Consider the following 57671-nt stretch of genomic DNA (forward strand, 5'->3'; position numbering starts at 1 on the left):
TCCATCACCAGTTTAATATTGCCGCTATGATGGCTTAACTCCGCGCTAATCAATGCCTTTTCAACTTGTTCCAGGCGGTCACTGAGCGACCCTTCGCCCGAAAACATTGTCGATCGATTACTAAGACCGAGCTGAAGCAAGTCAGACACTGAAATACCACTAAAGCTTCGCGTAAGGAGATAGCGCTCTGCAGTGTGCTTGAGTTCACGAACGTTACCCGGCCAATGATGCAGCTCAAGCGCGAGGATATCATCATAGTTTAGTGTAGGCGCCTCCAACTGGTTGTTCCTGGCCGCTTCCCGTAAAAAATGGGCAAACAGCACCGGGACGTCGTCAATACGATCGCGTAAAGCCGGCAAATGAATTTCTGCTACCATCAACCGATAGTAAAGGTCTTCCCGAAAGCGCCCGTCTCTTGCGGCCTCTCGTAAATCTTCCTTAGTGGCGGACATAATCCGGACATTAATCGGGATCGGATTGTGAGAACCGACCCGAACGACTTCCCGTTCTTGCAATACTCGCAACAATTTGATTTGAAACGACATCGGCATACTTTCGATCTCGTCCAAAAACAAAGTGCCTTGATGGGCAGCCTCAAAATAACCAACTCGCCGTTTCTGAGCGCCGGTGAAAGCCCCGGCCTCGTGACCAAACAATTCACTTTCCAGCAGACTTTCTGCAATCGCACCCACATTTATAGCAACGAAGGGCTGATCATGCCGGATACTGAGCGCATGTAGACTGCGAGCAACCAATTCCTTGCCCGTGCCCGTTTCTCCCGAGATTACGACGTCGGCATTAACCCGCGCCAGTGCCTGAACATGCCCGCGCAGGATTTTTGTCGCGGCGGATTCGCCAATGATCTTAGACGGTAACCAGTCATCTACTTCGGCAGAGGAATGCTGTGGCTGACTCGCAAGTGTGGCTTGCCGCTGCTGGCAGGCACGCTTAATTAATTCAACGAGTCGATCTTGTTTATACGGTTTTTCAATAAAATCAAAAGCGCCGAGCTTCATCGCTTCCACGGCCTGAGCAATCCCTCCGTGTCCGGTAATAAGAATCACCGGAATACTCGAATCGATCGCTTGCAGCAAACTCATGCCGTCCATTCCCGGCATACGAATATCGCTGAGCACCACCCCTCTAAAATCACCGTTTAGTAATGGCAATGCATCCCGAGCGTCTGTAAACGTCTCCACTTGGATATCTGCCAAGGCGAGCCATTGTTCAAGTGATTCTAATACCGTAGGCTCATCGTCAATGACCACGGCATGCATTATTTCATCCATCAATTGCGCTCTGTGATTAATTTGTTGTTGGTAATATCAGAGTAAAACAGGTTCCTCTACCAATACAGCTGCTAACCGTCAGGTCTGCACCAATGTCACGCGCCAAGCTATAACTGATCGCCAACCCCAATCCAAGCCCCTTCCCCATTGGTTTTGTAGTAAAAAAGGGTTCGAATACGTGACCTAACTGATCTTCACTCATACCGTGCCCGTTATCTTCAATACTTAAGGAAATCCGCTTGGGTAGCTTGCCTTGCCGCAACGCTGGCAATTCGGTCAGACGAATCTCGATACGCGAATCTTCCTGCCCCGTTACCGCGTCAATTGCGTTAGTGAGTAAATTTACAACAATTTGTTCCAGCACCATCGCATTGGCCTGCACCAAATAATCTAGGCGGTTTTGCGATAGCAGAAGTTCACATTCAACTTGTTCTGTTGCAAATCTTGGCCCCAGTAGTTCTAAAGCATAGCGAACCGGCGCCTGAAGTGAGACCGAGGCACTGCCCGAGTTCCGTTTCCCAGCAAAGATCCGTAACTGGCGAGATAGCTTCGAAAGACGTTCAAGCAAGGCTTCAATTTTTAAGAAATTTTCGCTGACTGAATCAAACCGCTTGCGCGCCAACAATACCTGACTACTGGCAACGTAGTTCGATAAGGCCGTAATCGGTTGGTTTATTTCGTGAGCAATTGCCGCCGACATTCGTCCAAGTGCCGCCAGTTTTTGATTCTGCGCCAGCGCAGCTTGAGCATCCTCAAGTTCGCGAGTACGCTCCTCCACTCGATGCTCTAAAACCCTGTTCGCTTCCTGCAATGCCTGCTGCGCCACGGTTAGCTCCGTCACGTCTTGAACGGTGAGAATAAACTCACGCTGTTCTCCTGCGCGAATCGCGTTCAACGTGTACATCACGGGGAAGCGACTGCCGTCTGAACGAACACCTTCTGCCCGGCATGCGCCAACACCAGCCTTTTCGGGATCCCAAGGCTGAATCAAGTCCGCTGGCGTATTAAACCCCTTCTCATTTTCTAATTTAAATAGCGTTCTGGCCTGCTCATTCAAAAACAGTGGTTCAAACTGCGCATTTAGATTCAACAAACCAACATCAGTATTTTGAATAATGGCGCGCTGATGGGATTCTCGTTCAGCGGTCAGCTGAGCTAGCGCGTTTTGCGCGTGTGTACGTCTGCGGCGCTCACGATAAAACAAACTTCCAATGGCAATGCCCGCATAGAATAAAATAATAAGACCTTGCTTCCGTCTTAGCTGTGCTCTGAACTGGGCGAGTGGCATCCGAAGGTGCATATGCCAAGCGTAGCTCTCTATGGGCGACGCAAAAACTACCTGTGGGCCAGATCTCTTCAGATTAAACGTGGACCAATCATCCGCCTGCCAATCGACGAGCCGTTGTAGTGGCTCAACTGAACGTTTACCGTACTGAAGGGTTTGCGCCAATTCAGACTGTGTTCCAACTGAAAGCGGTTGCATAGAAAAGTAGCGCCACTTTTCTGTTGATGCGAGGAATATAATACCTTTCTCATCGGTCACCCAAACTGAATCACCAGACACTTGCCAGCTCTGTTCTAGTATTCGCAGGTTTATCTTTATGACGATAACCCCCAGCGTCTGACCAGATTCAGAAAGAACCGGGGCTGACAGAAACAAACCTGGTCGGCCAGACGTTGCCCCGACGGCAAAGTAAACATCAGAAACGCCCGCCATTGCATCGCGAAAATAAGGGCGAAAGCCATAATTGCTACCGGCAAAACTCGTCGCCGTATCGTAATTACTTGTGTAGTTTGTGACACCGGCGGAATTGAGCAAAAATATCTCATCTGAGCCAGCCTGCCGATTAATATTTTTCAGTAAAAATGAGATTGAGCTGGGCTCAGCGGGTACCACTTTTTGGTCACTGGAATTTCGTAATGCCGCAACGACCCGAGGGTCCGAAGCAAGTACTTGCGGCAAATACTGATAGCGATCGATTGTCGCCAGCAGTGAGGTCTTATAGACGCCCAAGCGTTGCAGTGAGGCAGTTTTTGCTAGGCCTATTTCACGGCGCATCGCCCACGAGTGAGTAAAAACCAGAATGAGAATTAATAAAAATAAGCCAACGAACAGCCCAAACGGCAAGGACCGAAGGTAAGGATGGCCTCGGCGCGTAAGTTGATTATTTAAAGACATAGCCGCAACATTTACACATAAGACCCACCAATATACCTGACAAGCTTAACACCCGCGCCAATACTTCTCGCGATGACAGCGCCGTACATGCCGAAAAGCAGCGCGGACGACGCCAGCGGCACTCATTTGTGCCTACATGTATTGCGTATTTGAAGGATCAAAATTTAAGTCGTCCTCCGAGTAACAAAGTGTCTACGCCATCAAAGGAGGCACCACTGCGGCTAAAAGAATGGTTATTGTACCCCGCATAGGCCTCAAACCACTGAATGGGTGTAAATACATAACCAACGCCCACTGTTTGCGTAGTGTCGCCCTTCTGCACACGGTCTTCCATTACCGTATAGTGAACATCGCACGCATGTTTTCCGACCTTGTACCCTAACTTGCTAGAATAAAAATCCGCGTCCGGATTAGCGCTGTCATTATCACTAGTCGCTGAGTAGGCACCAGTCACACTAATACCACTGTCGTGCAGCCACGATACGGAACCGCCAACCGTTTTAAAATCCCCAGCCACACCGCCAACATCCCGGACTGAATAACCGACAGCCGCAAGAATTTTACCCCCTAAACGACCCGAGAACCGTAAACCGAGTTCACTCACATCGTCCTGCTCCTTAACACCCTGACTAATTGATGCCTCCAATGGGCCTAGTACTGGCAAATCATATTTTACGCGGCTGTACCGGCTTTCAAAGTCTTGATCACTCATCGCTGCACTCAGTTTCACCCGGGTATCAGTAGTTTTATCCAGAAAGGCCAGCCCGCCGCCAACCAACGCGGGATTGGTCCAAGAAATGACCAAGGTACCGGACAAGTCTCTCTCTATGTTTCGGTTCGCAGCACCGTCACCCTGACCGAGCGACAACTTACCAAAGCCACCAGATACAAATAGGTTCAGGTAGCGCTCGGCGAACTCACCGCTAATGGAGCGTTCATCTAGCGTCACATTATTTGAGGGATTCTGCTGGTATTCCAGTTCCATATGGGCGCCAATACTCAGCCCGGTGTCATCGAGATCACCTTTCAGTTCCGCGCCAATCCTACTGCTAATATTGTCGTTATCGACAATGAAGTGATCACTGCCGTCGCCACTGTCACCAACAAGCAAGCCATAGTTTAGCTGTCCGTAAACATCGACAGAAAGGTTCGACACCGTAGCTTGTGCTATTGCCGCTGATGCCGAAAAACCGCATGTAATAATGACTATGCATGACGCTATTATTTTTTGATTTTTCATTTAATGCTCTCTTGATTATATTATTTATTAACTAAACAGTTAGCTACCAATTACCTCCGCGAGCGGCAATGTCTAAAAACCGAAACGGCGAAATGCCTGGCCGATACTGTCTATTTACTCAATCGAGTCGATACAACTCCAAAGCTCTACTGCTGGCTGACTCGCCCGCGGTGGGCCAAGCCATTCGCTCAATGAATGACAGGCCTTATCAAAACAAACTTCGTAATCACCAGCTTCTGGGGTTCGCCCCAAACGCAGTGGCTGAAGCGGCGCTAACTGACGACGATAGTGCCAGCTACCGTTATACAACTCGGCCCCATCTGGAATTTCCATACCAGCGCCCGTGCCTTTCACGCGTGCCTCGCCAAGTAGCAAGCCTTCTACCGTCACCCGGTAATCCTCTTCCCAGCGAACCTTCTCAATCGTATGGGTCCAAGCCAAGGTAAAGTCATCAACCGGGACATGCGCCCACATCACCCCAGCCAACCCGAGGCAAAGACCTATCATGCGGCGGCCAGTTGACTGTCACGAGCACGCCAATAATGCTGCGCAATGAAAATCACAGACAGAGCAAAACCAATTTCATCACTTAACGGCGTAGACACAATCAAACTAGCGCCCGCAGCAAAGCCTAGTGCGCGCTCCCAAACAGGCATTTTGGTCTGCAGAAAGCCGGTAAAAATCGCACCCCATATACCAATTGCCAATGCCGCCTTACCCACCACATAGCAGGTCGCGAAAATGCTGCTGCTTTGCAGCATCAAGGCCGGTTCGTAGACCGCCATAAACGGCACAACAAATCCCGCCACCGCGATCCGAATTGCCCATAGACTAATCTTAAGTCCACTCTCCTTGGCAATGGGCGCAGCAGCGAAGCAAGCCAGCGCCACCGGCGGGGTTAGGTCAGCCATAATGCCGAAATAGAACACAAACATATGCGAGACAATCAGCGGCACGCCCAGCTCTAGCAATGCTGGCGCAGCAATCGAACTAGTGATGATGTAATTGGGAATAGTTGGAATACCCATACCAAGCACCATGCACGTCAGCATGGTAAGAATCAGCGATAAGAACAGATTGTTCTGGCCAATCGCTATGATGTAGCCAGCGAAAGTTGACGCTACCCCAGTCAGCGAGACCACCCCAATAATCACCCCAACGAGCGCGCAAGCTATACCCACAGGAACCGCATGGCGCGCGCCTTCCACTAAGGCATGCAAACAAATAGTCAAGGTTTCGCGGCCACCTTTAATGAAGTAGCACATCGCAACGAGCAAGGCTACTACGCCAAACATCACGCCAATTCCAAGTTGAAAGAAGCCAGCGCAAAGCACACCTAAAGCGACCCAGAAAGCCATACGCATCGCGAAGGAAGACACGCGCATAATGATTGCTGAACCTAGAATAACAATGGCCGTCAGCGTCAGCCCGACCATCCCAGAGAACAAAGGAGTACGCCCAGAAAACAATAAGTAGACCAACACAAATAATGGAATCAACAAATACCAACGCTGTTTGACGGCAGCCCAGGGATTCGGGCACTGATCCTTTGGTAAGCCACACAGGTTCGCGCGTTTAGCTTCCAAGTGAACCATCCAGAACACCGAGCAAAAATACAGCACGGCTGGCACCAATGCCGCCTTCGCTACTTCAAAAAACGGCACATTAATAGTTTCGGCCATAATAAACGCCACCGCGCCCATTATCGGCGGCATAATCTGGCTGCCCATGCTCGAGGTCGCCTCCACCCCGCCCGCGAACGCCGGTGTGTAGCCAAAGCGCTTCATCAGCGGAATAGTAAATTGGCCAGTCGTAACCACATTGGCGACACCAGAACCCGTGATAGACCCCATAAGCGCCGAGGACACCACCGAAACCTTAGCCGGACCACCGAGCTTGTGACCGAACAGACCCATGGCAAAATCGGTAAACAACTTAATCATGCCCGCCTGTTCAAGAAAGGCGCCAAATAGGATAAACAAAAATATATACGTAGCCGATACATAAGTCGGCGTGCCGTATAGGCCCTCAGTGCCAAACGCCAACTGGTTGATCAACTGATCAAAACCGTAACCCCTGTGCATCAGCGCGCCCGGCAGGTGCTCACCAAATAGGCCATAGGCCAGAAACAAGGCGCAGATAAAAGGCAAGGCAAGGCCCATGACCCGCCGCGCCGCCTCAAACACCAAAACAACCAGTAGCACGCCAACAACCATGTCGCTTGTGGTTAAGTCGCCCGAGCGCTGAATTAGATCAGCTTCGAAATACCACTGATAAATGGCGGTAGCCATACCGCTCAAGCCCAACAACCAAGCCAAAGGCTGCCAAGGCTGGCTCTGGCCACGCACAGGGAAACAGAGGAACACGACCAACAACAGAAAGCCAACGTGCACGGCACGTAGGACCTGACTGGACACCGGATGAAAAGCGGCGGTAACAATCTGAAAAATCGAAAAAAGCAGCGCAACATAAAACAGCGCTTTTGGCCAATTGCCGGGGCTAGCCGCAAGACCTTGATTGTGGTCGCTCATGGAGTAAGTTCCCTCATTACTACTGGAAAAGAGATAGGCGGAGTAGTCCCGGCACGCCGATAAAACTGTTGCGCAGCGCCCCGGGGTTTATGCCTTATTTATTAGTTTGCAAAGCTATCTTGGGCCAGCGTATGAAATGCCCAAGCTAGCGAACGCGAATTCACTACAGCGCCCCAACTTCCTTATAGAAACGCTCGGCACCCGGATGTAAGGGGATGGGCAGCTTACTTGCCGCCCCGTCCAACTTGATTTCCTTTGCTGCGGAATGGGCATAACCCAGGCGCTCAAGGTTCTCGAACATGAGTTTGGTCATCTGATAAGCGAGCTCGTCTGATACGCCGGCGTGACTAACAAGAATATTTTTAATCGCCACCGTGACCACATCAGTATCTTGGCCATCATAAGTACCGGCAGGAATTACCGCAGGCTGGTACGCAGCATTGCCGATAGCGGCGGTAATTTCTGCGGGTATCGGTATAAAGCGGATCGGCAAGGTCGCTGCCAAATCTCGAATCGCGGCCATGCCTAGGCCCGACGATTGCAGGGTCGCATCGAGTTGACGATTCTTAATCAACTCGACCGATTCGGCGTACGGCAAATATTCCAGTTTGCCCATGTCTTCATAGCGCAGGCCAGCGGCCTTGAATATCGCACGTGCGTTTAATTCCGTGCCAGACTTGGGCGCACCAACAGAGAAGCGTTTACCTTTAAGATCGGCCAAGGTGGTAATGCCAGATTCCTTGCTGGCCACGATTTGAATATAGTTGGGATAGGTCCCGGCAATCGCACGCAGCTTGCGCAGCGGAACTTTAAAGCCAGCATCCTCTACGCCGTTCCACGCATCGGCAACGGAATCGCCTAGGGCCAGAGCCAATTCACCGCGACCAGACTGTAATAAATTGAGATTTTCCACCGACGCCTTGGTCGCCTGCACCGAGACCTTTGCGCCATCGATACCACTGTAAAACTGAGACAAGCCAACACCGATCGGGTAATACACGCCGCTGGTACCACCGGTGAGAATATTAATAAAATTCGGTGCCGCAATGGCTGCAGTGCTGGCAGTAAAAACCACTGCAACGGCAAGTAGTCTAAGTCGTTTGGACAATCGCATGGATAAATCTCCGTCGTTGTTGTTATTGCAGAAATTTCTGCTGCAGACGCTGCCTCCCAACATCAAGGCTGGGAAACTATAGCTTGGAGGCTGTATAGCAGATGCCGTGCCACTTAGTGAAACGCCCAGAACACAAAGCTTTGACGCAGCTTCACTCCGACCAACAGGCGGAAATCCGCCTGTATGAAAATATGGATAAGCGGAAAATTGCCGACCCAGAACAACGAGTGGTATAGAAAAAGCGAAGAAGAAACCAAATGGGCCACATTAGCCACTGACAGAACGAAGGAATCACGCGCCATTACGCCGACGAAAAACTATCCATCATCACAGCGGTTAACTGCCGATCAATTTATGAGTAGCGCATACTAAAACATTGCAATTTAGGGCGGTCGGAAAACATCCTTAAAATCCAAATTGGCCGAAACAACATACCCACAAGGATACGCTGACAGCGAACTATCCCTAACCACATAAAATAATAATTTTCCGAACAAACTAAATGATCTAGTGCTATAGAATTCCCCAACGTGCATGCGATTTTTTTGCAGGCAAAAAAAAACAGCCACCAAAGTGACTGTTTTTTTAATATTTGGTCGGAACGGCAGGATTCGAACCTGCGACCCCCACACCCCCAGTGTGGTGCGCTACCAGACTGCGCTACGCCCCGATTTAAGGGGTGGCATGATACCCCAACGTATTGATTTAGTGAACTATCTTTTCAGAAGTTTTGCGACTTCTTCCAGCTCACCAAGCATTTGCCTGATAACTTGTCTGGCTTGCGAGGATTCTTCTTTTGCCGTTTCACCAGACATACGCTGCCGTGCCCCACCAATGGTGTAGCCCTCTTCGTATAAGAAGCTGCGAATCTGGCGAATCATCAACACATCTTGATGCTGATAATAGCGGCGATTGCCTCGCCGTTTTACCGGTGTTAGCTGGGGAAATTCCTGTTCCCAATAACGGAGAACATGAGGTTTTACGCAACACAGCTCACTGACTTCACCAATAGTAAAGTAGCGCTTGCCTGGTATGGGCGGTAATTCATCGTTATGACTTGGTTCCAGCATAGTCCTCTACCCTGGATTTTAATTTTTGGCCGGGTCTAAATGTCACCACGCGACGGGCAGAGATTGGAATCTCCTCCCCCGTTTTGGGATTACGCCCGGGGCGCTGACTCTTGTCACGGAGGTCAAAATTACCAAAACCGGAAATTTTGACCTGCTCATTATTTTCCAAACAGAGGCGAATCTGCTCAAAAAACAACTCCACGAGCTCCTTCGCCTCACGCTTATTAAAGCCTAGCTCTTCGTATAACCGTTCGGCCATTTCTGCTTTAGTGAGGGACGTCATCACACTAGTTCCTTAAACTTGCGCCAAATGCCTCCTGCAAGGTTTGCACAACTGCCGCAACAGATTGATTAACCTCTTCCTCATTCAGAGTGCGTGATGAATGCCTGAACGTCAAGCCCACAGCCAAACTTTTTCTTTCAGGATCAATGCCTTTACCTTGATAGAGGTCAAACAGCTTCAAGTCACTAAGGCAATCCCCTGCTGTCGCTCTAATTGCTTGCAGAACATCTGCAGCGGGCAGGTCGCGGCCAACGATCAAAGCCAAATCTCGCCGCACCTCAGGAAATTTGGATAATTCACTAAATTTAGGCACGTCGCGGGCCAGCACTGGCTGCTGGTCAATTTCAAACAAATACACCGGATTGACCATATCCCACTGCGCTTGCAGGCTCGGGTGCAAAGCGCCAATACGACCAATTAGCACTTTATCGCAGAATACATCAGCGCACTGACCTGGATGCAAAGCCGCATAACTACCCGGCGCGAAGGTAATTTCACCAGCAGCGACAGACAGCAAGCTCTCTAAATCACCTTTGAGATCATAAAAATCGACTAATTCGCCACTCTCATTCCAGCTTTCGACTGTGCGGCGACCCGTGATCAACGCCGCCAGCGTTGGAATCTGTTGCAAACCGTCGTCGCCCTTAATAAAGCGCTGACCCGCTTCAAATATGCGAATACGCGGCTGCTGACGTTTGGCATTGTGCATGGCGGTTTTTATCAAACCGGGTAATAAGCTAGTGCGCATAACCGACATATCGGCAGAAATTGGGTTGAGTAGCTCAACACCCTCCACACCCTCGGCCATCGCCTTATGCATTGCGGGATCAATAAAACTGTAGGTCACCGCTTCTTGATAGCCACGGGCAACCAATTGCTGGCGAAGCGCACTCAGACTGCGCTTACTTTCAGTCGCTGGGCGGATAGTCAGCGCGTCTTGAATCGGCCGCACCGGCAGGCGGTTATAGCCGTAAATCCGCGCCAGTTCTTCGAGTAAATCCACTTCAATAGTGATGTCAAAACGCCAGCTCGGCGCCGTAACGTCCCAACCACCCTCTACACGTGCTACGGTGAGACCCAAGCCCGCGAGAATAGACTCTACGTCGCTGGCAGCCATGTCCATGCCCAGCACCTTAGCAATGCGCTTTTCACGAAGCAGAATCGGCTTGCGCTCTGGCATGGGCCCTGAGTCGACAACAGATACCGGCCCTGGCTCACCGCCACATATCGCAACTATCAGCGCCGTGGCGCGTTCTATGGCCCGTGCAGGAAGTTCAAAATCAACACCCCGCTCAAAGCGATGCGAGGAATCGGTATGCAAACCGTAAGACCGCGCCCGCCCCGCCAAAAGATCTGGCGTAAAAAAGGCCGCTTCTAAAAAGAGGTGTTGCGTGGATGGCGTCACTGAGGACACTTCGCCGCCCATAATACCGGCAAGCGCTAGCGGCTGCTGTTCGTCGGCGATCAGTAAACTGCCTTCACGCAAGGTCAGTGTTTGGCCGTCAAGCAATTCCAAAGACTCATCAGCCTTTGAGCGCCGTACTACCATCCCACCGCTGAGTTTATCTAAGTCAAAGGCGTGCATGGGCTGCCCCAATTCCAACAATATGAAATTGGTAACATCAACCACTGCGTCGATACTACGTAAACCACAGCGGCGCAGCTTCTCTTGCAGCCACAATGGACTGGGCTTGGATACATCAACATTGCGAATAACGCGACCCGCATAGCGAGGGCAATCTGCACCCGCCTCGACCCGAATTGGTAGCTGACTATCGTTAACTGCCGTCACCGAAGCAATTTCTAAATCAGAAAACGGCATTTCATTGAGCACGGCTGCTTCACGGGCAATACCGCGAACACTCAGGCAGTCGGCGCGATTCGGGGTTAGGCCCAGCTCGATGATTGAGTCGTCTAAACCCAAAAATACGCGAATATCTTCACCAACTGACGCATCGCTTGGCAATTCCATCAGGCCATCGGATTTCTCTGCCAAGCCTAGCTCTTCTTCTGCGCAGAGCATACCGAATGACTCAACGCCCCGCAGCTTGGCTTTCTTGATTTTGAAATCGCCAGGCAATACCGCGCCCAAGGTCGCCAGCGGCACTTTTATACCGGGGCGGGCATTGGCGGCACCGCAAACAATCTGCACTTCTTCGCTGCCAGTATTCACGCGGCAAACCTGCAATTTTTCGGCGTCGGGGTGCGGCGCTGTTGCCACAATCTCAGCCACCACAACGCCAGAGAAAGCACCGGCTACAGGATCAATGGCGTCCACTTCTAAACCGGCCATGGTAATTTTCGCTGCTAACTCGTCGGTGCCAACGGTGGGGTTAACCCACTCGCGCAACCACTGTTCACTAAATTTCATATGCTATCCGTTTTGAATATTGTCGCTGGGGCCTAATTATCTGAATTGACCAAGGAAACGTAGGTCATTCTCAAAAAACAGACGCAAATCGTTAACGCCGTAACGCAACATCGCTAAGCGCTCAACGCCCATACCAAAGGCAAAACCGGTAAAGCGCTCAGTGTCGATATTTACATGCTCGAACACCTGAGGGTGGACCATGCCGCAGCCCATAATTTCCAGCCAGCCAGTTTGGCTACATACACGGCAGCCCTCGCCGCTACACATCACGCACTCAATATCCACTTCCGCCGACGGCTCGGTAAAGGGGAAGTAAGACGGACGGAAACGCACATTTAATTCTTTTTCAAAGAAGCTACGTAAAAAGGCTTCGACCAAGCCTTTAAGATCGGCAAAGCTGGACTCTTCGCTGATCAACAGACCTTCGACTTGGTGAAACATCGGGGTGTGGGTCAAATCCGAGTCACAGCGGTATACACGACCTGGGCAGATGACTTTTAACGGCGGCTCGCTACTTTCCATTACCCGCACCTGAACCGGTGAGGTATGGGTACGCAAAACGGTGGATTCGTCGACGTAGAAGGTATCGTGCATCGCCCGTGCAGGATGGTGGGCAGGGATATTTAAGGCTTCAAAATTGTGGTAGTCGTCTTCAATCTCGGGGCCTTCAACCACTTCAAAGCCAATGCTTTCAAAGAAGGCACTAATGCGCTCAATGGTACGGGTTACGGGGTGCAAGCCACCGGCTTGCTGACCGCGCCCAGACAGGGTCACGTCAATTTTTTCAGCTTCAAGCCGTGCATTCACCGCCGCCAGATCCAGCAGCTGTTTGGCATCGGCAATCTGCGTTGACAGCGCTTCTTTCACGCGGTTGATCTCAGCGCCCGCAGCGGGACGCTCTTCAGCAGACAGCTTGCCAAGGCCCTTTAGCAGGGCCGTGATATGGCCTTTCTTACCAAGATACTCAACCCGTACCTGATCCAAGGTTGGCGCGTCTGTGGCGGCACTAATTTTTGCCGCAGCTTCAGCCGCCAGCCCTTCTAGATTATCCATGCTGCGCTCCCAATCTCCGCGCTAACGCCCCGCCGCACTGCAGCGTGGCTAAATTTACTGTGTCAGAAACAAAATAGGGAAAGGGCACAAGCCCTTTCCCTATAGTAAAACAAAGCTATATGGCCGCTACGCAACGGCCTATCGCTTTTTAAGCTAAGGCTGTTTTCGCGCGTTCTACGATGACAGCAAAGGCTTCTTTGTCATGTACGGCCAAATCGGCCAATACGCGACGGTCTAAAGCGATATCTGCTTTCTTCAAACCAGCGATCAAGCGGCTATAGCTCAGGCCATTAGCACGTGATCCAGCGTTAATACGCGTGATCCACAAAGCGCGGAAAACACGTTTCTTAGCACGACGGTCACGGTAAGCGTATTGACCCGCTTTAATTACCGCTTGTTTTGCAACACGGTAAATACGTGAACGGGCACCATAGTAACCCTTGGCTTGTTTCAGAATCTTTTTATGACGACGGTGTGCGGTCACACCACGTTTTACGCGGGGCATAGAATATTCCTCTTAATCTTGATGACGTTAATCAGATGGCGCGCAACATGCGGTCAACCAGAACTTTGTCCGACTTATGGACAGCACTAGTGCCACGTAGCTGACGCTTACGTTTGGTGGTCATCTTGGTCAAGATGTGGCTTTTATGAGCGCTTTTGCGCTTATAACCGCTACCGGTTTTCTTGAAGCGTTTTGCCGCCCCGCTGTGTACTTTCTGTTTTGGCATCGTTAGATACTCCGCATTCTTAATGTAAATTAAATCAAGTAGGCCCTAAGAGCTCACTACTTTTTCTTTTTCGGAGCAATGACCATGGTCAATTGACGACCTTCCATTTTCGGAAATTGTTCTACAGAACCGAATTCAGCAAGGTCTTCTTCAACCCGCTTCAACAGCTGCATACCCAATTCCTGGTGGGCCATCTCACGACCGCGGTAACGCAGGGTTACCTTGGCTTTATCTCCGTGTTCCAAGAAACGTGTCAGGTTGCGCAGTTTTACCTGATAGTCCCCATCTTCCGTACCCGGGCGGAATTTAACTTCCTTAACCTGGGTTCGAACTTGGTTTTTCCGGGCCGCAGCTTGCTGCTTTTTGGCCTCGAAAACATGTTTGCCGTAGTCCATGATTTTACAGACGATTGGGTCTGAATCAGTAATCTGGACTAGATCCAATGTCGCTTCTTGCGCGGCTTTCAATGCCTCCGCCAGCGGGACAACACCAACCTGGTTGCCCTCTGCGTCAATTAAGCGAACTTCATTGGCTTCAATTTCTTCGTTTATCGGCGCTCTTTTGCTGCGCCCTTTTGCGTTATCGCGTTTAATTGCTAGTTCTCCGAATTTGCGCGGCTGCGTTTAGCTACGCTGTCTGCGAGGAGTTTACTGAGGTCATTTATGGACACTGACCCCAAATCTTCGCCACTACGTGCACGTACCGAAACAGTCTTGGTTTCTACCTCTTTGTCACCAACGACAAAAAGAAAGGGAACCTTCTGAATTGTGTGCTCGCGGATTTTAAAGCCGATCTTCTCATTTCTCAAGTCCGCATCGACCCTAAAGCCACAATCTCTCAATAAATCTTGCACATTAGTCACATATTCGGCCTGATTGTCCGTAATATTACAGACCACTGCCTGAACCGGTGCCAACCAGACCGGAAATGCGCCTTCATAATGCTCGATCAAAATCCCGATAAAACGCTCAAAAGAACCCAAAATTGCCCGATGTAACATTACCGGCGTTTGGCGCTGACCCGCCTCGTCAACGTATTGGGCGCCGAGACGACCCGGCATTGAGAAATCGACCTGAATTGTGCCCAACTGCCAAACTCGGCCGATACAATCTTTTAGTGAGAACTCAATTTTAGGTCCATAGAAGGCACCTTCGCCAGGCAACAACTCCCAAGGTAATCCTTTGCTGTCGAGCGCCAAGGCCAAGGCCTTCTCTGCACGATCCCAATCCTCCTCGCTACCCACTCGCTGCTCGGGACGAGTCGACAGGCGGTAAATCACCTCAGTAAAGCCAAAATCAGCATAAACTTCGTGAAGGAAATCGATAAACGAGGCAACTTCAGGCTGAATTTGATTTTCAGTACAGAAGATATGTGCGTCATCTTGGGTAAACCCGCGCACCCGCATAATGCCGTGCAGTGAGCCCGATGGCTCATTGCGGTGACATGAGCCAAACTCTGCTAGGCGCAACGGTAGGTCGCGGTAGCTCCGCAAGCCCTGATTAAAGACCTGCACATGACACGGGCAGTTCATTGGCTTCACCGCAAAAGTGCGCTCATCTGCACTTAGGGTAAACATGCCATCGCTGAATTTATCAGCGTGACCTGACTTCTCCCACAGGGAAATATCCACTACCTGTGGCGTGCGAATTTCCTGGTAATCATTTTTGCGCTGCTTGTCGCGCATATACTGCTCAATCGCCTGATAAACGCTCCAACCTTTGGGGTGCCAAAAGACCATACCCGGCGCCTCTTCCTGCATATGGAAAAGATCGAGCTTTTTAGCCACCTTACGGTGATCACGCTTTTCAGCTTCGGCAATGCGGTTTAAATAGGCTTTCAGCGCTTTTTTATTGCCCCACGCCGTACCGTAAATCCGCTGCAACATGGCATTGGCTTGATCCCCACGCCAGTAGGCGCCAGCAACCTTGGTCAATTTAAAGGCGTTTAACTTGCCCGTGCTTGGCACGTGAGGGCCACGACACAAATCCATCCAGTCGCCCTGCGCATAAACAGATATATCTTCATTTCCCGGCAGGTCTTTAATGATTTCAACTTTATACTCTTCGCCCATATCACTGAACGCTTTTACCGCCTCTTCGCGGCTCATCACCTTGCGCGAAACCGGCAAATTCGCAGACGACAACTCGGTCATCCGCGCTTCGATTTTCTCTAGGTCTTCTGGAGTAAAGGCGCGTTCGTAAGCAAAATCATAGTAGAAGCCATCTTCGATAACGGGGCCAATAGTCACTTGCGCGCCGGGAAATAAATCCTGCACGGCCATCGCCAGCAAATGCGCGGTCGAGTGGCGGATAATATCCACGCCTTCCTCATCGCGCTCAGTAATAATACCCAGCTCGGCGTCGTCAGAAATCAAATAACTGGTATCAACCAACGTGCCGTTCACGCGGCCAGCAAGCGCGGCCTTAGCAAGACCGGCGCCAATATCCAAGGCAACATCCGCAACAGTAACGGGGTTTTCAAAAACGCGCTGACTCGCATCGGGAAGGGTAATAACAGGCATAATCTTATCCTTTCAGTGGTGGCCCCTACCAAAGGTCACGTGATTTATAAATACAGCATATAACTGCAGAGGGTTTAAGCCCGCTATTATGGCCATAGCGTCAGCCCTAAGCAAGCCAAAACCCACCGTAAATCAAGCACTCAGCAACCAAAGTAAAACCACAACTGCGCGTCAAGCAGGAACAATACCTACCCTGAGTAAGTGGCGAGTTTTATAGCGCTCAACTATGCTATGCAACACTAAGATTAGCGCACCACTCCCTCAAAGAGAGAAACCCCAATGAATAAAGCCCTTTGCATAGCCATTATTTGCACTTTCAGTCTACAAGCCAACGCAGGATTTTGGGACAGCATAAGCAGTATTTTCAGCTCACCCGAGCCCGCACCAAGCGAAGAAAACCAAGCAGCACAAAAAGCAACGGCGGATACAACTACTACCACATCAATGTCATCCAGCACTGAGATTGATACAAACAGCGGCATATCACTCGACGCTAACGCTGCAGCAGCGACTTCGTCGAGCAGCCAGACTTCAAGCAATAGTATGATTCAAACCGGAATCCAGCTACTCCCCCTATTGACGCAAACATTAGGCATTAGCACTGCGCAAGCGACCGGTGGCATGGGCGCCCTACTGCAAACCGCACAAAGCCTGCTGTCTGGTGGTGATTTCAGCGTAATTGCAAATGCTATTCCTGGCGTTAGCGGTCTACTTGGCGCAGCCCCTGCCGTTAGTGCCTCAGCCAACGGCGGCCTACTAGGCGGCGCAATGAAAATGGCGACCGATGCCAGCCCCTCATTAAAAGCCGGCGCCCAACTTGTGTCGCAGTTCAAATCACTGGGCATGGGCGCAGAGATGATTCCAAAGTTTAGTGACGTGAGCAGTAATTACCTGAAGCAAAGCGGCAATACCGAGGCAAGCACCCTGCTTAGCACGGCAATCTCTGCCGCCTTGTGATATTGGGATACGCCTGACGACGCACAAGAGACCCCAATGCCACAACGGCGAGATTAATGTTTGGCGTTTCGCGCCTATTGGGTTTTCGGTCTGGCGTATTGCCACTCCGCATTGGTTTACAGCCTCGACTGGGGACTGAATTACTTTAAAAGCATACGGACTTTTTTAAACCCCTGCGGGGCTGCGCTTTCATTACTGGCGCAATTTGTCGAAGAGGCTCTTTCCGCACACAACCTACCAAACACAAAAAAGGCCCGCTAAATAGCGGGCCTTTTTTGTGTTTGGTAGGACTACCCAGATTCGAACTGGGGACCTCTACCATGTCAAGGTAGCGCTCTAACCAACTGAGCTATAGTCCTATAAAGGACGCGCATTATAATCAGGGGTTTTCCCGAGCACAATAGTCAATGACGTATTAATGGGCGGTAAAAAACCGCTGCTTAATTTCCGATAACTTATCGCGAACATTGGCGGCAGCTTCAAATTCAAGGTTTTTGGCATGCTGCTGCATTTCCTGCTCGAGCTTCTTAAGGAGCTTACCGAGCTCGGCCGTCGACATTACCGCCGCGTCTTGCAAGTAATCTCCGGATGGCTCAGCCACCTTACGGTTATCTTGGCGATTGTGTTTTTTACCTTTTGAACCAGGTATCGCGCCAGCATCGAGTATATCTTCTACCGACTTTTTAACGCCAACTGGGGTGATGTTGTGCTTTAAGTTGTGGGCAATTTGCTTCTCTCGACGCCGTTCGGTCTCACCGATCGCACGCTCCATCGACCCAGTAATGCGATCACCGTACAGAATCGCCTTGCCATTCAGATTTCGCGCAGCACGACCAATGGTCTGAATGAGTGATCGTTCAGAGCGCAAAAAACCCTCTTTATCCGCATCTAATATTGCTACCAGCGACACTTCAGGCATGTCCAAGCCTTCGCGCAGCAGGTTAATACCCACCAATACATCGAATTTACCCAAACGCAAATCACGAATAATCTCAACCCGCTCGACGGTATCGATATCTGAGTGCAGGTAGCGCACGCGAATACCGTGCTCATCTAAATACTCAGCCAAATCTTCAGCCATCCGCTTGGTGAGGGTAGTGACAAGCACCCGCTCACCAACGTCGGTGCGCTTGGTAATTTCCGAAAGCAAGTCATCGACCTGAGTGGTCGCCGGACGCACTTCGATTTGGGGATCGATTAACCCGGTTGGACGCACCACTTGCTCTACGGTACGCGCTGAATGTTCACTTTCGTAATTCCCCGGCGTAGCCGATACCATAATCATTTGTGGCACCAAGCGCTCCCACTCCTCAAAGCGCATGGGCCTATTATCCAAAGCCGACGGCAAACGAAAACCGTATTGCACCAAGGTTTCTTTACGTGAGCGGTCACCCTTATACATAGCGCCAATCTGAGGAATGGTAACGTGTGATTCATCAACCACGACCAAAGCGTCTTTAGGCAAGTAATCAAACAAGGTCGGTGGCGCCGCGCCGGGCTCACGTCCAGAGAGATAGCGCGAGTAGTTTTCTATGCCGTTGCAGTAACCCAGCTCACGAATCATTTCAATATCGTAGCGAGTGCGCTGCTCTAGGCGCTGCGCCTCCACCAGCAGATCGTTCTCGCGAAGATGCTTCAACCGCTCAAGCATCTCCTCTTCAATAAAGTCCACTGCCTTGAGCAAGGTATCTCGTGGGGTTACATAATGGCTTTTAGGATAAATAGTGACACGCGGAAATTTCCCAAAAGACTCGCCCGTCAAGGGGTCAAAGCCAGTAATCGAATCAATTTCGTCATCAAATAACTCCACCCGCACCGCATCTTTATCGCTGTCAGCGGGAAAAATATCGATCACATCGCCTCGAACACGATATGTGCCGCGCTGAAAGGCAATATCATTGCGCGTGTATTGCAGCTCAGCCAAACGACGAAGCAATTGACGCTGATCGATTCGCTCCCCCCGCACCAAATGCAAAATCATTTTAAAATACAGCTCAGGATCACCCAAACCGTATATTGCCGAAACCGAGGCGACAATAATCGCATCAGAACGCTCCATTAGCGCCTTAGTTGCCGACAGGCGCATTTGCTCAATATGATCGTTAATCGATGCGTCTTTCTCGATAAAAGTATCTGAGGCCGCTACATAGGCCTCTGGCTGGTAGTAGTCATAGTAAGAGACAAAATACTCGACCGCATTATTCGGAAAGAACTCCTTGAATTCGCCATAGAGCTGCGCGGCTAGCGTTTTATTGGGCGCCATAACGATGGTTGGCCGCTGAAGCGATTCAATAACATTGGCAATGGTGAAGGTCTTTCCCGAGCCAGTCACACCCAGCAAGGTCTGAGCATGCAACCCTGCATTCACGCCTTCTATCAAGCCGGCAATTGCCGCGGGCTGATCACCCGCAGGGGCAAACTTAGACACTACTTGAAAAGGTTTAGACATCCACCACGCACTCGCTACAGAAAACCACCCATAGTACCCCTCTACCTCCCAGCCCGCAAAGGTGCTGCAATATAGCCGCCACATCGCGCTAAGCACCCGAAATTGTTCACAAAACCACCAAAACAACATTTTCTTCGACAAAGGGTTGACGCACTTAGGAAACCTCCTTAATATGCGCGTCCTCAGCTGTTGAAGCTGATCCGCCTTAGCTCAGTTGGTAGAGCAAATGACTGTTAATCATTGGGTCGCTGGTTCGAGCCCAGCAGGCGGAGCCAAACAAATAAAGGGCTTACCGAAAGGTAGGCCCTTTTTGGTTTTGGTATGACCAGAAAGGCCGATCAAAGCAACCTTAGGCAAAGCAAATCTTAAGCAGCTCACTCGTTCAAATTACATCCCTCCCATACCACGAAACTGTCTTTCTAAGTGCCGCACCTACGCATAGCAATTGCGCTCATACATTTAAGCATCGACCCGCGCTCAATATCCCGCGACTTATCTCTTAACTTGTAGCGGTTAAAGTCGACAAACTCACCGTATGACCACCTATGACTTGAGCGCATAGCCAGCGCAGTGCAAACTGCATAAAATTCGACAAAGGGGGTTTCAGTGGATGCGTTTCTCGAATGGATAACAAACAATCCGAGCTATGCTCACTACTCGGTGCTTGGCCTCGCCTGCTTTGAAGCGTTGATTGGGATAGGTCTATTTATTTCCGGTGCGCTATTACTATCCGTTGCAATTTTTTTATACGCACAGCAGCTGCTGTCCATTGAAGTGATACTCGCTCTTGCGTTTACTGGCGCAGTGATTGGCGATCAGAGTGGCTTTTGGATTGGCCGCTGGATAGGCCCAGCATTCCACACAAGCCAGTTTGCCACACGGTATCGCCGGCACATTGACCGCACCGAAACGCTGATACGCCGCTACGGCTGGGGGGCTATTTTAGTTGGCCGAATAATCCCCGCTATCCGGAGCATTGTTCCACTCGTAACTGGCATCAGTGAGTACAGCGCCCTGAAGTACATTATTTTCGATTTGCTGGCCGTTGGCATCTGGACCACATTACTTGGCTTGGCCGTGATCGGTACTAGTAGCTTGTTTGCAGGCTGAGTATTTGCACCTAGGACGAGATGCATTTCAGGACGCAAGTATGATTCCGCTTCCGTGAATTTACATCGTGGCCTCCTGCATGGTAAATACCCAACGTCCCTTTCGCTACCAGTGATAATTCGCTTGCAAGGCAATACTTCGCGGCGCCTCTAAAAAGGCATAGTGCCCTTTCGAACCAAATATGGTGTAGGACGTAGGAGTATCATTCGCGTAGGTGATTATAGTTTCGTCGCTCAGATTTTTACCAACCAAGGCAACATCCCAGCTTTTATCCAATGCGCCAATGCCAATACGCGCATTCCATTTCACGTACCCGTCTTGGTCTACAACTGGATCAAGGTTTTGGGAAGGATTGTAGTCGTCAGTAAAAATAGCATCCACACTAATGCCAATACCGAGCGTTCCGCTCAGTGGCGCTCGCCACGCCAGCAATACATTGCCCGCCCAATCAGCAACATATTGATTCGTTTTTCCCGTGTAATCGCAATTAACGCCATCACTCGCCGTCGGCGCTTGCCCTGCGAGGCATTGGCCATTTTGGTAATCTTTAAATTCAAAGTCTAGAACTGCCAATGCACCCGCTAACATTAATGAGTCAGTGATTTGCCAGCGACCATCAAACTCTGCACCTTGGGTAACCGCACTAGCGGCGTTACCAACATTAAACCCCAGAGTGCCATCAAAAATACTGACTTGAAGGTTGTCGTAACGGGTATTGAACAGTGCAATATTCACTTCGGCCGCGCCGTCAAAGAGCGACATCTTCGCACCCATTTCAATGCTTTCCGCCTCTTCTTCCTCATATTCGAAAGTACCAATTAGCACCGGTCGAGGGCTAGTATCGGCTGGTGCGCCGGGGTTTTGTGGCACAGGGTCAGCACTCGGCGAGGCATTCGAGCGCGCGTCAAAGCCGCCCGATTTAAATCCGCGACTCCAGGTTAGGTACGTCATAATGTCTGGGGTAAAATCAAATTGCAGGTTAACCGATGGCGAAAACTGGGACTCTTGCCGCTTGCCTTTTAAGTCGTGACGTTCCGCCGCGAAACTAATCGCAGAGACAGTGTCAGTCTCGCCAAAAGGCCGTTCACTGTAGTCTAAATAACCAAAGCGAAAGTCACGGCTACCGGTTTTTTCTCATAAGAGTAACGTCCACCCAAGGTCAGTCGCAGATCTTCGCGCACATTCCAGGTTGCCTGCATAAAGCCCGATCCTAACAATGAGTCACTGTTAAAATTGCGCGGTGAGGTCAAATTCGCTATAGCATTACCCGCATCGCCTATACCGAGGATCTCCTCAGGCGAGGTTGCCAGTGGGTTCGGATCGCGATCACCCCGCGCACCACCTTCAGTAGCATCGGCTGCGTTCAGCAATTGCACAATTAAATCAGAGTCGACGACAATACTGTCGAAAAAATACAGTTCATTTTTCTGGAAATAGAGGCCGGCTATATATTCCCAATCGAGCCCAACCGGCGACATCCAACGAAACTCCTGGCTAAGCTGCTTGTACTCTTCTTTCAATATTAGTTTAAAGCCTTCTGCTGCAGTGAAATCGCAATCACAAAGGTCATCATAGTCATAAGCGACATAAGCCGTGGTCGCGGTAAAGATATGCTCATCGCGCACCCAATCAGCACTGAAAGTAAGGTTAAAGGTATCGTTGAAACTGTAGTCACCATTGGAGGAGCGTTTAAAATCCTGATAGTTATTGCGAACCGAGTCGTGACTATCAATATCCAATACACCGGGTACCTGAGTTTCGTCAGCAATTTCCGCATAAGTGCGCCCCGCAAATAAGGGGTTAGAACTGCTCGACGCACCGTCATCGATAATTTCGACCTGACGGCCCAGCACATCGAAAGAACCGACTTCGCCTTTTAGCGTCACGGTAAGATCATCAGCGGCATCCCATACCAGTTTTACTCGCAACGTTTCTTCGTCGCTATGAGGCTCACTACGGCCTAGAGTAAGGTTCTCTACATAGCCGCCAAACTCACGCTTACGTGCCGAAAAACGCAAACCTAGCGTATCGGACACTGGCCCCGACAACATAAGATCGAAAACTTTCTCATCAAATTCCGGCTCATACACCGCCGAAACCATGCCTTCAAATTCATCACTCGGCCTTGCGGTAATAATGCTAATGGCTCCCGCAATACTGTTTTTTCCATAGAGGATATTCTGTGGCCCACGCAATACCTCCACGCGAGCAAGATCAAGAAAGGGAGCACGAGCAAGCTGGGCGCGTCCATAATAGACACCATCAACGTACATACCTACTGACTGCTCAAAGCCCTGATTAATGCCCGAACCTATGCCACGAATATAAATTGCCGTACCAATGCCGTTCTCCGACATTGTGAGGTTAGGCACATAGGCCTGCAAATCCTGAATTTTATTCAGTCCAGCCTCCATCATTTTCTCGCCAGACATCGCACTTACCGAAACGGGCACGTCTTGAAGGCTTTGTTCTCGCAATTGGGCGGTCACGATAACTTCTTCTAAAACGGCGCTATACAGCGATGCCGGCATTAGCAGCAATGCACTGCAGCATATGCGACGAAAAAATATGGCCGTGTGACAATTAAGCATACGAACTCCAGCTGATCATTTATTTTTATTTTTGGTAAACCAAGGTCAGTATAACGACACACTTATGCAATTCAATGCATTAGCGACGTTTCGGCAGATAATCTAGGCGCCACGTGAGCGCCCTCAAAGTAGCTCGGCCTTGCCCACTATAGTGGTGACTGAGCTATACTCACCCCGACCCCACTCGCTATCGTTGTGAACAAGCTGATGCAAAGTACAATCCCACAAAAATCTAAACGTGCCATTTTCAGCGCCATCCTCCCCATCGCGCTCTTAACAATACTGCCCGCTCAGGCAAACTCAGATTTCAGCAACGCCCATAAAAAAATTGAGCGCGCGATTGAAAGCGCGGCAAATAAGAGCCCAGTAGACGCAATGTGGATTCGGCACAATGCCTTGTTGATTGCCGTAGACAAAGAAGAAACAAATGCGAAAAGTTATGCGAAAGGTGTTTGTCAGTTTTTGGCGCAGAATGGCTTTGCCGTGCAGCACACCACAGTCGTTATTGCAGACCAAGGCGCACTTCGTTTGCACAACCAAGTTACGCAACTCGCTGAGCAGCGCTGCGACTAATCCCTACTATTGAGTGGCCGCTGTTAAAACGGCCACACCAAAGGCACAATCACAATTGTCGTGATACCAACCAAGACTGTAAGCGGGATTCCAATTTTAAAAAAATCACTAAAGCGGTAATCGCCCGGCCCGTAGACCATAAGATTTGTTTGATAACCAATAGGCGTAGCAAAACTCGCGGACGCGGCCATCATCAAGGTAACAGCAAAAGGCAGCACGCTCACATCAAGCTGCTGACTCGCAGCCAAGGCGATGGGAAATACGATGACGGCAGCCGCTAGGTTTGAAATCACGGCCGAGAACAAGGTCGTCACCACAAATATCGCGACCAAGGTCGCCATTGGTGAACCCGCCGCCACCCCAACTATCTCACTCGCAATGATAGACGCGGCCCCAGTAGATTCCAGCGAGCCACCCAAGGCAATTGATGCGGCGATAACCAGCAGTATCTGCCAATCCACACTGCGACGCGCATCAGAGGCGCGGATACAGCGCGTCGCCACCATCAATCCCGCAGCAAGAAACGCCGCCTTGAGCATCGACAACCACCCCGCCGCAACCACCACCACCATCGCAAGCATAATGACACCGGCGCGCAACCGATGCTCATGACGCACAGGCCGTGAATTTTCTATTTCGCTGACCAGTAAAAAATCGCGTGAATAGCGCTGGTTAGGAACAAAATCTTCATAAGCCTCAAGCAGCAAGGTATCGCCCGGCTCTAACTCAACATCACCGATACGGCCTTTTAATTGTTCGCCATTTCGAGATATCGCAATAATCGCCGCGCCGTAATTATTGCGAAACTTCATGTCTCGAATCATTCGCCCCAAGTGAGGAAAATTCGGAGAAATAACTACCTCAGCCAGGCATCGCGATAAATTATTCGCACCCAACTTAAAGGCTTGATCCTCCGCTAAGCGCAGGCCGTGGAAGTTTTTAAGGTCTACCACAGAGCGTACATCACCCGCGAAAATCAAGCGGTCGCCGGCCATAAGAATTTCTTTAGGCGACACCACCGTCATTAAGCGCTTGTCGCGCACAATCTCGATAAGAAACATTGCGGGTAACTGTCGTAAACCAGCCTCTTCAATCGACTGCCCAATCATCGGACTGCTGTCGTCGACAATCATTTCAACAATGTATTGGCGCGTGTCGCCAAAGCGCTCGGTTTTACCGAGTTTAAAAGGCAGCAGTTTACGGCTGGTTAATATCGTAAAACCGATAACGATAAGAACAGAAGGCACCCCAACCCACGCCAAATCAAACATCCCTAGCGCCTGGTCCGGAAGCGAATGCAGCAACATTCCGTTCACCACCAGGTTGGTACTGGTGCCGATCAGAGTACAGGTACCACCAACAATCGCCGCGTAACTCAGTGGAATCATGAGCTGTGAAACGGGCAAATTATTGCGCTTAGCCCAATCCCGCACCGCGGGAATCATCATCGCCACGACCGGAGTGTTATTCAGAATGGTACTAAAAGCCGCCACGGGTGCCATTAATCGCAGTTGCGCAACGCCGACAGATTTTGGCCGCCCCAACATACTGTGGGAAATCCAGCTTACTACGCCGGTTTCAGAGAGGGCTTGAGCAACAATAAATAGCACACCAACCGTTACCATGCCCTCGTTAGACATACCCGCCAGCGCTTCTTTAGGCGACAGGACATCCAGCAGCAAGAGCACCACTACCCCGCCGCACAAAATCATATCTGGTGGTCGCCGAGTAAATATTAATGCCAGTAGGCAGCCAGCAATGACACTTAAAGCAATCCATGCATCGACGGTAAACATCATTTATTACATATTTCCGTAGAATTGCTGAAAGCTGTCGATAAAACTATCAAGACTGGTCAGAGGCAAATCATTAATACCTGCCGCTGCAGCACGGCCACCGCCAGTGGGAAATTGCCGACAAAACTCGTCGGCACCGCGCTTATTATTTAAGGGCGCACGAATACTGACTAAATAATTGCCATCTTGCTTTTCAGTAAGAACCGCGTGAGCACGATCAGGCGAATCATTCGCGAGGTCGTTGCTGTATACCCCACTCACTCGGCGAGCCCAGCGCTCATCCGGTAAAATAAAGACCGCCGTTGCCTTATCGCTATGCGCCGCAGGCAACTCGCCAGCAGCACGCATATCATTCTTATAGCCTTCTTCAAGCTGGGAAAAAGTCTCTTTGGCCTCCAGCATAAATTCACGTGGGCTAGCAAAAGGAGCAATACTTAGATAAAGCGCCTCAGGGTCAAAATGCAGATCCGCGATACTTGCGCCATAACCATTGTAGTTTAGGTAAATTCCTAGGCTTTCTAAGCGCTCCAATTCTGCCGAGCTAAGGTTAAGCGGCTTGGCAGCGGCCAAAGCACTATTACGCAAATTATCACCGAAAGCGCCTACAACGGCCCACTCGGCAAATTCGCCTTTTAAAATACCGTTCACCAGCAAACTGGTACACACATCCGACGCAGTATTAATATGGGCAGATAAATTAGCGTGCTCGGGAATATCTCCCGCAAAATGATGGTCGACATAAGTGACCGCAGCACCAGCCGCGAGCGCTGATTCCAGACCCGCGCGGTTTTTATCCAAAGAAACATCTAATACCGTGAGCTGATCGCCCGACTCAACAGTAACGCGATCCAATAAATTAATATCACGTTTGACGCCAGTAACTAAACGACTCGCGACAGGGTTCGCATTGCGCAATTGCACTAAGGCGCACAAACCGTCCGCGTCACCATTAAACACATCGATATAAGCCACATTAATTTCCTTATCGTTTACAGACTATCTAGCGAGCTTCGCTCAGCAGCCTAATGATTGATTGATTTCTTTTAGCGCCGCAAGCGGATCACTACTACGCGTTACCGGTCGGCCGATAACCAAATAATTGCTACCCATTGCCATAGCATCGACTGGTGTCGCCACACGCTGCTGGTCACCCAACGCACTTCCAACAGGCCGAATTCCGGGGGTGACCAATAGGAATTCTTCAGGGTTTTGCGCTCTTAGTATTGGCGTTTCTTGCGCCGAACACACCACACCATCTAAACCGCAATCAGCTGTCAGCGCCGCGAGTCGCGACACTTGGCTAGGCGCATCGGCATTGACACCAATCGCGACGAGATCGTCGCTATGCATCGACGTTAATACCGTGACGGCAATGAGCAATGGCGCATCTTTGCCATAGGGCAACAAGGCGCTCTTCGCCGCCGACATCATTTTTGCGCCACCGCTGGCGTGCACATTAACCATCCATACACCCAGTTCCGCAGCAGCTGCTACCGCAGCTGCCGTGGTATTGGGAATATCGTGAAATTTTAGATCCAGAAAAACCTCAAAACCCCGCTGCTGAAGCGCTTTCACTATCTCAGGACCGAACAAGGTAAATAGCTCTTTGCCGACTTTTAGACGACACTGACTTGGATCTAATTGATCAACCAAGGCGTCAAGCTCGGCACGCACGGCAAAATCTAAGGCGATAATAACTGGTGAAATTGGTGTGGTTTGACTCATCGTATTTGCTTAATCACCCTGGATTCCTCGAATGGGTGTAATGGTACCCCACTGCTCACAGCTGGGACACAGCCAGTGTAACTTTCGACCTGAAAAACCACATTGTCGGCATCGATAAGAAGGTCGTTCCGAACGCAGTGTTGACACCAACTCTTTCATCAACGCCAAAGATGGTTCTTCTCCGGCGTGAGGACTAGCAAGAATCTTAGACACTAAACCTAAGGTTGGACGCTCCCGCGTCGCATCGAGTAAATATCCAAGCGCCTCATCTTTCTCCCCCCTGGCTTCAAGGAGTTCCACCACTTCAATAATAAACGCGGAGCTTTGCGCACTTTTAACAATACGCAGCAATGCGTCAAGATAGGCATCTTGCCCACCAAAATCTGCAAAGGCCTCACGAAACTGTGGCAATATTTCTGAACTGAACACCGACTGACGATCGATGACGGTATGAAGTAATTCCAACACCAATTGCGGTTTGTGTTGTTTCAAGGCGATGCTTGCCGCCAACATATAGGCGCGCACATTATCGCGATCATACTGCCGGGCACTTTGCAGTGCCGCACTCGCACCCTTTAAATTGTGCTCGGCCAATAGTTGTTGCGCTTTTTCGCAGTAAAAATGACTCAGCGCGCACTCGATACGGCGATATACTGGCATCGCCGCTGACGTTTTCTTTAACCAGCTACGAGGCGGCAGCCGACGCAGTGCGACCGCAATAGCGTGATCCCACTCTCGCTCTGACTGATAAATATGCTGCAAATGTTCCAAGGCTTCGCCGCGCAGTGCCTCAGATTCATCGACGACATCTTTAAGCAAGCGCTCAGCGCGGTCTAATACCCCAGCAGAAATATAATCCCGTGCCAGCTCAAGATGAACTTGATGTAGTTTTTCTCTGGCTAAACTTGGCCGTGACAGTAAGTTTTGGTGAATACGGATCGCGCCATCGACCTCACCCTTGCTGCGCATTAAATTACCCAGTGCCAAATGGGTAGGTAAGGTTTCTACGTTGACAGGCAAATCGTTAATGACTGTCATTACCGCCGCATCGGCTTGTTCACTTAATAGGTAGTTGAGGCCTTTATAATACGAACTACTGGTATCCCTCTTTTTACTTTCACCACGAGGACGAAAGTAATACCCAGCTAGCCAGCCCGCCGATACCGCAAGCAAAAACAGCAAGAATTGCAGAAACTCATTACTCACTAAACTTAACCACTCACACCACTGCGCTCTGCAACGGCTTTACCGGGTTTTGCAGCGAGCTGACGGCGCAACCCCAGACGGGAGGCTTGTAGCCGCAAAATAACAAGTGATGACGCCAACAACCCACTAATACCGCCAAGGAAAAAGGCCAGAATTATCCACGTTGACAGACGTTGAGCCGGCAGCTCCGCCACCAAGATATTAAGCGGCACCAAAACATCGTTTTCCAAGGTAAAAAGTAAGCCTAAGCCCAGCACCGCGATAAGTAATACAAGTAGCAATATAGAACCAATAAGACGCATATTATTTTATCCACACAAAAAAAAACGATATAGCCAAAGACCATACCGTTTCTTAAAAAATAACGCTAGCAGATACCGCCTTTACGCGCCTGACTGAATACTCAGGTTTACCCGCTCACGCAATTCTTTGCCAGGTTTGAAATGAGGAACATATTTACCAGGTAGCTCAACCGTATCACCCGTTTTAGGGTTTCTACCCATCCGCGGCTCACGATAGTGCAGTGAAAAACTGCCAAAACCACGTATTTCGATACGATCACCTGTCGCCAGAACCTGAGACATATGCTCAATCATCGTCTTTACCGCCAACTCAATGTCCTTGTGAGACAGCTGGGGTTGGTGCTCTGCGATCAGCTCTATTAACTCAGATTTGGTCATTGCTTGTTCCCGTTGTTGCCAACATTCAAGCCTAGCTTAGCATTTTTCTGCATATAAGCCAGATAGTTACGCACACTTATCAAGATAAGTGTGCGTCACGCAGACCTTAGTCTTTGTTTTCCATCTGTGCTTTGATCAAGTCACCGATAGTTGCAGGTGCAGCAGCCGTTTCGGGTTCTTTTTCACGCAGTGATTTAACAGCTTCTTTCTCGTCATCAACGTCCTTGGCTTTAATAGACAAGGTCATTGCGCGGTTTTTACGGTCAACACTGATAATCTTAACTTCAACGGTCTCGCCCACTTTCAGGACGTTACGCGCATCTTCAACTTTATCACGGCTGATCTCAGAAGCTTTCAGTACGCCTTCCACTTCTTCGCTCAACACGATGATAGCGGCTTTAGCATCAACTTCTTTAACAACACCATTTACAATGGCGCCTTTGTCGTTTTCAGCAACGTAGTTAGAGAACGGGTCGTCTTCAAGCTGTTTGATGCCCAAAGAAATACGCTCGCGCTCAGGATCGATAGACAGGATTACAGTCTCGATCTCGTCGCCTTTCTTGAACTTACGCACGGCTTCTTCGCCAGTTTCGTTCCAAGAAATGTCTGACAAGTGAACCAGACCGTCGATATTGCCGTCTAGACCGATGAAGATACCGAAGTCAGTGATCGACTTGATAGCGCCCTTGATCTTGTCGCCTTTAGTGAACTGACCACCGAAGGCATCCCATGGGTTTTGCTGACACTGTTTGATACCCAAAGAAATACGACGACGTTCTTCGTCGATATCCAGGATCATTACTTCTACTTCGTCGCCAACATTAACCACTTTAGAGGGGTGAATGTTTTTGTTGGTCCAATCCATTTCTGAAACGTGAACCAAACCTTCAACGCCTTCTTCTATTTCGGCGAAGCAGCCGTAGTCAGTCAGATTAGTAACTTTAGCTTTAACACGTGAATTTTCTGGGTAACGGCCTTTGATAGCCACCCATGGATCTTCACCCAATTGCTTCAGACCGAGTGATACGCGGTTGCGCTCACGGTCAAATTTCAGAATACGAACATCAATTTCTTGGCCAACTTCAACGATTTCACTTGGGTGCTTAATACGCTTCCAAGCCATATCGGTGATGTGCAACAGGCCGTCAATACCGCCCAGATCTACGAAAGCACCGTAGTCGGTCAGATTCTTCACGATACCTTTAACAATCATGCCTTCTTGCAGAGATTCGAGTAGCGCTTCGCGCTCTTCGCTGTTTACGCTCTCAAGAACGGCGCGACGAGAAACAACAACGTTGTTGCGCTTCTGGTCTAATTTAATGACTTTGAATTCGAGTTCTTTGCCTTCGAGGTGCGCAGTATCGCGAACCGGACGAACGTCAACCAATGAACCGGGCAGGAAGGCACGGATGCTGTTGATGTCGACAGTAAAACCACCTTTTACCTTGCCGTTGATGATACCGATAACGGTTTCTTCAGCTTCATAGGCCGCTTCAAGCGTAGTCCATGCTTCAGCGCGCTTGGCTTTTTCACGTGACAGTTTAGTTTCGCCAAAGCCGTCTTCTACAGACTCTAGAGCAACCTGAACTTCGTCACCAATTGCCAGAACGAACTCACCGCTTTCGCTCAAGAACTGCTCGCGAGGAATAACACCCTCAGATTTCAGTCCGGCGTGAACGGTAACCCAATCACTGTCAATATCAATAACAACGCCGGTCACGATTGAACCGGGTTTCATATCAATGGTTTTTAAACTTTCTTCAAATAGATCAGCAAAGCTCTCGCTCATTAGTCATTACCTGAGTATTAATAGTGGCATCGCCACCGTATCGCCGTGTATCCAGCTTACACGGGTCAATTCATATTGCCCCAAAACAACGCCAGCTGGTATTTGCGCTGTCTGTGACGGTTTTTTGCCCGCTTTTACAAGCTAGGCAGACGAATCTTGGCTTCTGCCAACACCCGCTCGAACACTTCTTCTATTCCCAAGCCACTACTATCAAGCTGTATCGCGTCAGCAGCGGGCTTTAAAGGAGCCAGTTCGCGCTCAGAATCTCGCTTATCTCGAGCCTGAATCTCCAATAAAAGGGTCGCGAGATTAACATCATCACCCTTTGATTTCAACTGCTTATAGCGGCGCTCGGCGCGTTCCTCAGCGCTGGCGGTTAAAAATATCTTGAGCGGCGCGCTAGTAAACACCACCGTGCCCATGTCGCGACCATCGGCAACCAACCCCGGCGCCTGGGCAAAATCGCGCTGACGCTGCAATAAAGCGCTGCGCACCGCGCCCAAAACCGCCACCTTAGAGGCCAATAAACCGGTTTTCTCAGTACGCAGCTCGCCGCTCACGTCATCACCTTCCAGCAAAACGGAGGTTGGCTCGCCCGCCGCACCGGGAACAAACTGCACATCTAAATTTTTAGCGAGCGTCGCAACCGCTAACTCATCATCCAGTGCAACGCCGTGGCGATCAGCGGCCATCCCGGTTAAACGGTATAGGGCGCCGCTGTCTAATAAATGCCAACCAAAATGGCGAGCCAAGGTCTGACACAAGGTGCCTTTACCTGAGCCGCTCGGACCATCGATAGCGATTACAGGAACCGGGAGATCACTCATGAGCTTTGCTCGGCATTCAATTGTTCAATTTGCATACCCAATCCAGCGGCCAATTCAACAAAGTTCGGGAACGAGGTCGCGACGTTATCGCAATCCTGTATCCGAATAAGGTCTGTTGCACGCAAAGACGCCACTGCAAATGCCATCGCAATACGGTGATCATGATGGCTATTCACCGTGGCACCGGTAATTTGGCCGCCCTCGATGACAACACCATCTTCCGTGGGCAGGGCTGAGATCCCCATCGCCTGCAGCCCATCTGCCATCACTTGAATACGGTCACTTTCTTTCACCCGCAATTCTTCAGCGCCGGTCAATACCGTACGACCTTCAGCGCAAGCCGCCGCCACAAACAGCACAGGAAATTCATCTATCGCCAAGGGCACCTGGTCTTCAGGAATATCAATGCCCTTAAGCTTAGCGTGGCGAATGCGAATATCCGCCACTGGCTCGCCACCCACTTCGCGCTCATTGAAAACAGTGATGTCTCCGCCCATAGCGCGAAGAATATTAATTACGCCGACGCGCGTTGGGTTTACACCAACGTGCTCAAGCGTTAAATCAGCATCGGGACAAATACTCGCTGCCACCATAAAGAAGGCCGCAGAAGAGATATCAGCGGGTACATCAATGTGCACTGCCGACAATCGACCGCCACCCTGCAAACTCGCAACGGGACCTGCGACCTGCACATCGTAGCCAAAACCGCGCAACATGCGCTCGCTGTGATCACGCGTGGGCGCTGGCTCAGTCGTGCGTGTTTGACCTTCGGCATACAAGCCTGCCAGTAAAACACAGGATTTCACCTGAGCGCTGGCCATCGGCAATACGTAATCAATGCCCGTCAACTTACTGCCGCCACGCAGGGTTAAAGGCGGACGTCCACCCTCAGCTGTTTCAACCACAGCGCCCATTGCACGAAGCGGTGCGGCAACACGCTCCATAGGCCGCTTGCTCAGCGATACGTCGCCAGTCATGGTGACATCAAAATTCTGCCCAGCCAGCAAGCCTGCCAACAGACGCATTGAGGTACCGGAATTACCAACATACAAATCACCAGCCGGTGCCTTTAACCCATCACGACCGACGCCATGAATGACCACTCGACCATTTTCTGGACCATCGATTTGCACACCCATAGACTGGAACGCCTTGAGTGTAGACAAGGCGTCCTCACCTTCAAGAAAGCCGTCTACGGTGGTAGTGCCGTCAGCAATCGCGCCGAGCATAATCGAGCGATGAGAAATAGATTTATCTCCGGGAACACGGGCTGTACCGCGCATTTGGCCACCGGGCTGCAATAGAAATTCCACGATTAGATTCTCTTTAATAAGCAAATTAAGTTGAAGGCGATTTCTTCTGCCGACTGAGATACTGCCCCAGAAAGTGTTCGTCGCGGGCGCGCTTGGCACGATCAAAGGTGGCGTAAAGGCTGGCGCCGTCGCCGCTGGCAATTGCCGCGCGGACTTTGTCTAAATGCGCACTGAAATTATCGATCCCTTGTAAAATCGCATCTTGATTTGCAAGGGCAATATCGTGCCACATTGTTGGATCACTTGAGGCTATACGAGTGAAGTCGCGAAAGCCGCCCGCCGCAAAGCGGAAAATATCGGCTGCCGCGCCATTCTGGGCAAGGGCGTCAACAAGGGTATAGGCCAAAACATGCGGCAAATGACTCGTCGCGGCCAAAACCGAATCATGCTCGGCGACATCCATACACACCACTTCGGCACCACATGCTTCCCACATCGCCTGTACCAGCGTTGTCGCCGCCGCAGAAGTGGTCGGCAAAGGTGTCAATATAACGCGGTGATCTAAAAATAAATCAACGGTCGCTGCCTCTACACCACTTTGCTCAGAACCCGCTATGGGGTGGCCCATCACAAAATTAGCCGGTACGTCACCAAAAACATTTTCGGCGGCGCGCTGCATATTACCCTTCACACTGGCGACATCGGTCACAACCATTGCTGTCGTCATTAATGGTTCGAGCTCAGCGAGCACTTTCTCTGCTATCAACGTTGGCGTGGCAATCACGACGACATCGGCATTCGCTACCGCCTCTGCCATATCGAGGGTCCAGGCATCAATAACGCCCAGCGCCAAGCCTTTCTCTAGGGATTCAGCCCTACGTCCAGTTGCAACTACCTGGCCTACTGCGCCTTGTGCTTTTAGCGCACGAGCAAGCGAACCACCCATCAGTCCTAAGCCGATAATGGTGAGCTTATTGATATAGAACTCAGACACTCAACACCTTTTTCAACGCGTCTAGAAAGCGCTTATTCTCGTGCGGCAAACCAATTGAAACACGTAAATGTTTAGGCATTTGATACACGCCGACTGGGCGCACAATCACACCCTCACGCAGCAGTGCCTGGTAGACAGACATAGCATCGCTCGCCAGCTCAACGGCAATAAAATTCCCCAGAGACGGAATATAGCGCAGGCCCAGCGCATCCAAGCCTTGGCATATTTGCACCATGCCATCGCGATTAATTTGCTGACTGCGCTGAAGGTAATCTTCGTCATCCAGTACTGCCAGCGCGGCCGCCAAAGCTGGAACGCTCACATTGAATGGTGCACGCACGCGATTGAGTAAGTCGGCGGTTTCGGCAGTGCTAATACCATAGCCAATACGCAAACCGGCTAGCCCATAGGCCTTAGAGAATGTGCGAGTCACAATGATATTGGGATAGGATTGCAGAAACTTGAGGCCATCGGGAAAATCATCCGCCGCCGCAAATTCAATATAGGCTTCGTCCAACACCACCATGACATGGTTTGGCACTTGGGCGAGAAACGCCGACAATTCATCGCGATTTAAGTAATTGCCAGTGGGGTTATTGGGGTTGGCAATAAACACCACACGAGTATCAGCTTCAATTGCCGCCGCCATCGCAGCAAGGTCGTGACCCCAATTTTTCGCGGGCGTAACAATGGCTCGCGCGCCCACCGCCTGCACTGCAATGGGGTAAACAATAAAGGCGTGCTGAGAGAAAACTGCCGAGCAACCGGGGCCAAGAAAAGTACGGGCAATAAGATCTAAAACGTCATTAGAACCATTACCTAAAGTAAACTGCTGCTCGCTAACACCCAGCTTTACGGCCAATTTTTTCTTGAGTTCAAAACCACTGGCATCAGGATATAAATGCAGATTTTTTAAAGCCCGCTCCGCAGCAGCCAAGGCCAACGGCGATGGCCCTAGTGGATTTTCATTACTGGCCAACTTAACCACATCACTTAGGCCCAGCTCACGCTGTAACTCTTCAATCGGCTTACCCGGCTGATACGGCTGCAAACCGCGCACGCCAGCATTGGCCAGCGCAAACACATCGCAACTCACGATTTAGCCACCTTTAGACTTAATATAATGCGCAGAAAGCAGAACACAAACATGACTAGATTGCCGCCTTTGGGTAAGAACCCAAGACTTTAAACATTATGGAGTACTGCTCAATGGCATTGAGAATATCAATAATTTTAGGATCGTCGCGGTGCCCTTCAAATTCGATAAAGAAGACATAAGTCCACGTTTCGCTGCGCGATGGCCGCGTATCGATACGAGTCAGCATCACATCGGCTTTCTGGAAAGGCTCCAGCAACTTAAACAATGCACCCGGGCGATTGCGCGCAGACACCACTAATGAGGTTTTATCGCTACCGCTGGGCGAGACATTCTCACGTCCTATTATAAGGAAGCGTGTGGTGTTGTCGGGTTGATCTTCTATATTTCCCGCAAGCTGCTGCAAGCCATATTGGCTTTCCGCCAAATCACCGGCAATCGCCGCGACACCTTCTTCCTCGGCAGCCATTCTTGCGGCTTCGCCATTGCTACTTACCGCAGAACGTTCAACACCGGGGAAATTCGCGTCCAGCCAACGTCGACTCTGCGCTAAGGCTTGCTGGTGAGCGCAGATCCGCTTGATCTCTTTACCCGCGGTTTGACTGCTAACCAACAAGTGAAGACGGATACGTAGCTCAACTTCACCACAAATTTTTAACGGTGAATTAATAAAGGCATCAAGAGTATGGGAGACCATGCCCTCGGTGGAATTCTCTACCGGCACCACACCGTAGTGGCACTGACCAGACTCAACTTTGGCAAACACACCGTCAATAGAAGCCTGAGGCACGCTAATAACAGCGTGACCAAAATGTTTTAATGCCGCAGCTTGGGTAAATGTACCACCGGGGCCGAGGTAAGCGACTTCCATTGGTTTTTCTAAAGCCAAGCACGCCGACATAATCTCGCGAAAGATAAATGCAACTGTATCGTCAGCCAGCGGACCATTGTTAGCCGCCTTCACCCGCGCCAAGACCTGCGCCTCACGCTCCGGACGGTAAAACAGTAATTGCTGAGAGCTATTGCTATCGCCACTAGACTCAAACTGCTGAGCCGCTGCGAACTCGGCCAACTTCACCTCAGCTACTTGCTGGGCGCAGCGTGCGCGCTTATTCAATAATTCGTGAATCTGAGTATCGATACTATCGATATCCTGACGCAAGGTATTGAGATCCACTGGCGGCGTTTTGCTTTCAGTCATAGTAATTAGCTGTTCTGCTCGGCAAAGGCTTTCATATAAGCAATTAATGCATCAACCGCTTCTTCTGGCACTGCATTATAAACACTGGCGCGCATACCACCCACCGAGCGGTGGCCTTTCAAATTCAACAGCCCCGCCTCTTCTGCACCAGCAAGGAAAGACTTATCCAAGCTTGCGTCAGCTAAAACAAAAGGAATATTCATTAATGAACGACTGGCAACTTCAACTGGGTTGCTATAAAAACCGCTGGCATCGATATAGCCGTACAACTTCTCTGCTTTACGACGGTTGATTACTTCCATCGCCTCTAGGCCGCCCTGCGCCTTCAACCACTTGAATACTAAGCCGGCCATATACCACGCTAGAGTTGGCGGCGTGTTGTACATAGAATCGTTATCAGCAGCAGTTTTGTAATCCATCATTGTCGGGGTAATAGCATTTGCTTTACCCATTAAGTCTTTGCGCACAATAACAATGGTTAAACCTGCTGGGCCGATGTTTTTCTGGGCACCGGCGTAGATCAAACCAAATTTATTCACATCGACTGGACGCGACAATATAGTTGAAGACATATCCGCAACTAAGGGCACCTTGCTTTCAGGTGTCCAGAAAAACTCTAGACCGCCAATTGTTTCGTTGGGGGTATAGTGCAAATACGCGGCATCTTCACTTACGTTCCAGCTTTCAAAGGCAGGGATTGTGGTGAAGTTAGTGTCTTCCGAGCTGGCAACCACATTCACTTTGGCATAGCGCTTGGCTTCTTTAATAGCCTTTTTAGACCACTCACCGGTGTTGACGTAATCAACAACCTTGCCTTCGCCCATCAGATTCAAAGGCACTGCGGAGAACTGACTGCTCGCACCGCCCTGTAAAAACAACACAGCGTAGTCGTCAGAAATCCCCATCAGCTCACGCAAATCCGCCTCAGCCTGATTCGCGATTCCGACCATTTCCTCAGAGCGGTGACTCATTTCCATGACCGACAAACCGCGCCCCTGCCAATCCAGCAATTGCTCTGCGGCTTCAGTTAATACGGCTTCAGGAATAGAAGCTGGGCCTGCACAAAAATTAAAACGACGTGCCATTTGAATTGCCACTCCAAAGATTAAAAATTCATAAGCGACGAAAGCCACGCTTCGCCGCTCTTACTTCCTAAAAGAAGCTTTACTGTAATGCAGACTTATTCGTCGACCGCTGGCGCATCATCACCTGCTGCATCATCGGGCTCAGCGGCAATCACATCCGCTTCGCTTGCAACAGCAGGCTCAGCCTCGTCATCCAATGGCAGCTCTTCATCTTCTTCGTCTACCCGCTGTACGCCCACCAAATGTTCATCTTCTTTAAGACGAATAACGCGAACACCTTGGGTATTACGACTTAAAATTGAGACTTCATCGGTACGGGTACGAACCAAGGTGCCTTGATCGCTGATAAGCATCAAGTCATCGCCTTCAAAGACCTGCACAGCGCCGACCAGAGGACCGTTACGCTCGCTCATTGCCATGGCGATTACACCACGGTTACCACGACCCTTGGCAGGAAAGTCTTCAACCAAGGTTCGTTTGCCATAGCCATTTTCAGAGACAGTCAAAACACAGCCGCCCGCCTGGGGAATAATCATGGCAATGGCGCGCTGACCTTCATCCATACGAATACCACGCACACCGCGCGCCGTACGTCCCATGGCGCGCACGTCTTTCTCTGCAAAACGTGCGGCTTTACCAGCACTGGTCAACAGCAATATATCGTTCTCACCATTGGTGATCGCTGTGCCGATCAGTACATCGCCTTCGTCCAGCTCTATCGCGCGCAAACCCACGCTGCGCTGGCGAGAAAACGCCTCTAGCGGAGTCTTTTTCACTGTACCGAAACCGGTGGCCATAAAAATAAAGTAGCCTTCAGTGTATTCATTCACCGGCAATATTGAGGTAATTCGCTCGTCTTCACCCAATGGCAATAAATTCACCATGGGGCGACCGCGAGAGTTACGACCTGCCACAGGAATTTGGTATACCTTAAGCCAGTACACCTTACCGATATTACTGAAGCACAAAATCGTGGTGTGCGTGTTCACCACTAATAAATGTTCTACAAAATCTTCGTCTTTTACCGAGGTCGCCGATTTTCCCATACCACCACGGCGCTGAGCTTGGTAAGTATCCAAAGGCTGTGATTTCGCATAACCACCATTAGAAATAGTGACCACGCGATCTTCTTCAGGAATCAGGTCTTCGTGATTCAAGTCTAAATGCGAAGCGACAATCTCACTGCGACGCTCATCGCCGTAGTCAGCGACAACCTGCTCCAGCTCACCGCGAATTACCGCGATCAATACGTCTGGATTAGCCAAAATATTCAGGTACTCGGCAATTTCTAGCAAGCGCTCCTGATACTCACCCAGTAGCTTCTCGTGTTCAAGGCCAGTCAGCTTTTGCAGACGTAAATCAAGGATCGCTTGCACTTGAACTGGCGACAGAAAGTACTGACCGTCGCGCATTCCGTACATTTCTTCTAAATCGTCTGGACGGCAGGCATTTTCGCCGGCGCGCTCTAACATGCCAGCTACATCGCCCAATTGCCATGGGCGAGAGATCAATGCATCTTTAGCTTCTTGGGTAGTGGCCGAGGCCTTAATCATGGCAATAATTTCGTCAATATTGGAAATCGCAATGGCAAGACCTTCCAATACGTGACCGCGCTCCCGCGCCTTGCGCAGCAAATAAACGGTTCGACGGGTAACCACTTCGCGACGATGGCGAATAAAATATTCAATAAGCTGCTTTAAATTCAGGATGCGTGGTTGCTTGTCGACCAGCGCGACAATATTAATACCAAACACATTCTGTAACTGGGTCTGAGCATAGAGATTATTTAAAATCACCTCACCGCTTTCACCGCGTTTCATTTCAATAACAACTCGCAAGCCGTCTTTATCAGACTCGTCACGCAGCTCTGAAATACCTTCTATTTTCTTTTCTTTAACAAGCTCGGCGATTTTCTCGATCAACCGTGCCTTGTTCACCTGATAGGGCAACTCGTGAATAATGATCGTTTCGCGGTGGGTCTTTTCATCAATAAGCACTTCTGCACGGGCACGAATATAAATGCGACCACGACCAGTCTTATAGGCTTCGACGATACCCGCGCGGCCGTTGATAATCGCCGCCGTTGGAAAATCTGGCCCCGGAATATGCTCCATCAATTCTTCAACGGTGATATCGGGGTTATCAAGGGTCGCCAAGCACCCGTTAATCACCTCAGTAAGATTGTGAGGCGGAATATTAGTCGCCATACCTACCGCGATACCTGATGAGCCATTAATCAGCAGCGCAGGGATTTTGGTCGGCATAACTTCTGGAATTTGCTCAGTGCCGTCGTAGTTAGGCACCCAGTCCACGGTCTCTTTGTCGAGATCGGCGAGGATTTCATGGGCAATTTTACGCATGCGGATTTCGGTATAACGCATGGCCGCCGCGTTATCACCATCGATGGACCCAAAGTTACCCTGACCGTCGACCAACATATAGCGCAAGGAAAAGGGCTGCGCCATACGAACGATGGTGTCGTAGACCGCAGAATCACCGTGGGGATGGTATTTACCAATAACATCGCCAACAACACGGGCTGATTTCTTATAGCCCTTATTCCAGTCGTTATTAAGCTCGCTCATCGCGAACAACACCCGGCGATGAACCGGCTTTAAACCATCCCGGACGTCGGGCAAGGCCCGACCCACAATGACGCTCATTGCATAATCGAGGTAGGACTGCTTTAGCTCATCCTCAATATTGACCGGCAAAATCTCTTTAGCTATATCAGCCATGAACGGGGTAATTCCTTATTATGGATACTCGCTTCGCAGCATTGGCGCTGAGAAATCGGACGCATCCGGTATTTAAGCCAGCACTGGCGCTATCACCGCAAGCGACGCAACAGCTCGAAGCACAAAATAAAGGGGCAATCATAGCATAATTCCAACGCCCTAAGACAGTTCAAAATCGCCGTAAATCAATGCGCTATCGCCACAAATCGGCCCACAGCCTCACCGTTTGCGGGTATACTTGCGACTTTGCCCATAAGGATCCGGACAGCCCTATGCCCGCCCCCATTATCAATCGTGCCGACACCTTAATTTTTGCCCAATGGATAATCCCCGTTGCAGCAAATAGCGCACCGCTTGCCAACTATGCCATTGCCATCAATGATGGCAAAATTGCCGCCATACTGCCCGCGGCAGAAGCCGAGGCCATCACGGCTAGCGAGACGCTGCACCTTAAGCACCACGCGCTTATGCCGGGGTTGATTAATGCCCACGGCCACGCTGCCATGAGCCTATTCCGCGGCATGGCAGACGACAAAGCACTCGACACATGGCTAAACGATCATATTTGGCCCGCCGAGGGGCAATGGGTTAACGAGGATTTTGTCCGCGACGGTAGCGAGCTCGCCATTGCCGAAATGCTACGTAGCGGCACCACGACCTTTAGCGATATGTATTTTTTCCCGGAAATTACCGCCCAAGTGGCGCGCAAGGCCGGTATTCGCGCTCAACTTAGCTTTCCTATCTTTGACTTCCCCTGCGCATGGGGCAGTGGCCCCGACGATTATTTCCGCAAAGGCTTAGCCCTGCTCGACGACCACAAATACAGCGAGCTAATTAACATCGCCTTTGGCCCCCACGCGCCCTATACAGTCGGCGACGAAGCAATGCAGCGCATTGTCACCTTCGCCGCTGAACTCGACGTGCCAATTCAAATCCATCTCCACGAAACTCAGCAAGAAGTAGACGACGCAGTAGCGCAATTAGGCCAGCGGCCAATTGCCCGGCTCGCCGCCCTTGGCCTGCTCGGTCCAAAGACCCAGTGCGTACATTTAACCGCCCTGAACGATGAAGATATTGCCACCCTCGCCAGCCACGGCTGCCACGCGGTGCATTGCCCTGAGTCCAATCTAAAATTAGCGAGCGGCTTCTCACCCATCGAAAAAATGCGAAAAGCTGGCATTAACGTCGCGCTTGGCACCGATGGCGCCGCCAGTAATAACGATTTAGACCTTTTCGGCGAAATGCGCACTGCCGCGATGCTTGGCAAAGCAGTCGCCAATGACGCCAGCGCCCTGCCTGACAGCTACGCCCTTGAAATGGCAACGCTGAATGGCGCAAAAGCACTGGGCATTGACCACCTCGTCGGCAGCATTGAAGTCGGCAAGCAAGCAGACATCATCGCCATCGATCTCTCGGGGCTGGAGCAGCAGCCAATTTACAAACCAACATCTCAGATTGTCTACACCAATATTAGCCACCAGGTTCGCTATAGCTGGATCATGGGCCGCAAGGTACTGGATAATGGCGAACTGACCACGCTAGACAGCCGGGACATCGTTGCCCGCGCACAGCTCTGGCGCAAAAAGATTAGCGGAGAATAATATGCAGCAAGGCCACGCAAACAACACCGGCAGCAATGTCGATCCGGCAGAAATTGCCAAGTTTGAAGAACTCGCCCACCGCTGGTGGGACCGCAACAGCGAGTTCAAACCCCTGCACGACATCAACCCCCTGCGCGTTAACTATATTGATGAGCGCTCGCCCTTGGCAGAGCGTAAAGTTGTCGATGTAGGCTGCGGCGGCGGTATCTTATCTGAGTCAATGGCTCAGCGCGGCGCCAAAGTCAAAGGTATCGACATGGGCGAAACACCGCTGAATGTCGCGCGTATGCATCAATTGGAGTCCGGCACCAAGGTCGAATATTTCCAGATAACAGCCGAGGAATTAGCTGAAGACGAAGCCGGCTGCTACGACATCGTCACCTGCTTAGAAATGCTTGAGCACGTTCCCGACCCCTCCTCGGTCATTCGCGCCTGCGCGAAACTCTGCAAGCCCGGTGGCGACATTTATTTTTCCACCATCAATCGCAATCCCAAGGCCTTTATGCTGGCCATCGTTGGCGCCGAGTATTTATTAAAAATGCTTCCTCGGGGCACCCACGACTTCAGCCGCTTTATTCGCCCCGCCGAATTAGGCAACTGGGTACGTCAAGCCGACTTGCAAATGCAACACATGACCGGCTTAACCTATAACCCCCTACTGCGTACTTACCGCCTTAACGACAAAGATGTCGACGTCAATTACATGATTCACGTTAAGAAACCGCTGTAATGCTAAAGGCCGTACTGTTTGACCTCGATGGCACCCTGCTCGATACCGCAGCGGATTTCACAACGGTATTGAACGCCATGCTCGCTGAGCACCAATTAGCACCACAGAGCTATGACGAGGTGCGCAAGCGGGTTTCCGATGGCGCTCGCGCAGTGGTCAGCCTCGGCTTTCAACAACAGGAAGGCGACGCTGGCTTCCAAAAATTGATCAATGAATTTTTAGATCGCTATTTGGCCCAGCTCGCGGTAAGCACCACCTTGTTTCCCGGCATGAATGAGGTCTTAGATCACATAGAAACACGTGGCTTGAAATGGGGTATCGTTACCAACAAGCCGGCCCGCTTTACTGAGCCTCTGCTGATGGCCATGGGTTTAGACCAGCGCTGCGCCACCGCCATCTGCCCCGACCACGTAACAAATCGTAAGCCCCACCCAGAACCCATATACCTCGCCTGCAAGGAAATCGCCTGCCTGCCCGCTCACACGATCTATGTTGGCGACCACCGCCGTGATATCGAGGCGGGACGCAATGCCAGCATGCGCACAGTGGCCTGTGCTTACGGCTATGTGTCAGCGGGTGATAGCGCGGAAAGCTGGGACGCAGACTATATTGTTGCCCAAGCCAGAGATTTAATTCCGCTAATCAATCAACTACATACTCCCTAAACCCGAGGATATTCTGTGCCTTTAAGCCTCCCCCATGATTTCATCGCCACCCCTCAATGCTTAGCGGGTAAAACCATTTTAGTAACCGGCGCTGGCGATGGCATCGGTCGCGCCGCAGCCCTAAGCTATGCCAAACACGGCGCCACTGTTATTTTATTGGGCCGCACCGTGGAGAAACTCGAAGCGGTTTACGACGAAATCGAAGCTGCCGGTTACCCGCAAGCCGCCATCTACCCAGTTCACCTGCGCGGCGCAGTAATGAAAGACTACGAGGAGCTAGCCAATACCATTGAACGAGAATTTGGTCATCTTGACGGCCTGCTTCACAACGCCAGTATTCTTGGCCAGCGCCGGACGCTAGCGCAAACCACCCCCGATAGCTGGGATGACGTACTACACGTCAATATCACGGCGGCCTTTATGATGACGCAAGCCCTGCTACCCATGCTCGCCGCCGCCAATGCCGCATCAGTGGTACTGACATCGTCCAGTGTTGGCCGCAAGGGTCGCGCATTTTGGGGAGCCTATGCGGTTTCAAAATTTGCGACAGAAGGCTTTATGCAAGTTTTGGCAGACGAAGAATTTGAGTTAAACAACACTCGGGTTAACACCATAAATCCCGGCGCTACCCAAACCGTCATGCGCCGCACGGCTTATCCCGGCGAAAACCCGCAAAATAATCCGCTACCAGAGGTCATTATGCCGCTGTATTTGTATTTAATGTGCGATGCCAGCGCCCAAGTCAACGGCCAGCAGTTTGACGCTCAGCCGAAAAGCTAAGCTACTCCAAAACAAAAGTCTCCGGAAAAAAATCAAAAGAAGATAGGGAATAAGGCGCGGTAATTTACCGCGCTTTTGATGCATCAGTCGCGCAGCATACTCTGCATTAATTCAATCTGCTGCTGGTAGGCTTCGTCACCCTCACCCGGCGTTACCGGCAAACCGAGGCGCGCAAATGCCGTCACCTGGAACCAATCAACCTCGGCCAATGGATGCTGCGTTCCCACATAGGTCTGCAGCCGTGCAACGGCCACAACATCTGCGTAATCAGCCGTTTCCAGCTCCCGACTAAAGTCAGCGCAGCCTTCAGGAACAACCACCAGCTCCTCCGCAAACCCCCAAACTTCCAGAATTCTGCGACCCACTTCTGGACTAAGCTCCAACAAAGCCTGATCCAATAACTCCGGATGATCTCTCAGAAAACCTCTACCAACGGCGTAGGAGAGAATTGGTAACGCACCAATTTGATGGATAATACCAGCAAGTGTCGCGAGCTCAGGTTTGAGATGGACTTGCGTTTTTGCCAAGGTATGAGATATCGCCGCAACATCAGTACTCTGCACCCAAATACTGCGCATACGTTGATTCAGTGATTCTTTTGTCGACAGAAAAATTTGCTGCATTGCCAAGGTTGTGACCAGTGTACTGGTATAGCCCAAGCCAATACGCCCTATCGCACCCTTTACATCATTGATCGGCTGCAGGCCGCGCAACAGCGAACTGTTGGCAACCCGTAAAATTCTCGCCGCTATTGAACTGTCATTTTCAATAATGGTGGCCAGCATCCCAATATTGACATCAGGGTCACTGGCGGCCTCGCGAATTTCCAAAGCCACTTCTGGCAAGGTCGGCAGTACAATTGCGTCGTTCTCAATCGCCTGCAGCAAATCCATCCGGATTTGTTCGATCAAAGGGGTACTTGAACTCACATCAACACACTCATCAATTACGATAACTGAAGATTAGCAGATAATTTACCACTGCAATCAATTCTGTGACGCCTAAATTTACGCCAGTACCGCTTCTGCTGCCGCAAGTGCTGCTGTAGCATCGCACTTATAGCCTTGAGCCGACATTGCCTCGGCCAATGCCGACAGCAACAGACGAATATTTTCAGGTTTAGCGCTATAGCCCATCAAACCAATACGCCAGACTTTTCCGGCAAGATCGCCCAAGCCTGCGCCAATCTCTAAATTGTGATTGGCTAATAGATACTGGCGGGTTGCTGCATCATCGACCCCGTCAGGAATATAAACACTATTAAGTTGCGGCAAACGCTGCTCTGCGGCCACCACAAATTTAACACCCAAGCTTTCTAAACCCGCAGCTAAGGCGCTGTGCATAGTTGCATGACGCTGCCAGGCATTCTCCAGCCCCTCTTCTTGTAACATAACCAAGGATTCATGCAGGCCGTACAAGGCATTAACTGGCGCAGTATGGTGATAGGCCCGTTTACCACCCTCACCCCAATAGCCCAAGATCAGATTCATGTCTAAAAACCAGCTTTGTACCGGGTGTTTGCGCGCCTTAATAGCATCCACCGCGGCAGAGCTAAACGTCACGGGCGACAATCCCGGCGTACAAGACAGGCATTTCTGGCTGCCAGAGTAAACGGCATCGGCCTGCCACTTGTCCACTAATAGCGGCACACCGCCCATCGAGGTAACGGCATCGACAATACTTAAGCAGCCATATTGCTTAGCCAAGCCGCAAAGTGCCTCGGCATCACTCAAAGCACCGGTAGAGGTTTCAGCATGGACAAAGGCCAACACTTTAATATCGGCGTGTTCTTTTAAAGCCGCCTCAACAGCGGCAGGCTCAACAGCCGTGCCCCAGGCAAAGTCCAAACGAATTGCAGTAGCGCCACAACGCGTCACATTCTCAATCATGCGGTTGCCGAATACACCGTTTACACAAACCAGCGCCTTATCGCCCGGCTCAAGCAAATTAACGAAACAAGCCTCCATGCCAGCAGAACCCGGCGCCGAAATTGGCAGGGTTAATTCATTGCTCGTTTGAAAAGCGTATTTTAAAAGCGCTTTGGTTTCGTCCATCATGCCCACAAACAGGGGGTCGAGGTGGCCAAGCGTTGGCCGGCCCAGCGCTTCCAAAATACGTGGATGCACATCAGAAGGGCCGGGACCCATCAAAGTGCGAAGCGGAGGATGGAAAGACGAAATAGCCATAAATAAATCTCACTGATCTGTCGCTACGCCGCAAGCGTAAGCAAATGTATTAATTGAACCCAAATATTGGCGGCAATTATACCCGATTCACACGCTAGGGTAGAGGCCGAGTTTACTGCGCCTTATTGATAGCAAATTCCGATAGTGGCAGCCACGGTAAATCATCCCTAAAAGCGCGCAATAGACGATAGTGCTCATACTGAAGCTCTTTGCTTTGCTCGCAGCGAAGCCGTATCGCTTCAACATCGACTGGCCTTGCCTGATCACTAAGCTCACATAATTGTCCCGTCGCTGCATCCCACGTAAAGCTACCGTAATAGCGCCAGTCGTCGATTAAATGCCACTCACTACAACCGGCCTGACTTTGTTCGTGTATCAACGCCGGCTCAGTAAAGGGCCACGGCGCGTACAAATACCCAGCAAATGCCGCTTTAACGCGGCTAGCAAATTCAACGTTAGACGCTAACACTAACTGCGCCTCAGCCTCTGCAGGACTTGGTAAATTAGCGGCCCCGGTGCAAATACGACATCCACAGCTCTCTGTATCAGCAAGTACAGCTAAACGTCGCAGACACAAGTCATGCTCCTTCGCCAGTTCAGCAATACGCGTCTTGGCATGCTTACGATCGCGAAATAGCGCAAGTAACTCAGTCGTCTGCGCAATATTTGCAGGTAATCCGGAACGCAATCGTAACTGTAACTCGCCACGGTCATTAGAGATAAAGCGCATGCAACAGGGCTTGCCCATGGCCTTCATACGACGCTGCAACAAGGGTTTTTCAGCACGAAGTGCGGCATTTACATGCAGTGCCGCCGATAAGTCTCCCGCCAGCGCCTGCCACTGAACTGCATATACCCGACGCGCTAATTTGGCGGCCTTGCTATCACCCGCTGAGTTTTCGAAATGAGAACACACTTGCTCCTGTAACGAGGTGGCGCCAGCCAAATACAACAACTCCCCCGCCTCACCCAGCAATCTGTATACCCCGGGCTGCAAGGGAATGGCATCGATATCCGTTTGACTGATTGTTGGTGGCAGTACCGGCAAGCCGAGCAATAAACCCGCTTCAAAATTAAACACAGCCTCACCTTTGTCAGCCCGGGCGTAATCAAGAAAGGCCTTCATTGCATCGACATCTGCCATTGCACGGTGATGAACTTCAGAATAAAAACCTATTCGTTCGCAAATGGTTTCTAAACCATGCCGTGGCCAATCCGGATAAAGTGCTCGCGCTAATTTTAAGGTGCATAAAATACGGGGCTGGTAGTCGCGGCCGTAGCGAGCAAAATTCGCCCGCAAAAAGCCGGCATCAAAGCGGGCATTATGAGCAACTAAAATCGCGCCATCCAAATACGACCACAGGGTTTCTTGTATCTCGGAAAAACGCGGCTTACCGCGCAACATACTGCTACTAATCCCCGTGAGACCTTGGATAAATGATGGCACCGCGCACGCTGGGTCAATCAACGACTGCCATTCAAGCTCTTGCTCACCACCAAGCACACGAACCGCCGCTTCCATTATCTGATCTTGCCCGGCCTGCCCGCCCGTGGTTTCCAAATCGACAAGGGCAAAACGGTAATCACCTAGCACCACTCACCCCGGTGCATTCCTGCCTGCGACTTCATTTTAGGAAGACAAATGGCGTAAAAAGACAAATTCATGTAATTCAACCTAAAACGTGGACATATCCGAGCAATGATAAACCACGCAAGGCCGCGCATCATGATATACGCCAATTATTATTGAATAAGCTCAGGGCCATTACGACAAGCAACACGGGCCAGCCACCTCAATTCTCTCGATTCCATCCCGTAGTAAACACGGTTCAGCATTGACATTTACACCACTTAATATACTGTATATACATACAGCATATTAAGTAATCTATTCTGCGACACCATGAAAAATCACTCTCTTGAACAATTACTCAATGAGCGCAAGCTCTGGCGAGGCCAGCAACTCCGGAGCAGCGCGACGACGAGCGACCGCCTGAGCACGGGGTTTAGCGCGCTAGATTCAGCACTGCACACCGGCGGCTGGCCTCGCAGCGGCTCTACCGAGTTATTAGGTGAGTATGGTATTGGTGAATTGTGGTTGTTGATGCCGGGCCTATGTGAACAGCTCGCTGATCGTTCAATAGCGTGGTTAAATCCGCCTTATATTCCCTATACCCCCGCCCTAGCGGAGCAGGGCCTACCGGTGAACAGACAGCTATTGGTCAGTCCCAAAACGTTCGCCGACCAGCTCTGGGCCACCGAGGAATTACTGCGTAGTGGCGCTTACGCCGCGGTTTTAAGCTGGTTTAGCAAAACGGATCTAAATGATCGCCAGTTGCGCCGCCTGCACATTGCCGCATTAGATGGTCAGTGCTGGCATATTCATTTTCGCCCCGCTAGCTTGGCCAAGCAGATATCCCCCGCGCCACTACGCCTTCACTTGAGCGCAGCCAAGCAATCCCTGCAAATTGACATTATTAAACAACCCGGCGGTCACGCCGGGCAGCAACTCCAATTAGCCCGCCCCGCCGCCCTGTATCTGCAGCAAAGTGCTGCGACGACGTGGCCGGTATACAGTTCAACAAGCGTGACACAAAGCCAAGCCACACGACGCAAAATAAGCCTGTTGGCCAATACCGGTATCTTCGTCGCCGCAACACAGCAAGACAACGCGATGAATAGCAGCCAGGCGAGCAATAACGAGTCATCCCACTAATGTTATGGCTATGCCTGCGACTACCAACGCTGCCACTCGAAGCCCTTGGCGCGCATCATTCGACAGGCATGCTGGCACTAACGCGGAATAATATTATTGTGATGGCGAACACCAGCGCGCAACAAGCGGGAATCGCTAGCGGCATGTCGGTCGCCAGCGCAATGAGCTTGTGCAGCGCGCTTGAGCTTCGCCCCCGTGACCACCAGCGCGAACAACAATGCTTAGCAAACATCGCACTTTGGGCCTACCGCTTCAGTGGTGATGTCTGCCTTTGCCCACCCAATGCGGTATTGCTAGAACTGGGCGCCTCCTTGCGCTTGTTTAAAAATATGGCCAGGCTCTACAGTAAATTCATTAGCGCCTTTCGCCGCAGGGGGCTTAGCGTGCAACTGGGTATTGCCCACACGCCACTGGCCGCAGAATTACTCAGTCACCAAAATATCAGCCCAACCAAGTTAGTAAGCTCTGCCGGACAAATACGCCAAGAAGCCCTACACAATGCCCTGCACGCTCTGCCCACTGAGCTACTCCCACTGGACGCAAAAACCCTTAACACATTACAAGAAATGGGCATGCATCAGCTCGGCAGCCTCCAGACTCTCCCCCGCGCCGCCCTTGAGCGCCGGTTTGGCAAAGCCATCGCCATCGTGCTCGCCAAGCTGCACGGTGAACTGCCTGATATTCGTCCACAATTCACCCCCCCAGAGACTTTCAACGCCCAACGTCATTTTGACGGCGGCCTGCACAGCAAACAACAATTGCGTTTTCCGATCTCTGCGCTACTGAGTGAGCTAGAACACTACCTGCGTCTGCGCCAGTGTTTAAACCGCGATATGCAATGGGAATTTCACTACCTAGACGGCAGTAGAGAAGCCTGGTCACTGGCGCTGAGTCAGCGCCATTTCGATCGTTGCAGCCTCATTGAACTGGTTGTACTGCGCTTAGAATCCCTCAGTTTACAAGGGCCAGTAGAAACGCTCAGCCTGCGTTGCGAGCAATTTATTGGCAACGAGCAACACAGCGACCAGCTATTTGATACCGCCAACAGCAGCAAACAACAGGAAAAAACCAGTCAAGTATTAGACAAACTACGCCTCAGGTTGGGGGCCCAGCGCTGCCACTTATTCAGTTTGCAAGACGCCCATCTCCCAGAGTTAAACTGGGTGCTCCGAGACGCTCATACCTCAACGCCGACACGCTCACCACGCCATGGCCAACCAGCCACCGGCAAACAAGCGTCACTACCAATGAGCGACAAGCTGCTGCGGCCAAATTGGCTCTGCCATCCACCAGAAAACATTAGCGAAACCTCTCAGGGTTTATTCTGGCAAGGTGAACTGCAATTATTGCAAGGGCCGGAGCGCTTCGACGGCCAATGGTGGCAACAGCGTCAAACCCGCGACTACTATATTGCCCGCCATCAACACGGTGCCTTGTGCTGGGTTTTTAAAGACTGCCTAAATCGGCGTTGGTATTTACACGGTTTTTTCGGCTAGCGCTATGCCTAAGCAAAAGCCTACTACGGTGTCTTACGCCGAGCTTCACTGCCTGAGTAATTTCAGCTTTTTACGCGGCGCCTCTCATCCGCATGAACTGCTTAGTAGCGCGGCTGAACTTGGCTATACCGCTATTGCCATTACCGATGAATGTTCCCTCTCTGGCATTGTCCGCGCCTACCGCGCCAGCCAAGAACATAATATTAAATTAATTTGCGGTGCGGAATTCATTCTCGAAGGAGGTATTCATTTGGTTTTACTCGCGCCAGTGCGGCAAGCGTATACCGAGTTATGTTCACTCATCAGCAGAGCTCGCCTGCACAGCAGCAAAGGTAACTATCAACTAAGCTTAGGCGATTTACGACGCTATAGTCAGCACTGCTTTGCCATTTGGATTAACCCCGATGAAACCGAGCACTACGCTAGCGAGCTAAAACAATATTTTGGCCAACGACTCTGGCTTGGCGTCAGCTTTCACGGCCAGCAACAAGCCGAGCCCTATTATTTTAAACGCTACCAAATAGCTCGCGAGCATCGCATTAACATGGTTGCCTGCGGCAATGTGCATATGCACTCCCGCCAGCGCAAACCTCTGCAAGACATACTCAGCGCCATTCGCCTCAACACCTCAATACAAGCCCTTGGCAGTAGCGTACAGGCTAATAGCGAACGCTATCTTAAACCGCTGTCGCTACTGCAGCGCGACTACCCAGCCGGTTTACTGGAAGAAAGTTGCGCGATTGCCGAGCGCTGTACATTTAGTCTGGCTGAACTCAGTTATCAGTACCCCAACGAGGTAGTACCTAATCACCAAGACGCCCGTAAATTTCTGCGTGAGATTACCCTGCACGGAGCACAGCGACGCTGGCCAAAGGGTGTACCCGAACTGGTTAAAAGCCTGCTCGACAAAGAGCTGAGCTTAATTGCCGAGCTAGAGTACGAACATTATTTTTTAACGGTTTACGATATTGTCCAATTTGCTCGCAATCAAAATATCCTCTGCCAAGGCCGGGGATCGGCGGCCAATTCAGCGGTATGTTACTGCCTTTTTATCACTGAGGTGGATCCATCCCGGGGGCAATTATTATTTGAACGGTTTATTTCCAGAGAACGTGATGAACCACCAGATATCGATGTCGACTTTGAGCACGAGCGCCGAGAAGAAGTCATTCAATACATTTATAAGAAATACGGCCGTCAACACGCCGCCCTCGCGGCGACCATTATCAGCTATCGGCGGCGTAGTGCGGTGCGCGATGTTGGCAAGGCTTTAGGGCTCGACGATTATTTGCTGCAAAAGCTGTCTGGCAATATGGCGTGGTGGGACGACAAAAACACCTTTATTCAACGCCTACAAGAAAGCCAATTCGACACCAGTAGTGTTCCCGTTCAGCAGTTTATGAGTTTGCTCAACGAGATCCTCGGTTTTCCTCGCCATTTATCTCAGCACGTTGGTGGCTTTGTCATTACCCGCGACCCGATTGCCAGTTTGGTACCCATAGAAAATGCGGCCATGCCCGAGCGCACAATTATTCAATGGGACAAAGAAGATTTAGAAGCCTTAGGCATGATGAAAATTGATGTACTGGCCCTCGGCATGCTCAGCGCCCTGCGCAAAAGCCTCGCCTATATCAGTGCCGCAGGCAGCGGGGTTAAACAGCTCAGCGACATTCCCGCCGAAGACACCACCACTTATCAAATGTTGTGCGCCGCTGACAGCGTGGGCGTGTTCCAAATTGAGTCTCGCGCGCAGATGAGCATGCTGCCACGGTTGCAACCCCGCACCTTTTACGATCTCGTCATTCAAATCGCCATCGTTAGACCCGGCCCCATTCAGGGCGGCATGGTTCACCCGTTTTTACAGCGCCGCCAAGGTTTAGAAAAAGCTGAATATGAGAATGACGCCATTGCCCGAGTGTTAAAACGCACCCTCGGCGTGCCGGTTTTTCAGGAACAGGTTATCCAGCTAGCCATGGTCGCCGCTGGTTTCAGCGGCGGTGAAGCCGATCAATTACGAAGAGCCATGGCGAGTTGGGGTAAAAACGGCGATTTAGAAAAATTTCGTAGCAAGCTCGTCGACGGCATGCGCGAACGTGGTTATAGCGAGGCGTTTGCCGAGCGCCTCTTCAGTCAAATGAAGGGCTTTGGCGCCTACGGTTTTCCCGAGTCCCACTCTGCCAGCTTTGCTCTGCTGGCCTATGCCTCCGCATGGCTTAAATGCCATTACCCAGCCGCCTTTTACTGCGGTTTATTGAATAGCCAACCGATGGGCTTTTACTCCCCCTCACAACTCATTCAAGACGCCAAGCGCCACAATATTGAAGTGCGGCCTATTTGTATTAATCACAGTAATTGGGATCACCGCCTAGAAGGCGAACCCACAGCACCCGCGCTGCGCTTAGGCTTGCGTTTAATTAAAGGCTTAAGCAAAACCAGTGCTGCGCAACTTTGCCAAGTGCGAGAAAGCGCGCTATTTCATAGCATTGATAATTTCTGTACTCGATTCAGTACCGCCAAACAGCACTGGCAGCAGTTGGTACAGGCCGACGCCTTTCACTGCTTTGATTTACACCGTCACCAAAGCCTATGGGAAATCAGCGCATGGCAAGCTCCTACACCGCTAGGTAATTTACAACCCGCACAAGATAAAATGATTCAACTTAAAGCCCCGATTGAAAGCGAAGAGGTACTTAGCGATTATCGCCACACTGGCCTCACCCTGCGGCGACATCCACTGGCATTGCTTCGCAGCCACAAGCTATTCGCCAATTGTGCGCGCGCAGAAGACTTAACAGAAATTGATGACGGCAGGTTTATTCGGATTGCTGGCTTGATCAGTTGTCGACAACGACCAGGCAGCGCCAAGGGGGTCATGTTTGTCACACTTGAGGACGAAACCGGCAACAGCAATATTATTGTGTGGCCAGCAGTACAAGAGCACTGTCAAAAAGCCTTATTGCAAGGCCGACTCCTGATGGTAAAAGGTTGCGTACAAAAAGCCGTGAGTGGTCACGCCACACCGGTAATTCATGTCGTGGCTTTCAGCGTTGAAAGCCACGATCACTTGATGCGGGTAGATACTGCGTCTCATGATTTTCATTAAACACAGCACTAATGGGCTAGACGACTTCGAAGAGACCTGCCGCGCCCATACCACCACCAACACACATAGTAACGACCACGTATTTAACACCGCGACGTTTACCTTCTATCAAGGCATGCATAATCATTCGCGCACCGCTCATGCCGTAAGGATGGCCAATAGAGATCGCACCACCGTTAACGTTTAAGCGATCGTTAGGAATGCCCAATTTGTCGCGGCAATAAATTACTTGCACAGCGAAGGCTTCATTGAGTTCCCACAGGCCGATGTCGTCCATTTTTAAACCGGCGCGTTTCAGTAGTTTAGGAATCGCAAACACGGGACCAATACCCATTTCATCTGGCTCACAACCGGCAACGGCCATACCCCGATAAATCCCCATGGGCTCAATATTGCGCTGCGAAGCCAATGTACCGTCCATCATTACCACCGCAGCGGCGCCGTCAGATAACTGCGAAGCGTTACCGCCAGTAATGCAGCCACCTTCACGAACTGCTTTCAAGCCCGATAAGCCTTCCAAGTTAGTCGATGGGCGATTGCCCTCGTCTTGCGTCAGAGTCACGCTCTGCTCGGAGGTTTCACCAGTTTCTTTGTTAACGACAAGCTTAGACGCGGTAACAGGAACAATCTCATCATCAAACTTACCCGCCTGCTGCCCCGCAGCGGTACGCTGCTGTGATTGCAGTGCATACTCGTCTTGGGCTTCGCGCGAAATATTGTAGCGCTTAGCAACAATCTCAGCAGTATCCAGCATCGCCATATAAATATTAGGCGAATGCGCAATCGCACCCGGGTCAACCAGTTTGTGCATATTCATATGTTCATTCTGGACAAGCGAGATAGACTCACAACCGCCAGCGATCAGCATTGGCGCGCCATCCATCACAATCTGCTTGGCGCCAGTCGCAATTGCCATCAAACCCGACGCGCACTGACGGTCTATTGTCATGCCAGATACCGACACCGGCAAACCTGCAGACATTGCCGCCATACGACCAAGATTCATAGTCTGGGTGCCCTGCTGCATTGCCGCGCCCATAATACAATCGTCGATCTCATTAGGATCAATACCCGCGCGCTCTACTGCCGCTTTAATCGCGAAAGCGCTCAAAGATGGCGATTCCAGATTATTAAATGCACCGCGATAGGCTTTGCCGATTGGCGTACGCGCGGCTGAAACAATAACTGCGTCTTTCATGATAATTCCTCAATGTAAAAATATTATTGATTAGCCTGCAAATACGCCTGAGCTTTTAGCAAAAACTTTTCAGACTGTTTAAAACCGGTTTCAAGTTCCGCTTGATTGGCGGTATCACAAATACCTTCCCAATTAGCCACTACCGCTTCTGGGTTCTGCTGTTCAGGGCTGAGGTATATGCCGTCGGTTTCGAATATGCTTGATTTTGCATAACCACCACCACCCGCACAAAGAATAAAACGGCTCGGAGCGTTGTCATGGCAAAGGGTCAACGCACCTGCAGTAACCGCTTCCGGTACCAACATCGCCAATACTTCGGCTGGCATTAGGTCTTCAGTCATGCGCGTGGCCGCAGTAGGGGCCAATGCGTTTACATGAACATTGTATTTTGCACCTTCAATCGCGAGGGTATTCATCAAACCCACCACAGCCATTTTAGCCGCGCCATAGTTGGACTGTCCGAAGTTACCGTATAAACCACTAGAAGACGTGGTCATCACAATACGACCATACTTCTGCTCTTTCATGATCTCCCAAACGGCCTTGCTACAGTTCACCGCCCCCATGACATGAACATCCATCACGAGCTTAAAATCGTCAATGGACATTTTAGAAAACGACTTATCGCGCAGAATACCGGCGTTGTTAATTAAAATATCAACCTGGCCCCATTTGGCTACAGTCTGCGCCACCATGTCTTCGACTTCGCTAAAAATCGCGACATTCGCGCCGTGTGCAAAGGCTTCGCCGCCGGCTGCTTGAATTTCAGCTACCACGCTATCTGCTGCCTCAGACGATGCACCAACACCATCACGGGCACCGCCTAAATCATTAATCACAACTTTGGCGCCGCGGGCCGCCAGTTCTAATGCGTGACTGCGACCAAGGCCATTGCCGGCACCAGTGACAATGGCGACTTTACCGTCAAAACGAATACTCATGTTCCTCTCCCTTAAACTGGAGGCGTTTCGCCTCATATTATTAAATTGCCGAATTTTTTAAACAAAAAAAATCAAGCAACCATTTGAATGCTGATCCACTCGGCCACCAAGGCGGGTTTTTCTTCACCTTCAATTTCTAGGGTGACTTCCGTGCTCACCCGAAAGCTACCGGGCTTGGTTTCGGTAATAGAAAGAATTTTTGCCTTGGCGCGAATACGGCTATTGACTTTAACCGGGGCCAAAAAACGAACCTTATCAAAGCCCGAGTTAATGCCCATGTAAAAGCCCTTAATGATAACGCTGTACTGTTCGGCAAAGTGCGACAGTAGCGACAAGCTAAGAAAGCCGTGGGCAATGGTCGAACCAAAAGGTGTCTCTTTCGCCCGTTCGGGGTCAACATGAATAAATTGCTGATCCAAGGTGCAATCTGCAAATTGATTAATACGCTCTTGGCTAATCGTCAACCACTCGGTTGGCGCGGGCTCAAAGCCGACATAATCTTGTACTGCTTGCTTATCAATAAGTGTTGTCACGTTACTCTCCCTTTAGAACCAGTTATTGTCCATTTCGTAAAAAGTTGCATCGAGATCGAGCAAATTCTTAGACCAGACGTCGATTAGCGGCAACTCAAAATTATAGAAGTATTTCATTGCCTGCAGTTTACCAAGGTAAAAATGCGTATCCGCCTCATGGGGCTTCGCCGCCAGACCAGATTGAGCGACTAGCCCTTGGCGCAGCCAGAGCCACGCGATCACAACATGGCCGAATAGCTCTAAGTACTTCACTGAATTCGCCATCACTAAATCGATGGGCTTTTCCAACATCGCGCCAAGCAGGTGTTCCGTTGTTTTTTCCAATGTCGCAACAGCACCGCTGAGGTTATCAGCAATAGGCGCTAAGTCGCCGGTCAGCGCTTCATCAATGGTGCTCTGAACCGTCGCCAAGAATGCCCGATAGCCCGCCAAATTGTTCATTGGCAGCTTGCGACCTAAGAGATCCAATGACTGAATCCCGGTAGTGCCTTCATGGATAGGGTTCAGGCGATTGTCCCGATAGAACATCTCAACCGGGTGCTCGTTGATGTAGCCGTGACCACCGAGTATTTGAATTGCCAGATCGTTGGCTTTTGGGCCGTATTCAGAGGGCCATGTCTTAATAATCGGTGTCAGAAAATCAAGCAGCGTATGTGCATCAAGACGCTCTTTTTCACTGAGTGCCGTGTTTTTATCATCGGCCAACTGCGAGCCCAGCATACACAGGGCGAAAGCACCCTCGGCGTAGGCTTTCTGAGCCAAAAGCATACGCCGCACATCGGCGTGCTCGACAATATTCACCGGAGCCGAACTCGGATCTTTACACGACGGCAGACGTCCTTGAAGTCGTTCACGTGCATAGTCCAGTGAGTATTGATAACCGGTTAACGCCGTGCATGCGGCATTAGTACCAACCATTACCCGGGCTTCATTCATCATGTGGAACATATAGCTTAAGCCGCGATGTTCCTCGCCAACCAAATAGCCCACTGCGCCATCATTTTCGCCAAAGCTCAATGCGGTAGACGTTTGGCCACGGCCGCCCATTTTATGAAACAGACCTGCCAATGCAACATCGTTACGCTCACCAAGAGAGCCGTCGGCATTCACCAAAATTTTGGGCACAATAAACAGGGAAATACCTTTTACACCTGCCGGCGCGCCTTTAATACGGGCCAACACCAAGTGCACGATATTCTCATTGAGTTCATGATCACCACCGGAAATAAATATTTTATTACCGCGAATACGATAAGTACCATCGCCAGCA

General features: G+C 50.6%; 48 protein-coding genes and 3 tRNA genes (2 of these 51 only partly in view). 11 read left to right on the forward strand and 40 right to left on the reverse strand.

What is annotated here, in order from left to right:
• The 15 genes from ABD836_RS05465 to thrS all read right to left on the reverse strand — a co-directional run.
• On the reverse strand, nucleotides 1-1289 hold the 5' portion of the coding sequence (locus tag ABD836_RS05465) for a sigma-54-dependent transcriptional regulator (protein WP_344933158.1). 97 nt of this gene lie to the left of the window's left edge; 1289 of the gene's 1386 nt are visible here — the first part of the coding sequence; it begins with the start codon at nucleotides 1287-1289; its stop codon lies off the left edge, out of view.
• A gap of 16 nt (nucleotides 1290-1305) precedes the next feature.
• On the reverse strand, nucleotides 1306-3468 hold the full coding sequence (locus tag ABD836_RS05470; protein WP_344933160.1) for a sensor histidine kinase: 2163 nt from the start codon (nucleotides 3466-3468) through the stop codon (nucleotides 1306-1308).
• Between the two features lie 157 nt (nucleotides 3469-3625).
• The gene (locus ABD836_RS05475) at nucleotides 3626-4708 is read right to left on the reverse strand and encodes a porin (RefSeq protein ID WP_344933163.1); all 1083 of its coding nucleotides are present in this window, start codon (nucleotides 4706-4708) and stop codon (nucleotides 3626-3628) included.
• A gap of 114 nt (nucleotides 4709-4822) precedes the next feature.
• Nucleotides 4823-5215 carry a DUF1850 domain-containing protein gene (locus ABD836_RS05480; RefSeq protein ID WP_344933165.1) on the reverse strand — a complete coding sequence of 131 codons (393 nt, stop codon included), beginning with the start codon at nucleotides 5213-5215 and terminating at the stop codon, nucleotides 4823-4825.
• The gene (locus ABD836_RS05485; RefSeq protein ID WP_344933167.1) at nucleotides 5212-7239 is read right to left on the reverse strand and encodes a TRAP transporter permease; all 2028 of its coding nucleotides are present in this window, start codon (nucleotides 7237-7239) and stop codon (nucleotides 5212-5214) included. Before ABD836_RS05485 ends, ABD836_RS05480 begins: the two co-directional genes overlap by 4 nt.
• A 163-nt stretch (nucleotides 7240-7402) precedes the next feature.
• Nucleotides 7403-8353, reverse strand: a complete 951-nt coding sequence (locus ABD836_RS05490) for a TAXI family TRAP transporter solute-binding subunit (protein WP_344933169.1) — start codon at nucleotides 8351-8353, stop codon at nucleotides 7403-7405.
• Between the two features lie 593 nt (nucleotides 8354-8946).
• A tRNA-Pro gene (locus ABD836_RS05495) sits at nucleotides 8947-9023 on the reverse strand.
• 43 nt (nucleotides 9024-9066) lie between these two features.
• Nucleotides 9067-9423 carry a MerR family transcriptional regulator gene (locus tag ABD836_RS05500; protein WP_344933172.1) on the reverse strand — a complete coding sequence of 119 codons (357 nt, stop codon included), beginning with the start codon at nucleotides 9421-9423 and terminating at the stop codon, nucleotides 9067-9069.
• Nucleotides 9404-9706 carry an integration host factor subunit alpha gene (gene ihfA, locus ABD836_RS05505; protein ID WP_008247199.1) on the reverse strand — a complete coding sequence of 101 codons (303 nt, stop codon included), beginning with the start codon at nucleotides 9704-9706 and terminating at the stop codon, nucleotides 9404-9406. The genes ABD836_RS05500 and ihfA overlap by 20 nt, the downstream gene beginning before the upstream one ends.
• 4 nt (nucleotides 9707-9710) lie before the next feature.
• A complete protein-coding gene (gene pheT / locus ABD836_RS05510) occupies nucleotides 9711-12077 on the reverse strand; it encodes a phenylalanine--tRNA ligase subunit beta (RefSeq protein WP_344933177.1) in 2367 nt (788 codons plus the stop codon).
• Between the two features lie 36 nt (nucleotides 12078-12113).
• Entirely contained in the window at nucleotides 12114-13130 is a 1017-nt protein-coding gene (pheS, locus tag ABD836_RS05515) for a phenylalanine--tRNA ligase subunit alpha (protein WP_344933179.1), read from the reverse strand.
• Nucleotides 13131-13278: 148 nt separating this feature from the next.
• A complete protein-coding gene (gene rplT, locus ABD836_RS05520) occupies nucleotides 13279-13635 on the reverse strand; it encodes a 50S ribosomal protein L20 (RefSeq protein WP_008247192.1) in 357 nt (118 codons plus the stop codon).
• Between the two features lie 31 nt (nucleotides 13636-13666).
• Complete coding sequence (gene rpmI / locus ABD836_RS05525; protein WP_008247190.1) at nucleotides 13667-13861, reverse strand: 50S ribosomal protein L35; 195 nt, start codon at nucleotides 13859-13861, stop codon at nucleotides 13667-13669.
• 56 nt (nucleotides 13862-13917) lie between these two features.
• Nucleotides 13918-14454, reverse strand: a complete 537-nt coding sequence (infC, locus tag ABD836_RS05530; protein ID WP_081482597.1) for a translation initiation factor IF-3 — start codon at nucleotides 14452-14454, stop codon at nucleotides 13918-13920.
• Nucleotides 14455-14456: 2 nt separating this feature from the next.
• Nucleotides 14457-16382, reverse strand: a complete 1926-nt coding sequence (gene thrS, locus ABD836_RS05535; protein ID WP_344933186.1) for a threonine--tRNA ligase — start codon at nucleotides 16380-16382, stop codon at nucleotides 14457-14459.
• A 279-nt stretch (nucleotides 16383-16661) separates the two neighbouring features.
• Between thrS and ABD836_RS05540 the strand changes: the two genes are divergently transcribed.
• Complete coding sequence (locus ABD836_RS05540; protein WP_344933189.1) at nucleotides 16662-17339, forward strand: DUF2780 domain-containing protein; 678 nt, start codon at nucleotides 16662-16664, stop codon at nucleotides 17337-17339.
• Between the two features lie 282 nt (nucleotides 17340-17621).
• Here ABD836_RS05540 and ABD836_RS05545 read toward each other — a convergent pair.
• Nucleotides 17622-17698: transfer RNA gene (locus ABD836_RS05545), tRNA-Val, on the reverse strand.
• 56 nt (nucleotides 17699-17754) lie between these two features.
• Nucleotides 17755-19788 (reverse strand): excinuclease ABC subunit UvrB, encoded by a 2034-nt coding sequence (gene uvrB, locus ABD836_RS05550; RefSeq protein ID WP_344933191.1) that lies wholly within the window; start codon nucleotides 19786-19788, stop codon nucleotides 17755-17757.
• 199 nt (nucleotides 19789-19987) lie between these two features.
• Between uvrB and ABD836_RS05555 the strand changes: the two genes are divergently transcribed.
• Both ABD836_RS05555 and ABD836_RS05560 read left to right on the forward strand, forming a co-directional pair.
• Nucleotides 19988-20063 (forward strand) — tRNA-Asn (locus ABD836_RS05555).
• A gap of 331 nt (nucleotides 20064-20394) precedes the next feature.
• Nucleotides 20395-20898, forward strand: a complete 504-nt coding sequence (locus tag ABD836_RS05560) for a DedA family protein (RefSeq protein WP_344933193.1) — start codon at nucleotides 20395-20397, stop codon at nucleotides 20896-20898.
• A 105-nt stretch (nucleotides 20899-21003) separates the two neighbouring features.
• On the opposite strand, the gene ABD836_RS05565 is transcribed toward ABD836_RS05560, so the two are convergent.
• Together ABD836_RS05565 and ABD836_RS05570 are read right to left on the reverse strand one after the other, a co-directional pair.
• Nucleotides 21004-21948, reverse strand: a complete 945-nt coding sequence (locus ABD836_RS05565) for a TonB-dependent receptor domain-containing protein (protein WP_344933585.1) — start codon at nucleotides 21946-21948, stop codon at nucleotides 21004-21006.
• A gap of 44 nt (nucleotides 21949-21992) precedes the next feature.
• The gene (locus tag ABD836_RS05570; protein WP_344933195.1) at nucleotides 21993-23489 is read right to left on the reverse strand and encodes a TonB-dependent receptor; all 1497 of its coding nucleotides are present in this window, start codon (nucleotides 23487-23489) and stop codon (nucleotides 21993-21995) included.
• 207 nt (nucleotides 23490-23696) lie between these two features.
• Here ABD836_RS05570 and ABD836_RS05575 point away from each other — a divergent pair, with 207 nt between their 5' ends.
• Complete coding sequence (locus ABD836_RS05575) at nucleotides 23697-24062, forward strand: hypothetical protein (RefSeq protein WP_344933197.1); 366 nt, start codon at nucleotides 23697-23699, stop codon at nucleotides 24060-24062.
• 23 nt (nucleotides 24063-24085) lie between these two features.
• On the opposite strand, the gene ABD836_RS05580 is transcribed toward ABD836_RS05575, so the two are convergent.
• From ABD836_RS05580 to gyrA, 14 genes are all read right to left on the reverse strand, one after another.
• The gene (locus ABD836_RS05580) at nucleotides 24086-25861 is read right to left on the reverse strand and encodes an SLC13 family permease (RefSeq protein WP_344933199.1); all 1776 of its coding nucleotides are present in this window, start codon (nucleotides 25859-25861) and stop codon (nucleotides 24086-24088) included.
• Between the two features lie 3 nt (nucleotides 25862-25864).
• Entirely contained in the window at nucleotides 25865-26830 is a 966-nt protein-coding gene (locus tag ABD836_RS05585) for a DHH family phosphoesterase (RefSeq protein ID WP_344933201.1), read from the reverse strand.
• Nucleotides 26831-26872: 42 nt separating this feature from the next.
• Complete coding sequence (pyrF, locus tag ABD836_RS05590; RefSeq protein WP_344933203.1) at nucleotides 26873-27583, reverse strand: orotidine-5'-phosphate decarboxylase; 711 nt, start codon at nucleotides 27581-27583, stop codon at nucleotides 26873-26875.
• Between the two features lie 9 nt (nucleotides 27584-27592).
• On the reverse strand, nucleotides 27593-28789 hold the full coding sequence (locus ABD836_RS05595; RefSeq protein ID WP_344933206.1) for a lipopolysaccharide assembly protein LapB: 1197 nt from the start codon (nucleotides 28787-28789) through the stop codon (nucleotides 27593-27595).
• 5 nt (nucleotides 28790-28794) lie between these two features.
• Nucleotides 28795-29091: a LapA family protein gene (locus tag ABD836_RS05600; protein ID WP_344933208.1), complete on the reverse strand. Its 297-nt coding sequence runs from the start codon at nucleotides 29089-29091 to the stop codon at nucleotides 28795-28797.
• A gap of 81 nt (nucleotides 29092-29172) precedes the next feature.
• Complete coding sequence (ihfB, locus tag ABD836_RS05605; RefSeq protein WP_008247153.1) at nucleotides 29173-29469, reverse strand: integration host factor subunit beta; 297 nt, start codon at nucleotides 29467-29469, stop codon at nucleotides 29173-29175.
• 106 nt (nucleotides 29470-29575) lie between these two features.
• Nucleotides 29576-31258 (reverse strand): 30S ribosomal protein S1, encoded by a 1683-nt coding sequence (gene rpsA / locus ABD836_RS05610; RefSeq protein WP_344933211.1) that lies wholly within the window; start codon nucleotides 31256-31258, stop codon nucleotides 29576-29578.
• A 134-nt stretch (nucleotides 31259-31392) separates the two neighbouring features.
• Nucleotides 31393-32085: a (d)CMP kinase gene (gene cmk, locus ABD836_RS05615; protein WP_344933213.1), complete on the reverse strand. Its 693-nt coding sequence runs from the start codon at nucleotides 32083-32085 to the stop codon at nucleotides 31393-31395.
• Nucleotides 32082-33398, reverse strand: a complete 1317-nt coding sequence (gene aroA, locus ABD836_RS05620) for a 3-phosphoshikimate 1-carboxyvinyltransferase (protein ID WP_344933215.1) — start codon at nucleotides 33396-33398, stop codon at nucleotides 32082-32084. Before aroA ends, cmk begins: the two co-directional genes overlap by 4 nt.
• 25 nt (nucleotides 33399-33423) lie before the next feature.
• Nucleotides 33424-34332 carry a prephenate dehydrogenase/arogenate dehydrogenase family protein gene (locus ABD836_RS05625; RefSeq protein ID WP_344933217.1) on the reverse strand — a complete coding sequence of 303 codons (909 nt, stop codon included), beginning with the start codon at nucleotides 34330-34332 and terminating at the stop codon, nucleotides 33424-33426.
• On the reverse strand, nucleotides 34325-35428 hold the full coding sequence (hisC, locus tag ABD836_RS05630; protein WP_344933219.1) for a histidinol-phosphate transaminase: 1104 nt from the start codon (nucleotides 35426-35428) through the stop codon (nucleotides 34325-34327). Before hisC ends, ABD836_RS05625 begins: the two co-directional genes overlap by 8 nt.
• Before the next feature lie 55 nt (nucleotides 35429-35483).
• Nucleotides 35484-36629: a prephenate dehydratase gene (pheA, locus tag ABD836_RS05635; protein WP_344933221.1), complete on the reverse strand. Its 1146-nt coding sequence runs from the start codon at nucleotides 36627-36629 to the stop codon at nucleotides 35484-35486.
• 5 nt (nucleotides 36630-36634) lie between these two features.
• A complete protein-coding gene (gene serC / locus ABD836_RS05640) occupies nucleotides 36635-37714 on the reverse strand; it encodes a 3-phosphoserine/phosphohydroxythreonine transaminase (RefSeq protein WP_344933223.1) in 1080 nt (359 codons plus the stop codon).
• A gap of 95 nt (nucleotides 37715-37809) precedes the next feature.
• The gene (gyrA, locus tag ABD836_RS05645; protein WP_344933225.1) at nucleotides 37810-40452 is read right to left on the reverse strand and encodes a DNA gyrase subunit A; all 2643 of its coding nucleotides are present in this window, start codon (nucleotides 40450-40452) and stop codon (nucleotides 37810-37812) included.
• Nucleotides 40453-40724: 272 nt separating this feature from the next.
• On the opposite strand from gyrA, the gene ABD836_RS05650 reads away from it, so the two are divergent.
• Genes ABD836_RS05650 through ABD836_RS05665 form a run of 4 tightly spaced genes read left to right on the forward strand, consistent with a single transcriptional unit; the run spans nucleotide 40725 to nucleotide 44228 of the window.
• A complete protein-coding gene (locus ABD836_RS05650; protein WP_344933227.1) occupies nucleotides 40725-42053 on the forward strand; it encodes a TRZ/ATZ family hydrolase in 1329 nt (442 codons plus the stop codon).
• 1 nt (nucleotide 42054) lies between these two features.
• Nucleotides 42055-42783 carry a bifunctional 2-polyprenyl-6-hydroxyphenol methylase/3-demethylubiquinol 3-O-methyltransferase UbiG gene (ubiG, locus tag ABD836_RS05655; RefSeq protein WP_344933229.1) on the forward strand — a complete coding sequence of 243 codons (729 nt, stop codon included), beginning with the start codon at nucleotides 42055-42057 and terminating at the stop codon, nucleotides 42781-42783.
• Nucleotides 42783-43448, forward strand: coding sequence for an HAD-IA family hydrolase (locus ABD836_RS05660; protein ID WP_344933231.1), 666 nt, complete (start codon nucleotides 42783-42785; stop codon nucleotides 43446-43448). The genes ubiG and ABD836_RS05660 overlap by 1 nt, the downstream gene beginning before the upstream one ends.
• Nucleotides 43449-43463: 15 nt before the next feature.
• A complete protein-coding gene (locus ABD836_RS05665; RefSeq protein WP_344933233.1) occupies nucleotides 43464-44228 on the forward strand; it encodes a YciK family oxidoreductase in 765 nt (254 codons plus the stop codon).
• Between the two features lie 83 nt (nucleotides 44229-44311).
• Here the strand turns inward: ABD836_RS05665 and ABD836_RS05670 are convergent, their stop codons facing one another.
• From ABD836_RS05670 to ABD836_RS05680, 3 genes are all read right to left on the reverse strand, one after another.
• Nucleotides 44312-45157, reverse strand: coding sequence for an HDOD domain-containing protein (locus tag ABD836_RS05670; RefSeq protein WP_344933235.1), 846 nt, complete (start codon nucleotides 45155-45157; stop codon nucleotides 44312-44314).
• Nucleotides 45158-45235: 78 nt separating this feature from the next.
• A complete protein-coding gene (locus ABD836_RS05675; protein WP_344933237.1) occupies nucleotides 45236-46414 on the reverse strand; it encodes a pyridoxal-phosphate-dependent aminotransferase family protein in 1179 nt (392 codons plus the stop codon).
• Between the two features lie 112 nt (nucleotides 46415-46526).
• Nucleotides 46527-48008 (reverse strand): 3'-5' exonuclease family protein, encoded by a 1482-nt coding sequence (locus ABD836_RS05680; RefSeq protein ID WP_344933239.1) that lies wholly within the window; start codon nucleotides 48006-48008, stop codon nucleotides 46527-46529.
• Nucleotides 48009-48317: 309 nt separating this feature from the next.
• Between ABD836_RS05680 and imuA the strand changes: the two genes are divergently transcribed.
• Genes imuA through ABD836_RS05695 form a run of 3 tightly spaced genes read left to right on the forward strand, consistent with a single transcriptional unit; the run spans nucleotide 48318 to nucleotide 53729 of the window.
• Nucleotides 48318-49130 carry a translesion DNA synthesis-associated protein ImuA gene (gene imuA, locus ABD836_RS05685; RefSeq protein ID WP_344933241.1) on the forward strand — a complete coding sequence of 271 codons (813 nt, stop codon included), beginning with the start codon at nucleotides 48318-48320 and terminating at the stop codon, nucleotides 49128-49130.
• On the forward strand, nucleotides 49130-50626 hold the full coding sequence (locus ABD836_RS05690; RefSeq protein ID WP_344933243.1) for a Y-family DNA polymerase: 1497 nt from the start codon (nucleotides 49130-49132) through the stop codon (nucleotides 50624-50626). The genes imuA and ABD836_RS05690 overlap by 1 nt, the downstream gene beginning before the upstream one ends.
• Nucleotides 50627-50654: 28 nt before the next feature.
• Nucleotides 50655-53729 (forward strand): error-prone DNA polymerase, encoded by a 3075-nt coding sequence (locus tag ABD836_RS05695; protein ID WP_425583020.1) that lies wholly within the window; start codon nucleotides 50655-50657, stop codon nucleotides 53727-53729.
• A 16-nt stretch (nucleotides 53730-53745) separates the two neighbouring features.
• Here ABD836_RS05695 and ABD836_RS05700 read toward each other — a convergent pair whose 3' ends face one another.
• From ABD836_RS05700 to ABD836_RS05715, 4 genes are all read right to left on the reverse strand, one after another.
• Entirely contained in the window at nucleotides 53746-54927 is a 1182-nt protein-coding gene (locus ABD836_RS05700) for an acetyl-CoA C-acyltransferase (protein WP_344933247.1), read from the reverse strand.
• Nucleotides 54928-54950: 23 nt separating this feature from the next.
• Nucleotides 54951-55868: an SDR family NAD(P)-dependent oxidoreductase gene (locus tag ABD836_RS05705; RefSeq protein WP_344933249.1), complete on the reverse strand. Its 918-nt coding sequence runs from the start codon at nucleotides 55866-55868 to the stop codon at nucleotides 54951-54953.
• A gap of 71 nt (nucleotides 55869-55939) precedes the next feature.
• On the reverse strand, nucleotides 55940-56401 hold the full coding sequence (locus ABD836_RS05710) for a MaoC family dehydratase (RefSeq protein WP_344933253.1): 462 nt from the start codon (nucleotides 56399-56401) through the stop codon (nucleotides 55940-55942).
• A gap of 12 nt (nucleotides 56402-56413) precedes the next feature.
• Nucleotides 56414-57671 carry the 3' portion of an acyl-CoA dehydrogenase gene (locus tag ABD836_RS05715; protein ID WP_344933256.1) on the reverse strand. Its footprint extends 545 nt past the window's final position, so only the last 1258 of its 1803 coding nucleotides appear in the window; the start codon falls outside the window, past its right edge — the gene reads right to left on this strand; it ends in the stop codon at nucleotides 56414-56416.

The organism is Zhongshania borealis (genome assembly GCF_039539625.1).
GTDB lineage: Bacteria > Pseudomonadota > Gammaproteobacteria > Pseudomonadales > Spongiibacteraceae > Spongiibacter > Spongiibacter borealis.

Coding starts and splice junctions, on each gene's coding strand:
- ihfA (WP_008247199.1), bottom strand. CDS start 9,706: ATGACGTCCCTCACTAAAGCAGAAATGGCCGAACGGTTATACGAAGAG.
- imuA (WP_344933241.1), top strand. CDS start 48,318: ATGAAAAATCACTCTCTTGAACAATTACTCAATGAGCGCAAGCTCTGG.
- cmk (WP_344933213.1), bottom strand. CDS start 32,085: ATGAGTGATCTCCCGGTTCCTGTAATCGCTATCGATGGTCCGAGCGGC.
- ihfB (WP_008247153.1), bottom strand. CDS start 29,469: ATGACCAAATCTGAGTTAATAGAGCTGATCGCAGAGCACCAACCCCAG.
- ABD836_RS05490 (WP_344933169.1), bottom strand. CDS start 8,353: ATGCGATTGTCCAAACGACTTAGACTACTTGCCGTTGCAGTGGTTTTT.
- gyrA (WP_344933225.1), bottom strand. CDS start 40,452: ATGGCTGATATAGCTAAAGAGATTTTGCCGGTCAATATTGAGGATGAG.
- serC (WP_344933223.1), bottom strand. CDS start 37,714: ATGGCACGTCGTTTTAATTTTTGTGCAGGCCCAGCTTCTATTCCTGAA.
- ABD836_RS05480 (WP_344933165.1), bottom strand. CDS start 5,215: ATGATAGGTCTTTGCCTCGGGTTGGCTGGGGTGATGTGGGCGCATGTC.
- ABD836_RS05580 (WP_344933199.1), bottom strand. CDS start 25,861: ATGATGTTTACCGTCGATGCATGGATTGCTTTAAGTGTCATTGCTGGC.
- rpmI (WP_008247190.1), bottom strand. CDS start 13,861: ATGCCAAAACAGAAAGTACACAGCGGGGCGGCAAAACGCTTCAAGAAA.
- ABD836_RS05475 (WP_344933163.1), bottom strand. CDS start 4,708: ATGAAAAATCAAAAAATAATAGCGTCATGCATAGTCATTATTACATGC.
- thrS (WP_344933186.1), bottom strand. CDS start 16,382: ATGCCTGTTATTACCCTTCCCGATGCGAGTCAGCGCGTTTTTGAAAAC.
- ABD836_RS05690 (WP_344933243.1), top strand. CDS start 49,130: ATGTTATGGCTATGCCTGCGACTACCAACGCTGCCACTCGAAGCCCTT.
- rpsA (WP_344933211.1), bottom strand. CDS start 31,258: ATGAGCGAGAGCTTTGCTGATCTATTTGAAGAAAGTTTAAAAACCATT.
- ABD836_RS05470 (WP_344933160.1), bottom strand. CDS start 3,468: ATGTCTTTAAATAATCAACTTACGCGCCGAGGCCATCCTTACCTTCGG.
- pyrF (WP_344933203.1), bottom strand. CDS start 27,583: ATGAGTCAAACCACACCAATTTCACCAGTTATTATCGCCTTAGATTTT.
- pheS (WP_344933179.1), bottom strand. CDS start 13,130: ATGGATAATCTAGAAGGGCTGGCGGCTGAAGCTGCGGCAAAAATTAGT.
- ABD836_RS05675 (WP_344933237.1), bottom strand. CDS start 46,414: ATGGCTATTTCGTCTTTCCATCCTCCGCTTCGCACTTTGATGGGTCCC.
- ABD836_RS05600 (WP_344933208.1), bottom strand. CDS start 29,091: ATGCGTCTTATTGGTTCTATATTGCTACTTGTATTACTTATCGCGGTG.
- pheT (WP_344933177.1), bottom strand. CDS start 12,077: ATGAAATTTAGTGAACAGTGGTTGCGCGAGTGGGTTAACCCCACCGTT.
- ABD836_RS05570 (WP_344933195.1), bottom strand. CDS start 23,489: ATGCTTAATTGTCACACGGCCATATTTTTTCGTCGCATATGCTGCAGT.
- pheA (WP_344933221.1), bottom strand. CDS start 36,629: ATGACTGAAAGCAAAACGCCGCCAGTGGATCTCAATACCTTGCGTCAG.
- ABD836_RS05700 (WP_344933247.1), bottom strand. CDS start 54,927: ATGAAAGACGCAGTTATTGTTTCAGCCGCGCGTACGCCAATCGGCAAA.
- ABD836_RS05575 (WP_344933197.1), top strand. CDS start 23,697: ATGCAAAGTACAATCCCACAAAAATCTAAACGTGCCATTTTCAGCGCC.
- ABD836_RS05660 (WP_344933231.1), top strand. CDS start 42,783: ATGCTAAAGGCCGTACTGTTTGACCTCGATGGCACCCTGCTCGATACC.
- ABD836_RS05485 (WP_344933167.1), bottom strand. CDS start 7,239: ATGAGCGACCACAATCAAGGTCTTGCGGCTAGCCCCGGCAATTGGCCA.
- ubiG (WP_344933229.1), top strand. CDS start 42,055: ATGCAGCAAGGCCACGCAAACAACACCGGCAGCAATGTCGATCCGGCA.
- rplT (WP_008247192.1), bottom strand. CDS start 13,635: ATGCCCCGCGTAAAACGTGGTGTGACCGCACACCGTCGTCATAAAAAG.
- ABD836_RS05705 (WP_344933249.1), bottom strand. CDS start 55,868: ATGAGTATTCGTTTTGACGGTAAAGTCGCCATTGTCACTGGTGCCGGC.
- ABD836_RS05500 (WP_344933172.1), bottom strand. CDS start 9,423: ATGCTGGAACCAAGTCATAACGATGAATTACCGCCCATACCAGGCAAG.
- uvrB (WP_344933191.1), bottom strand. CDS start 19,788: ATGTCTAAACCTTTTCAAGTAGTGTCTAAGTTTGCCCCTGCGGGTGAT.
- ABD836_RS05540 (WP_344933189.1), top strand. CDS start 16,662: ATGAATAAAGCCCTTTGCATAGCCATTATTTGCACTTTCAGTCTACAA.
- ABD836_RS05650 (WP_344933227.1), top strand. CDS start 40,725: ATGCCCGCCCCCATTATCAATCGTGCCGACACCTTAATTTTTGCCCAA.